The sequence below is a fragment of the Roseofilum sp. genome (assembly GCF_982964205.1).
On sequence record NZ_CEZBFX010000020.1, the window covers coordinates 1 to 57,671 of the forward strand.

53 protein-coding genes and 1 pseudogene are annotated in these 57,671 nt (G+C 45.5%); 31 read left to right on the forward strand and 23 right to left on the reverse strand.

Annotation, left to right across the window (positions count from 1 at the left end; genetic code table 11):
* Nucleotides 1-193, reverse strand: a 193-nt coding sequence (locus tag AC3A14_RS07730; protein WP_318731891.1) for a hypothetical protein, incomplete at its 3' end; no start/stop codon positions are given.
* 234 nt (nt 194-427) lie between these two features.
* Between AC3A14_RS07730 and AC3A14_RS07735 the strand changes: the two genes are divergently transcribed.
* Together AC3A14_RS07735 and AC3A14_RS07740 are read left to right on the forward strand one after the other, a co-directional pair.
* The gene (locus AC3A14_RS07735) at nt 428-2,029 is read left to right on the forward strand and encodes a calcium-binding protein (RefSeq protein WP_318731892.1); all 1,602 of its coding nucleotides are present in this window, start codon (nt 428-430) and stop codon (nt 2,027-2,029) included.
* A 63-nt stretch (nt 2,030-2,092) separates the two neighbouring features.
* Complete coding sequence (locus AC3A14_RS07740; RefSeq protein WP_318731924.1) at nt 2,093-2,380, forward strand: class I SAM-dependent methyltransferase; 288 nt, start codon at nt 2,093-2,095, stop codon at nt 2,378-2,380.
* A gap of 165 nt (nt 2,381-2,545) precedes the next feature.
* On the opposite strand, the gene AC3A14_RS07745 is transcribed toward AC3A14_RS07740, so the two are convergent.
* Nucleotides 2,546-2,992, reverse strand: a complete 447-nt coding sequence (locus AC3A14_RS07745) for an Rpn family recombination-promoting nuclease/putative transposase (protein ID WP_318731925.1) — start codon at nt 2,990-2,992, stop codon at nt 2,546-2,548.
* A gap of 120 nt (nt 2,993-3,112) precedes the next feature.
* Here AC3A14_RS07745 and AC3A14_RS07750 point away from each other — a divergent pair.
* Both AC3A14_RS07750 and AC3A14_RS07755 read left to right on the forward strand, forming a co-directional pair.
* Nucleotides 3,113-3,409: pseudogene (locus AC3A14_RS07750) on the forward strand (cupin domain-containing protein); the annotation flags it as partial.
* Nucleotides 3,410-3,551: 142 nt separating this feature from the next.
* Nucleotides 3,552-3,719, forward strand: a complete 168-nt coding sequence (locus tag AC3A14_RS07755; RefSeq protein WP_318731894.1) for a cupin domain-containing protein — start codon at nt 3,552-3,554, stop codon at nt 3,717-3,719.
* 10 nt (nt 3,720-3,729) lie between these two features.
* Here the strand turns inward: AC3A14_RS07755 and AC3A14_RS07760 are convergent, their stop codons facing one another.
* Nucleotides 3,730-4,362: a YdcF family protein gene (locus tag AC3A14_RS07760; protein ID WP_318699081.1), complete on the reverse strand. Its 633-nt coding sequence runs from the start codon at nt 4,360-4,362 to the stop codon at nt 3,730-3,732.
* A 146-nt stretch (nt 4,363-4,508) separates the two neighbouring features.
* Nucleotides 4,509-5,282, reverse strand: a complete 774-nt coding sequence (locus AC3A14_RS07765; RefSeq protein ID WP_318731895.1) for a dioxygenase family protein — start codon at nt 5,280-5,282, stop codon at nt 4,509-4,511.
* Nucleotides 5,283-5,382: 100 nt separating this feature from the next.
* Here AC3A14_RS07765 and AC3A14_RS07770 point away from each other — a divergent pair, with 100 nt between their 5' ends.
* From AC3A14_RS07770 to AC3A14_RS07780, 3 genes are all read left to right on the forward strand, one after another.
* Nucleotides 5,383-6,210 (forward strand): Uma2 family endonuclease, encoded by an 828-nt coding sequence (locus tag AC3A14_RS07770; protein WP_487778953.1) that lies wholly within the window; start codon nt 5,383-5,385, stop codon nt 6,208-6,210.
* A 265-nt stretch (nt 6,211-6,475) separates the two neighbouring features.
* The gene (locus AC3A14_RS07775; RefSeq protein WP_318719354.1) at nt 6,476-6,643 is read left to right on the forward strand and encodes a hypothetical protein; all 168 of its coding nucleotides are present in this window, start codon (nt 6,476-6,478) and stop codon (nt 6,641-6,643) included.
* A gap of 106 nt (nt 6,644-6,749) precedes the next feature.
* Nucleotides 6,750-6,944 (forward strand): ssl0294 family protein, encoded by a 195-nt coding sequence (locus AC3A14_RS07780; protein ID WP_318699078.1) that lies wholly within the window; start codon nt 6,750-6,752, stop codon nt 6,942-6,944.
* A 168-nt stretch (nt 6,945-7,112) separates the two neighbouring features.
* Here the strand turns inward: AC3A14_RS07780 and argC are convergent, their stop codons facing one another.
* Nucleotides 7,113-8,174, reverse strand: a complete 1,062-nt coding sequence (argC, locus tag AC3A14_RS07785; protein ID WP_318699077.1) for an N-acetyl-gamma-glutamyl-phosphate reductase — start codon at nt 8,172-8,174, stop codon at nt 7,113-7,115.
* Between the two features lie 234 nt (nt 8,175-8,408).
* Nucleotides 8,409-9,779 carry a 23S rRNA (uracil(1939)-C(5))-methyltransferase RlmD gene (gene rlmD / locus AC3A14_RS07790; RefSeq protein WP_318731897.1) on the reverse strand — a complete coding sequence of 457 codons (1,371 nt, stop codon included), beginning with the start codon at nt 9,777-9,779 and terminating at the stop codon, nt 8,409-8,411.
* A 91-nt stretch (nt 9,780-9,870) separates the two neighbouring features.
* On the opposite strand from rlmD, the gene apcD reads away from it, so the two are divergent.
* A complete protein-coding gene (gene apcD, locus AC3A14_RS07795) occupies nt 9,871-10,356 on the forward strand; it encodes an allophycocyanin subunit alpha-B (protein ID WP_318699075.1) in 486 nt (161 codons plus the stop codon).
* A gap of 77 nt (nt 10,357-10,433) precedes the next feature.
* Here apcD and AC3A14_RS07800 read toward each other — a convergent pair whose 3' ends face one another.
* Both AC3A14_RS07800 and AC3A14_RS07805 read right to left on the reverse strand, forming a co-directional pair.
* Nucleotides 10,434-10,814 carry a hypothetical protein gene (locus AC3A14_RS07800; protein WP_318731898.1) on the reverse strand — a complete coding sequence of 127 codons (381 nt, stop codon included), beginning with the start codon at nt 10,812-10,814 and terminating at the stop codon, nt 10,434-10,436.
* 53 nt (nt 10,815-10,867) lie between these two features.
* Nucleotides 10,868-11,293, reverse strand: coding sequence for a thiol-disulfide oxidoreductase DCC family protein (locus tag AC3A14_RS07805; protein WP_318731899.1), 426 nt, complete (start codon nt 11,291-11,293; stop codon nt 10,868-10,870).
* Between AC3A14_RS07805 and AC3A14_RS07810 the strand changes: the two genes are divergently transcribed.
* Nucleotides 11,282-11,452, forward strand: a complete 171-nt coding sequence (locus AC3A14_RS07810; protein ID WP_318735158.1) for a hypothetical protein — start codon at nt 11,282-11,284, stop codon at nt 11,450-11,452. The genes AC3A14_RS07805 and AC3A14_RS07810 overlap by 12 nt on opposite strands.
* A gap of 118 nt (nt 11,453-11,570) precedes the next feature.
* Here the strand turns inward: AC3A14_RS07810 and AC3A14_RS07815 are convergent, their stop codons facing one another.
* On the reverse strand, nt 11,571-12,287 hold the full coding sequence (locus tag AC3A14_RS07815) for a Crp/Fnr family transcriptional regulator (protein ID WP_283766109.1): 717 nt from the start codon (nt 12,285-12,287) through the stop codon (nt 11,571-11,573).
* A gap of 194 nt (nt 12,288-12,481) precedes the next feature.
* Here AC3A14_RS07815 and AC3A14_RS07820 point away from each other — a divergent pair, with 194 nt between their 5' ends.
* The 3 genes from AC3A14_RS07820 to leuB all read left to right on the forward strand — a co-directional run bounded on the left by AC3A14_RS07820 (nt 12,482) and on the right by leuB (nt 14,964).
* The gene (locus tag AC3A14_RS07820) at nt 12,482-13,198 is read left to right on the forward strand and encodes an NnrU family protein (protein WP_318731900.1); all 717 of its coding nucleotides are present in this window, start codon (nt 12,482-12,484) and stop codon (nt 13,196-13,198) included.
* A 161-nt stretch (nt 13,199-13,359) separates the two neighbouring features.
* Nucleotides 13,360-13,722 (forward strand): thioredoxin family protein, encoded by a 363-nt coding sequence (locus AC3A14_RS07825; protein ID WP_271937934.1) that lies wholly within the window; start codon nt 13,360-13,362, stop codon nt 13,720-13,722.
* 159 nt (nt 13,723-13,881) lie between these two features.
* Nucleotides 13,882-14,964 carry a 3-isopropylmalate dehydrogenase gene (gene leuB, locus AC3A14_RS07830; RefSeq protein ID WP_318731901.1) on the forward strand — a complete coding sequence of 361 codons (1,083 nt, stop codon included), beginning with the start codon at nt 13,882-13,884 and terminating at the stop codon, nt 14,962-14,964.
* 216 nt (nt 14,965-15,180) lie between these two features.
* Here leuB and AC3A14_RS07835 read toward each other — a convergent pair whose 3' ends face one another.
* Nucleotides 15,181-15,453, reverse strand: a complete 273-nt coding sequence (locus AC3A14_RS07835) for a hypothetical protein (protein ID WP_318719350.1) — start codon at nt 15,451-15,453, stop codon at nt 15,181-15,183.
* Between the two features lie 141 nt (nt 15,454-15,594).
* Here AC3A14_RS07835 and AC3A14_RS07840 point away from each other — a divergent pair, with 141 nt between their 5' ends.
* The 6 genes from AC3A14_RS07840 (at nt 15,595) to AC3A14_RS07865 (ending at nt 27,116) form a co-directional block, all read left to right on the forward strand.
* Nucleotides 15,595-16,986, forward strand: coding sequence for a P-loop NTPase fold protein (locus AC3A14_RS07840; protein WP_318719349.1), 1,392 nt, complete (start codon nt 15,595-15,597; stop codon nt 16,984-16,986).
* 94 nt (nt 16,987-17,080) lie between these two features.
* A complete protein-coding gene (locus tag AC3A14_RS07845; RefSeq protein ID WP_318731902.1) occupies nt 17,081-21,769 on the forward strand; it encodes a WD40 domain-containing protein in 4,689 nt (1,562 codons plus the stop codon).
* A gap of 158 nt (nt 21,770-21,927) precedes the next feature.
* Nucleotides 21,928-22,698, forward strand: a complete 771-nt coding sequence (locus tag AC3A14_RS07850; RefSeq protein ID WP_318731903.1) for a Uma2 family endonuclease — start codon at nt 21,928-21,930, stop codon at nt 22,696-22,698.
* Between the two features lie 20 nt (nt 22,699-22,718).
* Nucleotides 22,719-24,491 (forward strand): N-acetylmuramoyl-L-alanine amidase, encoded by a 1,773-nt coding sequence (locus tag AC3A14_RS07855; RefSeq protein ID WP_318731904.1) that lies wholly within the window; start codon nt 22,719-22,721, stop codon nt 24,489-24,491.
* Between the two features lie 122 nt (nt 24,492-24,613).
* Nucleotides 24,614-25,768, forward strand: coding sequence for a UDP-sulfoquinovose synthase (locus AC3A14_RS07860; RefSeq protein ID WP_318731905.1), 1,155 nt, complete (start codon nt 24,614-24,616; stop codon nt 25,766-25,768).
* A 217-nt stretch (nt 25,769-25,985) separates the two neighbouring features.
* A complete protein-coding gene (locus tag AC3A14_RS07865; RefSeq protein ID WP_318700681.1) occupies nt 25,986-27,116 on the forward strand; it encodes a glycosyltransferase family 4 protein in 1,131 nt (376 codons plus the stop codon).
* Nucleotides 27,117-27,257: 141 nt separating this feature from the next.
* Here the strand turns inward: AC3A14_RS07865 and AC3A14_RS07870 are convergent, their stop codons facing one another.
* On the reverse strand, nt 27,258-28,817 hold the full coding sequence (locus tag AC3A14_RS07870; RefSeq protein WP_318731906.1) for a tetratricopeptide repeat protein: 1,560 nt from the start codon (nt 28,815-28,817) through the stop codon (nt 27,258-27,260).
* Between the two features lie 384 nt (nt 28,818-29,201).
* The gene (locus AC3A14_RS07875; RefSeq protein ID WP_318731907.1) at nt 29,202-29,540 is read right to left on the reverse strand and encodes a tRNA-binding protein; all 339 of its coding nucleotides are present in this window, start codon (nt 29,538-29,540) and stop codon (nt 29,202-29,204) included.
* 207 nt (nt 29,541-29,747) lie between these two features.
* On the opposite strand from AC3A14_RS07875, the gene AC3A14_RS07880 reads away from it, so the two are divergent.
* Together AC3A14_RS07880 and AC3A14_RS07885 are read left to right on the forward strand one after the other, a co-directional pair.
* A complete protein-coding gene (locus AC3A14_RS07880) occupies nt 29,748-30,896 on the forward strand; it encodes a pyridoxal-phosphate-dependent aminotransferase family protein (protein ID WP_318731908.1) in 1,149 nt (382 codons plus the stop codon).
* Nucleotides 30,897-31,089: 193 nt separating this feature from the next.
* Complete coding sequence (locus AC3A14_RS07885) at nt 31,090-31,935, forward strand: TrmH family RNA methyltransferase (RefSeq protein WP_318731909.1); 846 nt, start codon at nt 31,090-31,092, stop codon at nt 31,933-31,935.
* A gap of 279 nt (nt 31,936-32,214) precedes the next feature.
* Here AC3A14_RS07885 and AC3A14_RS07890 read toward each other — a convergent pair whose 3' ends face one another.
* Together AC3A14_RS07890 and AC3A14_RS07895 are read right to left on the reverse strand one after the other, a co-directional pair.
* A complete protein-coding gene (locus AC3A14_RS07890; protein WP_487778954.1) occupies nt 32,215-33,915 on the reverse strand; it encodes a hypothetical protein in 1,701 nt (566 codons plus the stop codon).
* Nucleotides 33,916-34,033: 118 nt separating this feature from the next.
* Entirely contained in the window at nt 34,034-35,677 is a 1,644-nt protein-coding gene (locus AC3A14_RS07895; RefSeq protein ID WP_487778955.1) for a hypothetical protein, read from the reverse strand.
* A 196-nt stretch (nt 35,678-35,873) separates the two neighbouring features.
* Between AC3A14_RS07895 and AC3A14_RS07900 the strand changes: the two genes are divergently transcribed.
* Complete coding sequence (locus tag AC3A14_RS07900) at nt 35,874-36,005, forward strand: hypothetical protein (RefSeq protein ID WP_318731911.1); 132 nt, start codon at nt 35,874-35,876, stop codon at nt 36,003-36,005.
* 200 nt (nt 36,006-36,205) lie between these two features.
* Complete coding sequence (locus tag AC3A14_RS07905) at nt 36,206-38,569, forward strand: choice-of-anchor I family protein (protein ID WP_318731912.1); 2,364 nt, start codon at nt 36,206-36,208, stop codon at nt 38,567-38,569.
* Between the two features lie 113 nt (nt 38,570-38,682).
* Here the strand turns inward: AC3A14_RS07905 and AC3A14_RS07910 are convergent, their stop codons facing one another.
* Nucleotides 38,683-38,898 (reverse strand): HEAT repeat domain-containing protein, encoded by a 216-nt coding sequence (locus AC3A14_RS07910; RefSeq protein ID WP_318731926.1) that lies wholly within the window; start codon nt 38,896-38,898, stop codon nt 38,683-38,685.
* Entirely contained in the window at nt 38,883-39,467 is a 585-nt protein-coding gene (locus AC3A14_RS07915) for a thylakoid membrane photosystem I accumulation factor (RefSeq protein ID WP_318720098.1), read from the reverse strand. Before AC3A14_RS07915 ends, AC3A14_RS07910 begins: the two co-directional genes overlap by 16 nt.
* Before the next feature lie 168 nt (nt 39,468-39,635).
* Between AC3A14_RS07915 and AC3A14_RS07920 the strand changes: the two genes are divergently transcribed.
* Nucleotides 39,636-40,022 carry a hypothetical protein gene (locus AC3A14_RS07920; protein WP_318731913.1) on the forward strand — a complete coding sequence of 129 codons (387 nt, stop codon included), beginning with the start codon at nt 39,636-39,638 and terminating at the stop codon, nt 40,020-40,022.
* A gap of 43 nt (nt 40,023-40,065) precedes the next feature.
* Here AC3A14_RS07920 and AC3A14_RS07925 read toward each other — a convergent pair whose 3' ends face one another.
* Both AC3A14_RS07925 and AC3A14_RS07930 read right to left on the reverse strand, forming a co-directional pair.
* On the reverse strand, nt 40,066-41,829 hold the full coding sequence (locus AC3A14_RS07925; RefSeq protein WP_318731914.1) for a DUF3685 domain-containing protein: 1,764 nt from the start codon (nt 41,827-41,829) through the stop codon (nt 40,066-40,068).
* Between the two features lie 74 nt (nt 41,830-41,903).
* Nucleotides 41,904-43,850 (reverse strand): P-loop NTPase family protein, encoded by a 1,947-nt coding sequence (locus AC3A14_RS07930; protein ID WP_318731915.1) that lies wholly within the window; start codon nt 43,848-43,850, stop codon nt 41,904-41,906.
* A 533-nt stretch (nt 43,851-44,383) separates the two neighbouring features.
* Between AC3A14_RS07930 and AC3A14_RS07935 the strand changes: the two genes are divergently transcribed.
* Nucleotides 44,384-47,773, forward strand: a complete 3,390-nt coding sequence (locus AC3A14_RS07935; protein ID WP_318731916.1) for a pentapeptide repeat-containing protein — start codon at nt 44,384-44,386, stop codon at nt 47,771-47,773.
* Between the two features lie 146 nt (nt 47,774-47,919).
* Here AC3A14_RS07935 and AC3A14_RS07940 read toward each other — a convergent pair whose 3' ends face one another.
* The 4 genes from AC3A14_RS07940 to AC3A14_RS07955 all read right to left on the reverse strand — a co-directional run bounded on the left by AC3A14_RS07940 (nt 47,920) and on the right by AC3A14_RS07955 (nt 52,106).
* Nucleotides 47,920-49,908 carry an FAD-dependent oxidoreductase gene (locus AC3A14_RS07940; RefSeq protein WP_318731917.1) on the reverse strand — a complete coding sequence of 663 codons (1,989 nt, stop codon included), beginning with the start codon at nt 49,906-49,908 and terminating at the stop codon, nt 47,920-47,922.
* Between the two features lie 9 nt (nt 49,909-49,917).
* On the reverse strand, nt 49,918-50,667 hold the full coding sequence (locus tag AC3A14_RS07945; protein ID WP_487778956.1) for a type II restriction enzyme: 750 nt from the start codon (nt 50,665-50,667) through the stop codon (nt 49,918-49,920).
* On the reverse strand, nt 50,642-51,559 hold the full coding sequence (locus AC3A14_RS07950; protein ID WP_318731919.1) for a DNA adenine methylase: 918 nt from the start codon (nt 51,557-51,559) through the stop codon (nt 50,642-50,644). Before AC3A14_RS07950 ends, AC3A14_RS07945 begins: the two co-directional genes overlap by 26 nt.
* A 244-nt stretch (nt 51,560-51,803) precedes the next feature.
* Nucleotides 51,804-52,106: a DUF4345 domain-containing protein gene (locus tag AC3A14_RS07955; RefSeq protein ID WP_413038615.1), complete on the reverse strand. Its 303-nt coding sequence runs from the start codon at nt 52,104-52,106 to the stop codon at nt 51,804-51,806.
* 204 nt (nt 52,107-52,310) lie between these two features.
* Between AC3A14_RS07955 and AC3A14_RS07960 the strand changes: the two genes are divergently transcribed.
* On the forward strand, nt 52,311-52,997 hold the full coding sequence (locus AC3A14_RS07960; RefSeq protein WP_318731921.1) for a Uma2 family endonuclease: 687 nt from the start codon (nt 52,311-52,313) through the stop codon (nt 52,995-52,997).
* A gap of 82 nt (nt 52,998-53,079) precedes the next feature.
* On the opposite strand, the gene bioU is transcribed toward AC3A14_RS07960, so the two are convergent.
* Nucleotides 53,080-54,081, reverse strand: coding sequence for a (S)-8-amino-7-oxononanoate synthase BioU (gene bioU, locus AC3A14_RS07965; protein ID WP_318700645.1), 1,002 nt, complete (start codon nt 54,079-54,081; stop codon nt 53,080-53,082).
* A gap of 315 nt (nt 54,082-54,396) precedes the next feature.
* Between bioU and AC3A14_RS07970 the strand changes: the two genes are divergently transcribed.
* The 6 genes from AC3A14_RS07970 (at nt 54,397) to AC3A14_RS07995 (ending at nt 57,449) form a co-directional block, all read left to right on the forward strand.
* Nucleotides 54,397-54,606 carry a DUF2997 domain-containing protein gene (locus AC3A14_RS07970; protein WP_271943338.1) on the forward strand — a complete coding sequence of 70 codons (210 nt, stop codon included), beginning with the start codon at nt 54,397-54,399 and terminating at the stop codon, nt 54,604-54,606.
* A gap of 46 nt (nt 54,607-54,652) precedes the next feature.
* On the forward strand, nt 54,653-55,039 hold the full coding sequence (locus AC3A14_RS07975; RefSeq protein WP_271943336.1) for a DUF1257 domain-containing protein: 387 nt from the start codon (nt 54,653-54,655) through the stop codon (nt 55,037-55,039).
* On the forward strand, nt 55,039-55,485 hold the full coding sequence (locus tag AC3A14_RS07980) for a ferredoxin (protein WP_318700644.1): 447 nt from the start codon (nt 55,039-55,041) through the stop codon (nt 55,483-55,485). The genes AC3A14_RS07975 and AC3A14_RS07980 overlap by 1 nt, the downstream gene beginning before the upstream one ends.
* A gap of 62 nt (nt 55,486-55,547) precedes the next feature.
* Nucleotides 55,548-56,228: a hypothetical protein gene (locus AC3A14_RS07985; RefSeq protein WP_318700643.1), complete on the forward strand. Its 681-nt coding sequence runs from the start codon at nt 55,548-55,550 to the stop codon at nt 56,226-56,228.
* 86 nt (nt 56,229-56,314) lie between these two features.
* Nucleotides 56,315-57,034: a GDSL-type esterase/lipase family protein gene (locus tag AC3A14_RS07990; protein ID WP_318731922.1), complete on the forward strand. Its 720-nt coding sequence runs from the start codon at nt 56,315-56,317 to the stop codon at nt 57,032-57,034.
* Nucleotides 57,035-57,134: 100 nt separating this feature from the next.
* On the forward strand, nt 57,135-57,449 hold the full coding sequence (locus AC3A14_RS07995) for a hypothetical protein (RefSeq protein WP_318700641.1): 315 nt from the start codon (nt 57,135-57,137) through the stop codon (nt 57,447-57,449).
* Nucleotides 57,450-57,671: the final 222 nt, after the last annotated feature.

Here is a 57,671-nt window from a genome sequence, read left to right on the forward strand (position 1 = left end):
CCCCCATTCCCACCCATAACTGTCCTAAACCCGCCCTCCCCCAACCGGCACAGAAAAGTCCCTCTCCCGTGGGAGAGGGATTTAGGGAGAGGGCATCCGAAATCTCCAAACCTCCTTCTGTAGGTAAGAACAATCGATAAAAACCCAACCTACCGATTGGATTTTCAAAATTTTCCCGTGCAGGTAGACACATTTTTAAAATCTGGTGGTATCATTGTCTCTGTCACGTGTTGTTAGAGCCTTTTGGTAACATTACCAATCGTCCTAACCCGGAGCCAGTTGGCGATGCTGTGACCTATACCTCTGAGCTAAACCTTGAAAAGATGCTCAATCAGCAATTTTCAGTTATGATGCTCAAGGACAGTAAACTTAAATTGTGTCTCTGCACAAGAATTAAAGTACATCTAACAACGTTGTGGAGTGAACGATGAGCGGATTTACAAGACAAGACTTTCCCAATCAGTTTGCAACTCGGTTCTGGTTCGGAACTAATCAAGCTGAAGAAGGTATTGATCTGAGAGTTGATGAGGCTAACCTAGGGTCTCAAGATATTGTATATGCTTACCAAGGGGACGATACAATCTCGGCTGACCTATCCCCTACACTGATTGTATTTGGGGGGCAAGGTAACGATAGCATCGTTGGCAGTCAAAGACCTCTAGCTCTGAATATCCTGTCTGGAGATGTCGGTAACGATACTATCGTCCTCCAAGGTGGAAACCTTCCCCAAGCTTTTGGAGGTCAAGGCAATGATTCTCTGTATGGTTCAGGGGCTTCCAATGAAAGCATGTTTGGAGGTCAAGGAAGTGATGTCATTCGAGGTCGAGGTGGCAGTGATTTTCTCTCTGGAGATCGCGGTACTGACATTATTTGGGGTGACGATGATGGTGGTTTTGGAGCAGATACTATTCTAGGTGGTGCAGATAGTGACACCATTGTTGGTGGTGGTGGTAATGACTCTATCCATGGTGGTCAAGGCAATGACTATATCGATACCGATGTAGCATTAGTAGTTGATAGCGATGGAAACAACACAATACCCACTGACGCAGATGTTGTCAATGGTGCAGATACCATCTCTGGCGATGCCGGTGATGACACCATTGGTCGAGAAACATCAACTGGTAACAAGACTTACTCCGGTGGAGATGGCGCAGATAGCGTTATTGGTGGTGTAGGTAATGACTCTATCACCGGAGATGAAGGTAATGATATCCTCCGGGGTGGAAACAATGGCTATGACACTATTGTCGGTGGGGCAGGTGATGATTCCATCCAGGGCGGTGACGAAACTGGAACCCCGGCTGCCCCATTCCTTTTGGATTCTTTGCTTGGTGGCGTAGGAAATGACACCATCAATGGTAATGGAGGAAGTGACACTATCTCTGGTGGTATCGGACAGGACAGCCTATTAGGTGGGAACGGTGATGATACAATCTCTGGCGATGACCAAGCTGACACCTTGCAGGGTGAAAATGGTGCAGATAGCCTTATTGGTGGTCGAGACAACGATACTCTGGAAGGTGGAGCAGGGGCTGATACCCTTACAGGCGGGTTAGCTGGTGATAACACACCAAATGCTACTCCTGGTGAAGATACCTTCCGATATAATATTACTAGCTTAGTTTCTTTTGATAATCAGGGGACACCAGGAGCAAGTGGCTCAAGCAATCTGGTAAGTACAACACCCACAAGCGATTGGATAACTGATTTCGATCCCAATAGTGACCGTATTGAGGTTATAGAAACGTCAATTAATGCCCTTGTTACTCCTGCTCCTAATCCTCCTGGTGGTACTCCAACCACAATAAGCGTCAGCTTTGGTGGTTCTTTTGGTGGTGCTACTGCCACATTTGGTCAGATTGGTACTGCTGCAACGCCCGCAGGTGGTATTAATGGTCTGACTGGTACTGTTGTTTACATTGAGTCAGATAGAACTAATGCTAATATTGGTTTCAACTTGGGTACAGATGTTGTCCTAGCTGTATTGAATGGTTCACCTACACTGACATCCACTAACTTCATCTAATCAACTTAGTTCAGTTAGCTGAGTAGCTAGGTAGGGTGCGTTAATAACGCACCCTATTTTGCTATCTCCAGACTCAACCACAAAATTCAACTCCATGTCATGAACACCACCGCCGCCGCCTCCCTCTTTGCCGACGAATCCGTAGACCTCATCTTCATCGATGCCGGGCACAAATACGACGACGTAAAAGCCGACATCACCCACTACTACCCCAAACTCAAACCCGGCAGATACATGCTCCTCGACGACTACGAACAAAAATGGCCCGGTGTCATGCAAGCCGTCCATAACAGCTCCCTCTCCGGGGAACTCATCGCCCCCTCCCTCTGGTGCCACCGGAAGAGTAATTAACAATGAACGGGGAACCAGAAACCCGGTTTCTTGAAGAAACCGGGTTTCTAGCCATCCTAGCGTGGGCAGGAACACCAGTCGTAGGGGCGGGTTTTTCAACTCGCGCAAGCTTCGCTAACGCAATGACAGAGTATATCTGATTCACCGGACTTGATATACTTGATATTATTCAGAGATCTCGAGATCCAAATTCTCTAGTACTCCAGTCACCGTTTCCACTGGAAGCTGCAATAATTGGGCAATAACTTCCGAGGATAATCCATAACTCGCCATTCGAGGAATATTCTCTAATTGTGCTTCTTGCCGTCCTCGTTGTTCTCCTCGCTGTTCTCCTCGCTGTTCTCCTTCCTGGAAAGCTTCTTGGTAAACCTTGGTTTGTCGAATATCGCTCAGTCCTAACATCGCTTCAATTTCCTCCCTAGTTTTGGTCGGTAACTTATAGACTATTATAGTCTCGATTAAATCAATCAGGTTTTGTTGTACCTGTTGTTGAGTTAACTCAGATTTCGCTCGTTCTATTAGAGTTTTGGCTGTTTCTGGAGCAGTACTGTCCTTTTCGATAATCAGTTTAACCACCCCTAACCCTGAAGATTTTGTAAAAGAGAGTATCAGTTTTCATCCGGATGTGAGATCGACAGCATCATTTAAATCAATCGAATAGATCGCGATAGGTTACGGGTAATTCCGGTTTATTGGTCATCTTTAATCTCTATCCTGATTTTCTCTAAGATTATGAATAAGTATCATTGCATGATTCCAGTCTTCAAATCCCCCACAGAGTATCAAGCCTATCGCATTAGCCCGAAAGACAGCAATCGACTGGCGATCGTCTTCGATCCCACCATGTCCGATTTTTCCTTAACCTCTTGTATTGAAATTTTCGATCCAGGAGGCAAAACGCCCCCCAACCGCCATCAATTAGCTGTAGAAATGTTCTTTATCTTAAAAGGAGAAGGATTAGCCTATTGTGACGGTAAAGTAGTCAGCATTCAAGCCGGCGATAGTTTAATGGTGCCGCCCACCGGAACTCATATCAAGTCCGGTTAAACACTTGTCATTGCGACCGGAGGGAAGCAATCGCCAAAACTACCGAGCTAAAAGAGATTGCTTCACTCCACTGCGTTCCGTTCGCAATGACATACGATAACTGATCCAACGGACTTGATATCATGTGATTGAAAACACCGGAAAAGGACGCATGTATGCCCTTTGCATCATGATTCCCAATGAAAATTTTGCTGAACTTATTCGCAGTGGAATTCCCGTAGAATTAGACGCAGAAGATTTGGAAGTGTTACGCCGTTCCGATCGCGCCCAAGCCCTAGTCAACAATTATTAATCATTAAGTATTATAGAGCTTCAGTCTGTTTCAGATTCTGGGCACGCAGTTTATGGAACTGTGGATTAAGCGTAGCCGCAGTGCGCCCCGTTAAAGTCCATAAGATCGAGCGGCTCACATCTCTGGCAATACTAAGCGGGGATTCTCCATCATCTGAAGACGGCACTTCTATGGGCGTAAAGGTAATCCCTTGGCTCCCTAAAATAATTGTCGCGATCGCCTTCGATCGGGGCATATGAAAATCCGACGTAATCAGATACACATGGCGAATATTATCTGACTTCAAATCATCCACCAATGTCGAAAAATTAGTTACGGTATCCACCGCTTGATAATCCAAATGAACCCGTTCTTCCGGAATCCCAGCAGCCTGGAACGCTTGGCTTGCTTGTTTTCGCCCAACACCAGAAGACACCCAAATTTCCAAGGGATACTCTTGCTCGGCAGCAAATTGAGCGGTAAAGGGTTCGCGATCGTGATTTCCTCCCAACATTAAAATCGCTTCTGGTTGGGGAGATTCGCCCAGCGCCAACGTGGTTTGAAGTTTAATCCAAGCCCCTAATCCAGTCACATAAACGCCCAATAAGAGTAATAGAATAGTAACCGATTTTTTGAGATTTGCTTTGGTAAAAATGGGAGGCATAGGTCTCAATTTGCCAAACTCCTTACCTGATGTCCACTCCTTGTAAAGACACCTCAGGATAGAAAATGTTCCTCAGTGCCAAGTTTCTTCAAAAGAACAGATTCTCATCCTATTAAAACCCGCCTCATTGTCATCTTTTTCTCTATTTAAAAACCAAAGGCAGCCATACTCAAAACACCATAGGTAAAACTAGAGTGTAAGGATTTAGCTCTCACCGGTTCGCCCGCTGCTCCTAGGGTGACAAATAGAGGCAGTAGATGTTCGTCAGTGGGATGATTTTCAACGGCATAGGGAGCTAGTTGACGATAATGAATTAAGCGCTCTAAGTCTCCTTCTTGAAGCGTCTTTTCCATCCACCGATCGAAGTCTTGTACCCATAAGGGAGGTTCAGCATCGAGAGGATATTGGCCAAAATAGCTTAAATTATGAGTCATTGAGCCACTCGCGATGATGAGAATGCCTTGAGATCTTAAAGAAGAGAGCGATCGCCCAATCGCCAGATGATACGCTGGATCTCGGTGGGGTTGAATCGAGAGTTGGGTAACCGGAATCTGAGCCTCTGGAACGATACAGGATAAGGGAACCCAAGCCCCATGATCTAATCCTCGATGCTCGCTAACCTGACAAGCGATACCGTCTTGATGCAAATTCTGTACAATCTGATGGGCTAATTCAGGTGCGCCTGGAGCAGGATAAACTATTTCGGATAAAGAGGGCGGAAATCCACGAAAATCGTATATCGTTTCCGGATGGGGTACAGCACTAACGACTGGTTCAGAAGTCGTCCAGTGGGCAGAAACCACTAAAATGGCTTTAGGGGTGAGAATTTGGGAAGAGAGCGATCTCCAAAACTCGACAACAGGTAGCTGATGTAACAACACATCGGGAGCGCCATGGGAAATAAATAAACTTTCTATCATGATTCAATCCTTCTATCGAACTTCGCTAAAGTTAGTATAATAAACGGAGAGAAAAGCTTGAGGCTCTCATGAAATGGTACACAAAAGAGCAACCCCATTCATGGAAGAAGATTCCCTCTATCCAGAAAGTGACGGTCAGCCAGTGGGTGAAAATACAATACAATTTCGTTTAATTATGATGCTCCAAGGGGGTTTGGATGCTCTATTTAAAGACATCCCCGATGTGTTTGTAGCTGGAGATTTATTTTGGTATCCCGTGCAACTCTCCTCAGAGGAAATAGAGAATCAGGAAGAACCTTCCAGACAAGCTCCAGATGTGATGGTAGTATTTGGAGTCGAAAAAAAAGACCGTCCATCTTATATGCAGTGGGAAGAGAACAATATTGCCCCTCAAGTGGTATTTGAGATCGTATCTCCGAGTAATAGCAAGGAATTAATGGCTAAAAAATTTGAGTTTTATCAAACCCATGGAGTAGAAGAGTATTATGCTTACAACCCCAAAGGAAATAGACTAGAAGGGTGGTTAAGAAGAGGGGAAGTATTGGAGAAAATTACGCCAATGGAGGGCTGGAAAAGTCCAAGGTTAGGCGTGAGTTTTACCACCGTTTCGGGAGAGTTGCGGTTATTAACAGCTAATGGAGAGCGCTTAGGAACCTATCTGGATGTGGTGCAAGAGCGCGATCGCCAACATTTGGAAAAAGAGCGCCAACGGTTGGAAGCAGAGCGGGAGCGGCTCGATAAGGAACTTGAACGCCAAAGAGCTGATGCTGCTGAATTAGAACGCGATCTCCAACAAAAACGAGCGAATGATGCTGAAGCCGAACGCGATCTCCAACAAAAACGAGCGAATGACGCTGAAGAGGTAATTGAACACTTACGCGAGCGCTTACAGCAGTTAGGAATTGATCCCGATGAGTTGAGATCTTGAAAAATTGTCAGTTTTCCCTGATACAGCGCTTCGCGCTGTTATGGTGTACAGCCTTAAAGGCTCAAAGCCATGTACCACAACCCTATTCCCTATTCCCTATTCCCTAGCGCGAAGCGCTATATTAGTCCTGCAATCTCGTAAACCTATTTTACAAGTTTGGTCATTGACAGCCCCAATCAGTCAGACTAAATAGATAGGAAGGTTTTCAACGAAGAAGTCTCATTCGTTCAAAATTCCCCTATAACATAAGACTTCAGGATCAATCATGACTCGCAGAACATCGAATCATACCCAAGCAAAACCGAACCACTCTTCCTCCCTATGGCAAAGAACAAGTCACAGACAGGAAGGGGGGCGATCGCAGGAATTTATTTTAGACCGTAATTACATCATAGATTTGGTCAATTCCTTAGAAAGTATATCAGAAAGATAACGGATAGCGCTACCCCTAAGTCATAGGCTGGGGTGGAAATTTGTAAATTTTGGTAAACAACACGCTAAAATCCCAATAGCACCATACAGCCTATTCTTCTTGAACCATGTTCGATCAACTCACGCCGATTTTTCAGGAACTCACCCAACAACCCGTAGCGTTTTTTGGCGGATTCTGTTCGGGTCTTTTGCAACTCAACTTATCTGAAGATCCCATTAAAACCTGGCTCGATCAACAAATCAGCACTCCAGAAACCGAGACCAATAGCACTTCTGGCCCCCAATCGATTGAAATTGATTAGTATAGCAGCGAACTCATCAAGTTGGGACGGTTAATGTTTTGAGGCACTCTAGCAATAGATACTATTGCAATAGAGAGTGTCTTCACTCTCCCTCAAACCGTTACCCGTTGCTCAACAAGGGGCCCCCCAGCCCCTTGCCTGGTCTTACCTCTCCAGGAGAGATTGCTATTAGGGATAAAAGGTTAACTTGGGTAAACCCAAGGTTTCCTGCCAACCCTTGATCAGATTCAGACATTGAATAGCTTGTCCGGCTTGACCCTTAATCAGATTATCAATTGCCGACATAACAATCACCCGATTAGTGCGCGCATCCACTTCTAAGCCGAGATAACAAAGATTAGTATCACAAGCCCACTTCGTTTGTGGATAAGTTCCATTGGGGAGAACCCGCACCCAAGGGGAATTTTGATAGAATACACTGTAAATCGTGCGTATATCTTCTCGGACTAAACCAGGGTCGCGGAGAGTAGCGTAAACTGTGGCTAAAATTCCTCGTACCATGGGAATCAAGTGAGGAGTAAATTGCAACTTAACCTCATGGCCAGCTAAATCACTACACACTTGTTCGAGTTCTGGGGTATGGCGGTGACGGGTCACCCCATAGGCTGCCAGAGAACTATCTGCTTCTGCTAAAAGGAGATTAATTTTACCTTGTCTTCCCCCTCCCGATGTTCCCGACTTAGCATCAACAATGAGGGTATCGGGTTCAATTAATCCTTGCTTGAGTAGGGGAGCGATCGCCAGTAAACTACTGGTTGTATAGCATCCTGGACAAGCTATCAGATTCGTATGGGGGATGCGATCGCGGTAGATTTCCGGTAAGCCATATACCGCCTTCGATAATACCTCATAATCAGCCCGGTCTTCACTCCCATACCAAGTCTTATAGACCTCCATATCCGTCAACCGATAATCAGCGGATAAATCTAGAACTAAACACCCTCTCTCCAGCAGTTGGGGCGCTATTTTGCACGCTAACCCATTAGGCAATCCTAAAAATACCACCTCACAGCGCGAGGCGATCGTATCAATATCAACGGGTTCCACCGTCAGATTAACTCGATGAGCCAAATGGGGGTAAATATCGCCATAGGATTTACCCGCACTACTATCACCTCCTAAATAAACCAAATCCACGTTTGGATGTTCGCACAACATCCGCACCAATTGCACACCTCCATAACCGGAAGCACCAACTATACCAACCGTTGTTCGCCCATTATCTCCCATGATGTGACCCTTACTTAAATGTTGAGTTTACGTGATTGAGTGTAGATCCTAATTTATGGTTCTAGGTGAGGCAACCATAAATGTTTAAAGGTTGGCTGCATTGTAGTACCAAAGCGGAGATTCAATTAAAAATTAAAAATAGGGACAGATTCGGAGAGGCTATCGGTGCCTATTGTAGATCTAGGTAAACCCGCCCCTTGACCTCCAAGAGAGTATCTACAGGCAATGATTTAATTATTCATTATTCACTAAAAATGCCACCGCTTCCACATGAGCCGTTTGCGGGAAAAAATCAACCGGTTGTACTCGTGTTAGACGATAGCTTCCAGACTCACAAAGAATTTGAAGATCTCGCGCTAAAGTTGCTGGTTTGCAACTCACATAAACCAGACGAGCCGGACGGAGGGTTAATAAAGTTTGCAAGACTTCAGGTTTGCAGCCTTGACGGGGCGGATCGAGTAAGACAATATCGGGTTTATGGTCTAATTGGGGTAAAAGCTCCTCAACTTTGCCCACCTGAAACGCTACATTCTCAATCTGGTTTAACTGAGCATTTTCTCTGGCTTGTTGAATCGCTTCTCCTTGGACTTCTATACCTAAAACTTGCTGCACTTGACGAGCAATAGGTAGGGTTAATGTGCCAATACCACAATAGGCATCAACAACTTGTTCTGTACCTTGTAAATTCAAATGCTCGAGGATTGTCTCTAGCAAGGCTTCAGCAGCTTCTGTATTGACCTGAAAAAAGGTGTTTGCCCCCAAATGGAAGGTTAAGCCAGCAAATTGCTCGCGCACATAGGGTTGTCCGACAATAGAAAAAGTTTGGTCTCCAAAAATGCGATTGGTTTTATGAGGATTCACATTAAGGCAAACCCCAACCACCCCAGGAAAGTGAGTTAACCAGTTCTGGCTATGAGTCGCTAAACCGGGTAACCGGCGTTTTGTGGCGACTAGGGTAATGAGAATTTCTCCCGTACGTTGACCAATGCGCAGACATAAGTGGCGCAGGAGTCCTTGGTGGTTCTCCTCATCATAGGCTGACCAGTGAGCCAGATCGAAGCTTTCTTTGAGGGTTGCCAATAGGGGATTTAAACGCTCATCCTGTACGGGACATTGGTTAAGGTTAATGAGTTTATGGGTTCCTTTTTGGTAATATCCGGCTTTGAAGATGCCGATGTCCGAGAGTTCGAGAGGATAGGAGACTTTATTGCGATAGCCAAAGGATTGAGGAGAGCCGATAATGGGAGTAACGGGAGGATCGGCCAATTTGCCAATCCGGGTTAAAGCTTCAGTGACTAGGGTTTGTTTGGCTTGTTGTTGAAAGTCGTAGCGAATATGCTGCCATTGACATCCTCCGCATTTATCCGCAACGATGCAAGCGGGACGAAGGCCATGGGGTGAAGGTTCAAGAAGTTCTTCGATCGCTCCTCTGGCAAATTGAGGTTTAACATAGAGTAACCGAACGTTCAGGCGATCGCCTGGAACCGTATTCGGTACAAACACCACCCGGTTGTCTACCCGTCCCACTCCATCACCCGTATCGCTTAAGGAAGCAATCTCTATTTCTACGACTTGGCCTTGTTTCCAGTTCGATTCTGTTTTCATCTTGTTAAGGGTCTCTTCCCTTGTGTCCCACCCAATAGTTAAACTAACAGGATATTGATATTCCGTTTAGGATAGGGACTCAAACATAATCATGAGCGTTGTTACTCAAATCATTCTCAATGCAGACGAAGAACTGCGCTATCCCAGTGCAGGCGAACTGCAAAATATTCAAGCCTTCTTAACTACCGGAGAAAAACGCACTCGGATTGCGTCTACTCTCACGGAAAATGAAAAGAAGATCGTAGATAAAGCCACTCAAGAGCTATGGCGCAGACGACCCGATTTCATCGCTCCTGGCGGAAATGCTGCGGGTCAACGGGAACGGAGCCAGTGTATCCGTGATTATGGCTGGTATTTGCGTCTAGTGACCTATGGAGTTCTTGATGGTAGTACCGAGACCATTGACCAGATTGGTGTTTTGGGGGCGCGGGAAATGTATAATTCCCTCGGCGTACCCTTGGCAGGTATGGCAGAAGCCATGCGCTGTTTGAAGGAAGCGTCTTTAGCTCTGTTGAGTGTGGATGAAGCTCAGGAAACCGCTCCTTATTTTGATTTTCTGATTCAAGCGATGTCTTAATTGGATTAGCTCAATCGCTCAACCCCTGTTTTCTCCCAGGAGAAGGCAGGGGTGAGTTTTAAAGAAAACCTTTAATGTTAACACCAGGTTTCTTCTGTCAAAACTTGACAGCCTTCTAACCCTAAACTGGGTTGTTTGCGATAAGCATCTAACGGTTCCAGGACGGCAATCTTAAAATTAGTCCCAACTTTGTAAAGATAATCCACACCTGGATCGTAGTTTAAACCCACTCGCAAATTAGAAAAATCATCTTCACACAATTCAAAACCAAAGCGAACAATAATTTGGGCGACGAGGCATTCAGGAGTATGAACTGTTTCCCCCATGGTGGCGCGCTCTTGCCCAAAGGTATCTAAAAATCGTTGCAATTTGGGTAAAACTTTCTTCGGATTGCCGTTGCGACTGGCGTAGACAATTACCGGGTTACCTTCAACAATGAAGTGACAGGAGACAGCCATAGATTTACTGCGATCTAGTGTTTAAGTCCGATCCGATCATATGCTGGTCTGGGTCATTTTGCTTGACCCAATTCTGAACTGCTACTTGAACATCCTTGATCGCCACTACACCAATACAGGGTTTCTCGCTGACCCAACCACTGATAACGATGGTTGCGGATTTGTTCGTAGAGGCGATCTCCCATTACCTTAACCCCTGGTATCCCTCGATAAACCCCGATCAGCGCCTCACCTCCAGGAAATAAACGACTTATTTCCTCGGCAGCTTCGCTCCCTTGCCATCGACGCTGGGGATATTCTGTATCAATTAAAATCATCCCTAATTCGCAATCTTGGGAAGTAATACCCCACTTGACTAAGGTTTCTTCGTCTTGCATCGGACTATAGGTAAATCGTTGCCCTTGGTCAAATTGTGCCAGTACCTGAACCAAGGACGAGCATAAATTACAGTTGCCATCGTAAATAATTTGATATCGCATAATCGCTTTTCCTGTGACTATCGGGGTTATCTGACTTCAAGATGGGTGGCTCAAGCTCAAGCCAATACAGATGAATCTAAACTAGAACCCTTGCTTGACTTTACCGTAGAAGAAAGTGGCGCGGCGATCGCTCTATTGGGTTGTGATTGTATTCAATGATTCTCAAAAGCCAATCTCAATCCAAACGATTTCCTAACCCGGAGGTGGCAAGTTGTAAAAGAGTAGAACATGGGGTTAGGAAATTCTAGATCGAGTTAGAGCGTCTCGCCCTAATCTTCTAACTGTCAGGGTTAGAAGGCGGAAGACAAATCAGATTATCATCCAACGTAATAATCAGACCTTTCGAGCGCAACTTACCCATTAAGCGAGTAACGGTTACCCTCGTAGAACCAATGGCGCTACCAATTTGGGCATGAGTGAGCGTCCAAGGCAAATAATATCCCTGTTCGCAAACTTCACCATACTCTTCAATTAATAAGGTCAAAAAGCCCAACAGCCGATCGATGGTGCGGCGTTGACCCATGGTTCCCAGCCACAACAGTTTACGCTGATTTTGATAACGGAAAGCTTCCATCACTTCACGACGGAAATGGGGCCAATTATCCAAATCATGCCAATACATCCACAAAACCGTGGTTTTATCCACGTGGGCATAACTGGAAATTGTAAAGGGAGATTGGGAGACAATTTCAAACGGTTGACCTGCTCCCACGAACCCTAAAAAGGATTCATCTGGACTGAGATTATCGGGATCGTTGTTGGCACTCAACCGAGCGACTAAACTGGGCGTTTTAGTGGATGCACTAATCTGGGCGCTGACCAGCCGAACGGAACCGCGCTGTACCAGATAGAGCAAACCAGGACGGACAGGAATTTTATCATCCTTGTTAAAGGTGCGGGTGCGATAGTGATCTTGCGCCCAATCAATAATTCTCTGCCAGGTAAGAAACGGACGAGATGTTGAAGATTCGGATTCTGGAGACACTGAAAACATATGGTTAGAAATTGTGAAAGAATAACAAAGACAACCAGTGATTTGTTGCTAGATTCAAGCATACCCTGTTTCTAGTAAAAATGATCACGCTTTAGCCTGAGGCTATGGTTTCTGTTATTGGCTATCTAGTTTATCATAACGGTAGCAAAAACTACTTTTTTATGATCAAAACTTTATCGATGTAAGAAAAATGTATGGTAATGATTGATAATTGGCCATCAAGCCACTGGGTGATGGTAGGATTACTGATCGGATTTGCGATCGCTCATAGCGGACTCGCCAGCCTTAGACCTTGGGGAGAACAGAAAATTGGCGCAAGGCTGTACCGGGTAGGCTTTGCCTTAGTGAGCATTCCCTTTGCCGTGGTGTTGATTATTTACTTTTTCAACCATCGCTATGATGGAATACAACTGTGGCAAGTGCAGGGAGTGCAAGGAGTCCGATCTCTCGTTTGGATTTTGTCAGCGATTTCTTTTCTATTTTTATATCCAGCCACATTTAATTTACTCGAAATTGCAGCGATCGCCAAACCGGAAGTTCATCTCTACGAAACCGGAATTATCCGCATCACCCGACATCCCCAAATGGTTGGTCAAGTAATCTGGTGTATTGCCCATACCCTCTGGTTAGGCACAAGCTTTACCCTAATCACCTCCCTAGGCTTAATTCTCCATCATCTCTTTGCTGTCTGGAATGGGGATCGCCGTCTGTACAACCGCTATGGCAAAGCTTTTCTAGAAGCCAAAGAGCGTACTTCTGTGATGCCATTTGTGGCAATTATCCAAGGTCGTCAAACCTTAGAACTCCAAGAATTTGTCCGTCCGTCCTACCTCGGCGTACTTCTCTTTATTGCCCTCCTCTGGTGGGCTCATCCTTGGCTCATGCAAGCCACCCTTAAAGTTCCCCTTTGAGTTGAGGATAGAGGGATCGGGACACACGGGGACTCAGGGACGCGATGAAATAGAAACGATTCTCTATTCCCTTAAACTGCGTTGCTCAATCCAACCCAAATCGGTGTAGCATGATCCCAAGAGCAAGTATAAGAAATCCAGATACTAAGAACGGCATAATTATGGTGGTACAAATCAGTGAACGCGCCTTTAGTCACGAAGTCCTCGATGCTCAAACTCCGGTATTAGTCAACTTTTGGGCCCCTTGGTGTGGAATTTGCCGACTGCTAAACCCAGTTTTAAATCGATTCCAAACCGAATGGGGACAAACCATTAAAGTGGTTTCTATTAATGCCGATCAAAGCCTTAAACTCGCCAATGCCTACCGACTGCGAACTTTGCCTACGGTAATTTTGTTCAATCAAGGTCGAGTGCAAAATCGTATTGAAGGCTTCCATAGTGCAGAAGACTTATACCGACAACTGGAAGTTAGCTTATCTGGAACCAGGGTGGCTGATGCCATTGATCTTGAAACCAGTCGCTAACTCCTTTTTTGGAGTAGAGATAGAGTAAATTCGTTTTAGAATGAGGCATTGATAGGGGCAAACAGCCGTTTACCCCTACATTGCGCGTTTTTACTCTCTTGTAAATAAACGAGCGCTATACTGAAAGGTTACAAGTATTAAGCAACGAAAAACCCATTTATGACTGAGCATTACCGGATTACGTTACTTCCAGGGGATGGCATTGGCCCAGAAATTATCGCTGTGATGGTGGAGGTCTTGAAGACGATCGCCCCCAAGTTTGATTTAGAGTTTAACTTTCAAGAAGCGCTCATCGGTGGTGCGGCGATCGAGGCAACAGGTAGTCCCCTTCCAGAAGAAACGCTCAACACTTGTCGTCAAAGTGATGCGGTTTTGCTGGCAGCTATTGGGGGGTATAAATGGGATAATTTGCCTCGTCATCAAAGACCGGAAACCGGGCTATTGGGTCTGCGATCGGGTTTAGGGTTGTTTGCGAATCTGCGGCCGGCAACTATTTTACCCCAACTGATTGATGCTTCCACCCTGAAACGAGAAGTTGTGGAAGGGGTCGATATTATGGTGGTGCGTGAATTAACCGGTGGAGTCTATTTTGGCGAACCCAAAGGCCTTTTTGAGACCGAAACGGGACAAAAACGGGGCGTAAATACCATGGCCTATACCGAAGGGGAAATCGATCGCATTGCGAAAGTAGCGTTTGAAATTGCTCAAAAACGGAAGAGTCAACTCTGTTCTGTGGATAAAGCTAATGTTCTAGAAGTTTCGCAGCTTTGGCGCGATCGCGTGACGGCTATGGCTTCTGACTATCCCGATGTCCAACTCTCTCACCTTTATGTAGATAACGCAGCGATGCAACTGGTGAGAGCGCCCCAACAATTTGATACTATGGTTACTGGTAATTTATTTGGTGATATTCTCTCCGATGCCGCCGCCATGCTAACCGGTAGTATTGGCATGTTACCCTCAGCTAGTTTAGGCGCATCGGGCCCTGGAGTATTTGAACCCGTTCATGGATCGGCCCCCGATATTGCTGGACAAGATAAGGCTAACCCCCTCGCTCAAGTTCTCAGTGGGGCGATGATGTTACGCTATGCGTTTAACCAACCTCAAGCAGCAGAGGCGATCGAAGATGCGGTACAAACGGTTCTCAATCAAAGCTATCGTACGAGCGACATCATGTCTGAAGGACAAAAATTAGTTGGATGTCGGGAAATGGGAGAAGCCTTGCTCAGAGCGCTATCCTGAGATGGGATGGGGGGAATGGAGGAATAAAAACCCAACAAAAAAACAATTCCGTTTCTCCCTATCTTCCCTATCCACACACTAGATTTCCCCCGACCTGTGTTACTCAATCCAATAAGTTTAGATAAGTAAAAACTCACTATTTCCTTGACACTCCTTTAGGTTTTAAGTGAGCCTTGCAAGTAAGACGAATATGCATAACTATCCATAATTTCTCTGTTAATAGTAAGTTATGTTTTTCTCAAGAACTTCCCCGCCTGAATGTTGAAAGAACAACTCGCAATCTTTTGGATATAACTCAAAAATATGAGTTGTTTCTGCATTACTTATCGTCACGATCTCCATGAAACCACTGCCGATCGCATTTTCCTCATTGACATAACTGCCATTGGTAGATAGGTTCGTGTGAATGGTGAAGTCATTCTCGCTCCCCTGGTAGACATTTTGCCCCGGTTTTGAATCAAGACTATGGAAATGAGGGGTGAGTCCCATAGCGATCCTCAGCGTAAAGATATGTTAGCGTTGACATGAGGCAAAGTTTTTGTCGATTCAGGATCTGAACTTAGGAGTTTTGCAAAAAACTCGATTTTTCTTCCAAAAATCCTGTGTTTTATTCAAAACCAAAAAGTTAGGATGAACATCGATTTACAAGAGTTTTTTGATGCTTGCGATCCCAGTAAAACGTTGATGATGGGCAGGATCGGCGATCGCCGCTACTATATCGATTTTAGCTCAGTGCGCGGGGGGAAAATTATTGAGGCTCTCAAACGAACCATTATTCGCTTGTCTCCCAACAAACCAACTTGTCAGCTTTTTACCGGTCATATTGGCTGTGGTAAATCAACAGAATTATCCCGCCTACAATCAGAACTCGAAGGCGACGGGTTTTATGTCATTTACTTTGAATCCACCCAAGATTTAGACGAAAATGATGTCGATATTACCGATATTCTCTTGGCGATTGCTCGTCAGGTGAGTGAAACTTTAGAACAGCAAAAAATTGAACTGCAACCCAAAGGATTTAAGTCCTTTCTCAATGAAATCTGGGATTTTTTACAAACCCCTGTCATTGTTTCTGGAGAAGCAGAAGTTCTAGGCGCAGGAGTCAAAGCCAGTACAGAAGGGGAATTTGAGGTTTCGTTGCCGGTGGGGATTGGTAAAATCACCGCTAGAGCCATGGATAGTCCCAAGTTGCGATCGCAACTGAGACAGTATCTAGAACCGCAAACTAACCGCATCTTACAATTCATCAATGATGAAGTCCTGAGTGTGGCGATCTCCCAACTCAAACACCGGGGATATAAAGGTCTGGTCGTCATTATTGACAATCTTGACCGGGTGGAAAACCGGGAAATTTCCACGTCCGGCCGACTGCTCCCTGAATACCTGTTTGTCGATCGCGGCGAACAACTGCGAAAACTCAACTGCCATTTAGTCTACACCCTCCCCCTTTCCCTCGTCTTCTCCAATGACTGTGAAACCCTAAAAAACCGCCTGGGGGGAGGACTCGATCCCAAAGTCTTACCCATGGTTCCCGTCTGTAACCGAGATGGAACTGTATGCACCAGTGGTATGGAATTACTGCGGCAAATGGTACTTGCTAGAGCTTTTCCCGATGTTTTCCCTCAACATCGCCTAGAACTCGTCACCCAAATCTTTGAAGAACCGGCAAGCCTTGATCGCCTCTGTTGGGTAAGTGGAGGTCATGCGAGGAACTTATTGGGGATTTTGTATCGCTGTATCCAAGAAGAAGACCCTCCGATTAGTAATATAGTTCTCGAACGGGCCATTCGCGAAGCCCGCGATCGCCTACTTTTAGCCGTTGACGATCATGAATGGGAGTTACTCTTTCAAGTGGTTCAAGAACAAAATCTCAAAGGAGAACGGGAATATCAAACCCTCCTGCGCAGTTTATTTGTATTTGAATATCAAGATCATCGCGGTCGCTGGTTTGGACTCAATCCCCTCTTAGCAGAAACCCAACGCTTTAAGCAATGGCAAGCTCAAGAAGCCAGCAGAATTTAAGACAAAGACAACGGGTTAAGAGGTAAGGGGAAGATATCCGTCGTAGGACGATGAAAGAAAAATGGTATCAGACTTAGATTGAAAATAGCAGTTAATGCAGGATACACCAGAACTAGAAAATGAGCGATCGCTCAAAACCCTAGCTCGTACCTTAAAATTACGGCGCGGCAAATTTACTCTGATCCAAGCTTCCTGTAATTCCGTCAGCTTACGCACCCAACTCTTACATCGGCTCACCCAAGAATATCAGGTTAACACTCTTAGTATTACCCTCCCCCAACATGCCACCGGGTTTCATACCGCTGTTCTGAAAGCCATTGAAGGACAATCTCCCGATGCCTTAATGATTTTAGGTCTAGAATCAGTCAGCTCAATTTCTGAGCTGCTGATTTCGGCCAATCAAAAACGGGATCAAATTCGCCAAAGCTTTGTCTTTCCCATTGTCCTCTGGGTAACCGATGGTATTTTACGTCATCTAGGCAGATTAGCCTCAGATATCAACAGTTGGAATCCGCCACCCATTCGCTTCACAATTTCTGAAGCAGATATCCTCAAGTTTTTATCTGAAGAATCCCATACTTTATTTGAGTCATTACATTATCCAACCTCCTATTGCTCTTCCTCCATACATCACCTCGATTTAGACTTACTCAGTAAAGAGATTCAACGCATTTATCCTAAACTAACACTGGAATTGCAAGCAAAATTTGAGTTTATGCTCGCTCAACTTCAGTGTTCCAAAGCTCAATTCGATCGGGCCATTGATACCCTATGCAAAAGTCTCAAGTCTTGGCATCAATTATCGAATATTAGAGCACAAGGGTTTGTCTTATTTAATTTGGGATTAGTCTATTTAGAAAAATCTAAAGTCAAAGAATCGAAGGAGAAAGGCTCTAATCATCAATTATCCCAAGAATATTTTCACCAAGCTTTGGACTGTTTTAAGACAGTAAATCAGCCAGACTTGATGGGAGTAGTTCTAAGCTACTTGCAAACCATTTTACAGAATTCAGAGAACTGGGAAAATCTCAAATCTATTACTGAAAAAGCTCTGAGCATTCATCAATTCTATGGATCGAGCCTACAACTTGCTCAAGATTATGGCTATTTAGCACAAGTCGCCTTAGAAAATCACTATTGGAAAGAAACAAAACTTCTTGCGCAACAAGCGATTCAGAGATTAGAATCCAATCCTAATCCAGGAGACACTCTCAAAAATGAGCTGTCTAGATTTTATTTTTTAAGGGCAAAAGCAGAAATTCAATTACAAGAATTTCAAGGGGCGATTACTCGGCTCGAAGAAGCGAGAAAAAATTGCATTCCAAAATCATCTACCCAGCTTTACAGTGAGATTTTGGAGGAATCAATAAAACTCTATTGGCAGGATAAAAATTACTTAAAATCTTTTAGTTTTAAGATAGAAAAGCGCTCCATTGAAGCCCAATATGGTTTGCGGTCTTTTATGGGGGTGGGTAGATTTCCTAAGCCGAAAAGAATTACCCATTTAGATATTACCTCACACAATACCAAAACAACACGCGAAATTGTATCGGCTTCTGGAAGACAAGAAGATATTGATAACTTGTTGACCCGGATGGAACGACGAGACCGTAAACTTACGGTAATTTATGGCCCCTCTGGAGTTGGCAAAAGTTCTTTACTACAAGCGGGTTTAGTGACGGCCCTCAAACTGAGTTCTTTTGAAGGGAATAATTACTTCCCGATTTTAATTCAAGTTTATCATCATTGGCAAGAAGATTTTAGTCTTCAAATTAGAGCCATTAGCCCTACTTGCAGCGCTATTTTACAGCGACTTGAGGAAATGACTCAACACTATCAAATTCCAGTTTTATTGTTCGATCAATTAGAGGAATTCTTCCTGCATTATTCCGATCGCAATAAAAGGCAAGAATTTTATGATTTTATCCAAGCTTGTCTGAGGATTTCCTATGTAAAAATTGTACTTTCTATTCGAGAAGATTATCTCTATTATCTCTTGGAATTAACTCGATATACTGATTTGGGGGAATTAGATAAAAATTATGAAGATATTTTATATTACCTGGGTAATTTTTCACCTCCAGAAGCAAAGGCGATTATTGAGTATCTTACCAATCGCTCTTCCACTCCCTTAGAGCCATCCTTAATCGATCGGCTGGTTGAAGACTTAACCACAGAACAAGAAGAAATTCGCCCGATTGAACTGCAACTGATCGGCGCTCAACTGGAAAATCAAGGCATTATCACCTTGCGTGATTATCAAAGGCTCGGTAGTAATCCCAAAGAAGTATTAATCGATATCTACTTAGATGAAGTGGTGCGCGATTGCGGCCCGGAACAAGAGGCGATCGCCGAATTAGTGCTATACCTGTTAACCGACGATCAAAATACCCGTCCTCTGAAAACCCAAGCCAGCTTAGAAAAAGCCTTAGAGCAAAAAGGCGATCGCCTCAACTTAGTCTTAGAAATCTTTGTCAAATCCGGTTTAGTCCTCCATCTATCTGGAGAACTCGACAATCATTATCAATTGGTTCACGATTATTTAGTCCCCTTTATTCGCCATAAAAAAGGAGCGCAACTGCTAGCCGATCTAGAACAGGAGAGACAACAACGGCAAAAAAGCGATCGCCGCTTCCTCCTTGGAATGCGAACCGCAACCATCATTTCCCTGATCCTCACCGGACTCGCCATGCTCTTTGCTGGAACTGCCAATTACCAACAACAACAAGCCTTCAAACAACGTCAGATTGCCGAAAATAACGCCATCTCTGCCCTAGAACAAAGTATCATCGCCCAATCCACCACCGCCAGAACCTTAATGCGATCGACTTCTGGACAACAACTCGAAGCCCTCGTCACTGCCCTAGAAGCAGCCGCCCAACTGCGCCAGCATCCCCGCTTAAAATCAGGCAACGTTACTCATCACGTCATCAATAGTCTCGCCAACGCTATCTACAACCTCAAAGAATTCAATCGCTTAGAGACCCAAAGCATTATTTATCATGTCAACTTTAGTCCTAATGGCCAATTCATTGCCACGGCTCAAAATAATGGTGCAGTCAAAATTTGGCAGCAAGATGGTACTCTATTAACCACTCTCAAAGGTCATCAAGACCGAGTTTATTGGGTCAGTTTTAGTCCGGATGGTAAATGGATGGCTTCTGCCAGCATTGATCGCACGATTAAACTTTGGGATCTGGCTAACTTTTCTGCAATTAAAACGTTCCACGGACACCAAGACCGCATATATAACGTAACCTTTAGTCTGAATAGTCAATTCATTGCCTCTAGCAGTCGGGATGGAACCGTTAAACTTTGGAATTTAGAGGGTAAAACCCTCCTCACTTATCGTCGTCATCGAGATTCTGTAGAATCGATTAGCTTTAGTCCGGATGGACAATTACTCGCCTCTGCCAGCAACGATCGTACGGTAAAAGTTTGGACAATAACGGGCAAACACCGCCTTACTTATCGAGGTCATCAAAGTGCTGTAACGTTCGTGCAGTTTAGTCCGGATGGCAAATTTCTCGCTTCTGCTGATGCAAATGGATTGATTAAACTCTGGAATTTGCACGGTCAAGAGATTGCCACTCTCAAAGGCCATCGGGATACAGTTTTAGGATTGAGTTTTAGTCCTGACGATCAAATTTTGGCTTCTGGAAGTCGAGATAAAAACATCATTATATGGAATATGAAAGGAGAAGTTATTTCTACTATTTCTGGTCATAATGATTGGGTCAATAGTGTCATGTTTAGTCCTGACAGCCAAACCCTCGCCTCAGCGAGTGCCGATGGTATGGTGAAGTTATGGAAACTTCAGGGGAGTGACTCAAGAATTTTTAAGGGTCATCAAGATAAAGTCTATACCGCTCAATTTACTCCCGATCTCCAGTCCATCATCTCCAGCAGTGCTGATGGCAGTATCCGGTTATGGAGTGTCCAAGAAGGAAAGGAATTGGCCACCTTAGTGCAAGAGCAAGAGAGAATCTATGGACTTGATGTGAGTCCAGATGGGCAGAGGATCGTTTATGGCAGTCGAGATGGAACCGTAAGATGGCGATCGCTCCACGATAGTACCACTCGTACCTTCAGAGGTCATCAGGAGATGGTACTTGATGTCGATTTTAGTCCAGATGGTCAAACTATTGCCTCTGCCAGCTTAGATCGAACTGTCAAATTATGGGATCTAAACGGAAAAAATATTGCTACCTTTTCGGGTCATAGTGAGGGCGTACAAGCGGTTCATTTTAGTCCAAATGGGCAATTGATTGCTTCTGCCGGAAATGAAAATCTGATTAAAATTTGGACATTAGATGGCTCGGAATTGGCAACATTTAGAGGTCATAAAAGTACGATTTTCAGTGTCAGTTTTAGTCCCGATGGCAATTTGCTAGCCTCCGGAAGTCGAGATAAAACTGTGAAACTTTGGAAATTAGATGGGACATTAGTCAATACATTTGAAAATCATACCGCTCCAGTGATTAGCGTCAGCTTCAGTCCTGATGGTCAAATGATTGCTTCTGCCAGTGATGATAAAACTGTAAAAATTTCCCGACTTAATGGAGAAGAAATCATGACATTAGAAGGCCATACGGATTGGCTCAATGAGGTTAGTTTTAGCCCTGATGGTCAATGGATTGCCTCTGCAAGTCATGATGGTACCGTTAGACTTTGGCGGTTTAATTATGATTTAGACTATTGGTTCGATCGCGGCTGTGCCTGGCTAAAAGATTATTTGCACCATCAGCCTTCCCGCTCTGCTGCTTTGTGTGAAAATCCCTGAGCCATGTAGTGAATTGGCGATCGCGATATTGTCCCCCATAAATTCTGATAGCCCGAAATATTCTAGAATTATCTCATTCTGCGCGTCCCCGCGTCTCCCTATTCCCCATCCAAACCTGATAAAATAATCAACATTGACCCTTCCCAGTACTAGAAAGTATGTCAGCCACTTCCTCAGCCTACAAAATTACTTGGGAAAAACTACCGGACGACTTCCAACTCCCTGACGATCCTGTGGATAATATTCATCAACCCGCCCTAGCTGCTGCCCTAACTGAGAGTTTAGACCAAGCCGGTAAATTAGCCGAAAGTGCCCTAACGCCAACCAACTATGGCATCTGTGCTACTGTCAATGGCAAAATGGTGGTTAAAGCTCCTGATTGGGCTTATATCCCCCAAATCCGAGTTGAGCGTCCAGAGGTGATCCGCAGTTATACCCCAAACTTACAAGGCGATCGACCTGTTCTTGTCCTAGAATTTTTATCGGATACTGACGGGGGGGAATATTCGATAAAATCCACCTATCCCCCAGGTAAGTATTTCTATTACGAGCAAATCTTGCAAGTGCCCAACTACGGCATTTTTGACCCAAAAACGGGAGAATTAGAACTCTATTGTTTGGGCAACCAGCAACGCTACGATCTGAAGTCACCTAATCTAGAAGGGCGATTTTGGATACCCGAAATGGGTTTATACTTAGGAGTGTGGCAAGGTTGTCGAGAAAACCTAGAGAGCTATTGGCTACGCTGGTGGGATGAACAGGACAATCTATTGCTGTGGGGGACAGAAAAAGTGGAGCAAGAACGGCAACGGGCTGATGCTGAACGACAACGAGCCGAATCAGAGCGCCAACGAGCTGATGCTGAACGATCGCGAGCCGATCGCCTAGCCGCCCAATTACGAGCCGCCGGTATTGAAATTAACGAATAATTAATCGTATTAATAATCCTGTGAAATTTGCTTTATCTTCTATCCTCGTTCTGAGTGCCATAACGATCGCCGCTCCTCCGGTCACTAATGCTAGTATCTTTATTGCCTATCCTCGCGATCGCCATGAAACCACTGCCGATCGCATCTTCCTCATTGGTACAGCTCCAGTTGGAGGAGAAGTGAAGGTGAATGGTCAAGTCATTTCTCGTTCTCCTCAAGGGCATTTTGCCCCTAGTTTTCCCTTGGAAATGGGAGAGAATACCTTTACCCTGCGCCATGGAAATCAGGAAAAGCAGATCTCTGTGTTCCGAAAATCTGCCCTTCCCCCTGCTCCCGTGGGTTTGAATTTTGCCCAGGGATCGCTAACACCAGGAGTAAATATCGCTAAACCTCCTGGAGAACAAGTGTGTTTTTCGGCTGTTGCTCCCACCCCAGCCACCGTCACGGTTACCCTCGGACAACAAACCCGACCCTTAACCCCCCTCTCCACCCTGCCCCAACTGCCGCCCAATTCTGCGGTTCTCACCGGAGAAAACCAACCGACAACTGTTGCAAGTACCACCTATAAAGGCTGTGCGACGCTTCCCCTCACCTCAGAAGCACAAAATTTAGGTCAACCCCAATTTACCCTCACGCTTAACGGTCAAACCCTAACCCAAGCAGCTCCGGGAACCGTATCTATTCTTTCTCCTAAGCAATTTGAAATTGCGGAAGTGACTGCTGAAAATGGAGTTGCTCGTACAGGTCCAAGTACCAACTATTCCCGGTTAACCCCCCTTCCACAAGGAACCCGCGCCACAATTACGGCTGAAGAAGGGGAATGGCTCAGATTAGACTACGGTGCATGGATCAAACGAGAAGACACACGAGTCTTTTCTAGTGCAGCTCCTCCTGTTTCTCTCATTCGCAGCATTCAGGGTCGTCAAACCTCTGGATGGACGGAAATTGTATTTCCCCTGCAAGTCCCAGTTCCCGTTAGTATTCAGCAACGCCAAAATAGTTTAACCCTGAGTTTGCACAATACTACCGCTCAAACCGATACCATTTATCTCAATGATGGCCCCTTAATTGAGCGCCTCGATTGGGAGCAAGTTTCACCGACGCGCATTGACTATACATTTGCCCTCAAAACCGAGCAACAATGGGGCTACAAGCTTCGTTATGAGGGCACAACCTTAATTTTGTCCTTGCGTCATCCTCCCCAGCCTTCTCGCTCATCCTCTCAACCCTTGCAGGGCATGAGGATTTTACTCGATCCCGGCCATGGGAGCGAGAATGACTTGGGCGCAAGGGGGCCAAACGGATATCCAGAAAAAGATGTGAATTTAGTGGTCTCTAAGCTGCTGCGGGATGCTCTGCAAAAACGGGGAGCAACGGTGTTGATGACCCGCGAAGGGGATGACGATCTCTGGCCCCACGACCGGGTGGAGATCATTGAAGCGCAGGAGCCAGATCTAGCCTTGAGTATCCATTACAATGCTCTGCCCGATGCCGGAGATGCAGAGAATACGGCTGGAATAGGCACGTTTTGGTATCATCCCCAGAGCCATGGTTTAGCGGTGTTTTTACATCAATATTTGGTGGATGAACTCCAGCGGCCCTCTTATGGGGTGTTTTGGAACAATTTGGCTTTGACTCGTCCGGCGATCGCTCCTTCCGTTCTGTTAGAGTTGGGCTTTATGATTAACCCCCGAGAATTCGAGTGGATCGTCGATCCTCAGTCCCAACAAGAGTTAGCAGACACTCTCGCCGATGGTATTGTCGTTTGGGTTACTCAAACCGACAAGCCCTAGGGAGATCGGCAGACAGAGGGGAATATTCCGATAGCAATATTTCTTTAAGAAATGTGTCACAGGGGACACAAACCTGATACATTGACCGAGTATCGGTAAATGATTTTGAATTGAGTGACGTTATGAAAGTCCTGGTTATTGGTGGTGACGGCTATTGTGGGTGGGCTACCGCACTTTATCTGTCTGACCATGGTTATGAAGTAGGGATTCTGGATAATCTCGTGCGTCGTCATTGGGATCAACAGCTTTGTGTTGAGACCCTGACACCGATCGCACCGATTCAGCAACGGTTACGCAAATGGCATGAATTAACCGGCAAAACCATCGATCTGTTTATTGGCGATATCAACAATTATGATTTCCTGATTCGCTCTTTGCGTCAATTTCAACCGGAGGCGATTGTTCATTTTGGGGAACAGCGATCGGCTCCATTTTCGATGATTGACCGCGAACATGCGGTCATGACTCAAACGAATAATGTGGTTGGAAACTTGAATCTTTTATTTGCAATGAAAGAGGAGTTTCCTGAAACTCACTTGGTGAAATTGGGAACCATGGGTGAATATGGAACGCCCAACATCGATATTGAAGAAGGCTATATCGAGATTAACCATAATGGACGAAAAGATACTCTTCCCTATCCGAAGCAACCGGGAAGTTTCTATCATCTCTCGAAGGTTCATGATAGCCACAATATCCATTTTGCCTGCAAGATTTGGGGTTTGCGAGCCACAGACCTGAACCAAGGGGTGGTTTATGGAGTATATACGGAGCAAACCAAACGGGACGAGCTGCTGATCAACCGTCTCGATTATGATGGTGTATTCGGAACGGCACTCAACCGGTTCTGTATTCAAGCGGCGATCGGTCATCCCCTTACGGTTTATGGTAAAGGTGGACAAACGAGAGGCTTTTTAGATATCCGCGATACGGTTCGCTGTATTGAAATTGCGATAAATAATCCTGCCAATGCGGGTGAATTTAGAGTCTTTAACCAGTTCACTGAAATGTTTAGCATTAGTGATTTAGCAGTCATGGTTGCTAAAGCAGGTAAACACCTCGGATTATCGGTGGAAATTAACTACCTGGATAATCCCCGTGTAGAATTGGAAGAGCATTATTTTAATGCTAAAAACACCAAGCTTAAAGACTTGGGTTTAGAACCGCATAATTTAGAAGAGTCCCTGCTTGATTCTTTGATTAATGTGGCTCAAAAATACAAAGGTCGAGTGGATGAGAGTCAAATTCTTCCTAAAGTCTCTTGGCGGCGGAATTAATTTGTTCAGCCCCCCATTATTAGTCATATCATATCCGTCTAGTCAGTTAGGATAAGTCATTGCGAAGGTCGCGAAGGGGAATGAAGCAATCTTCCCAATTTTGGTAATCTTGGCGATTGCTTCCCTCCGATCGCAATGACAATGGTTTAAGAGGGCATGATATCACCCATTACCCGATTGATGGTTTTTCGATATTGTTCTAGAACTGTGCTTTTTTATGAGAATTGCTCTATTTACAGAAACGTTTTTACCCAAAATTGATGGTATTGTTACTCGTCTGACGCAAACGGTCGATCATCTGCAACGGTTGGGCGATCGCGTATTGATCGTTTGTCCGGAGGGAGGACTGACGGAATATAAGGGTGCTAAAATTTATGGGGTATCGGGAATGCCGTTGCCTTGGTATCCAGAGTTGAAGATGGCGTTTCCACGACCAGCAATTGGGGAGGCAATCGCCGATTTTAATCCCGATTTGATTCATGTGGCTAATCCTGCGATCCTGGGTTTAGCAGGACTTTATTACGGTAAGAAGTTTGATATTCCCTTGGTGGCTTCTTACCATACCCATCTGCCCCAATACTTGCAACACTACGGGTTAGGCATGTTAGAACCCCTGTTATGGGAGTTGCTTAAAGGGGCCCATAATCAAGCCGATCTCAACCTCTGTACCTCTAGTGTGATGGTACAGGAACTGGTTAACCACGAGATTGAACGAGTGGATTTATGGCAGCGAGGTGTCGATACGGAACTGTTCCATCCCAGTTTAGCTTCTAGAGAAATGCGCGATCGCCTTTCCCAAGGCCATCCGGATAGTCCCCTCCTCCTCTACGTCGGACGATTAGGTGCAGAAAAAGAAATCGATCGCATTAAACCTGTCCTTGAAAGTATCCCCGATGCGCGGTTAGCACTGGTGGGTGATGGCCCCAATCGAGCTGTTTTAGAAGAACATTTTGCTGATACTCCCACCCATTTCGTCGGTTATCTGCGCGGCCAAACTCTTGCTTCTGCCTTCGCTTCGGCTGATGCTTTTATCTTCCCCTCCAGCACCGAAACTCTCGGTCTGGTTCTCCTCGAAGCTATGGCTGCCGGTTGTCCTGTCGTCGCTGCGGGAACTGGCGGCATCACGGATATTGTTACCGATGGTGTAAACGGCTACCTCTTCGATCCAACCGATCCCCAAGGTGCGATTTCCGCTACCCAGAAATTACTCGATAATCAAGCCGAGCGCGATACTCTGCGCCAAAATGCCCGTCAGGAAGCTGAACGCTGGGGTTGGAGTGCTGCCATTCGTCAACTACACCGCTATTACCAAGCTGTAGTTAATACCCGGCAACCGCTGGCAGCTTAGAGTTGACTCAAAAAGGTGAGTAGGAGAGGGGTTTATATCTCTCTTCTATCATTTTCAGAGGTCGCAATCGCCGATCCAGCCAGAGTTCTAGAGTTCAGTCAAGGCTAGGGTTTTCCCAGAGTGACACAAGAGGGATAAGGTTTACTTTTTTATGGATTCCCGTACCCGTGCCACCTGTTTCGGGGCGTTAATTTTTTCCCAAAGTTCAATGGCTCGTTTAAAGTAATCTTGGCTCTGGGCAAGTTCTCCAGTTTCTTGATAGGTTAATCCCAGTTGATAGTAGGCTTCAGCGAGGTCACATTTTGCTCCCAGTTTCTCTAATATTTCGATGGATTGAGTGTGATACTTGCAAGCATCTTTATATTTTTTTTGTAGACGGCATAGTTCAGCTAATCGAGTCAAAACTTTACCTTTTACTTGAACATATTGTGTTTTCTCTGCATCCTCAAGTGACTGCTGGTATGCTATTTTTGACTGAGAATAATCCTGAAATATTTTATAGGTTTCTCCTAAGAAATAACTCTGTTGTACTATTGCCCAATCGCCTATATTATCCCAATATTGTTGATAATACTCTTTATGTTTATTAATCCATAACTGAGCCTGAGCAGTATTTCCTAAGTATGAATAAGTAGCCGCTAAAGCAAAAGAAGTCTCCACTAGGTAAAAGTATATATTATGTTGTCTTGCGTCTTCATAAACTGGATTCAGAATATCAAGTGCTTCTTCAATTTCTCCCAACTCTAAATAACATATGGCTTGACTAAATCTAGCGATACAATCTAGTTTAACATCCCTATTCTCTCCCTGAGACAATGCTTCTCTTGCTTGCTGATAAAATTTTATCGCTTCACGAATGTCCCCTAAAATCCAAACGCTTTCACTGAGGCTGACGTATAATATTGCTTTATTACATAAATTTTCAGTGTGTGGTAAAATCTTTCTAACGGCTGTGATGATTTGATGAGTATAGAGTCCTAATCTCCTGTTCAATTCACACAAAGTTTCTTGTTTATACCATTTTAATTGAAAAGGATATGGAGATATCCAATTGGCTTTCCTTGATTCCACAATAATCTCTACAGCACATTCATCATCAGGAATAGCAAAATAATGATGGAAGGCTTCAAAAGATTGTTTTAACTGATTAATATTGTCTACATACTCAAAAAGATTGCGCCAAAATTCTGCTGCTGTGCGGTTCGCTTGCTCCCAATCTTCGCTATCCTGCAACCGTTTAACTGCTTCTTGTCGAATTAAGGGATGTAACTTGTACTCTCGATTCACTCGCTCGACTAAACCCCGATCGCCTAAATCCCGAATTGCTTTTACTCCCTCATGCTCCACTATCCCCCACAATAAACACAATAACCCCTCTCTGGGAACCGTTGGCACATCTTGGAACCGAAAACATCCCATCCGATACAGCAGTTGGTAAGCTGTGGGACAAACTTCTTGCAGGCGGTTAAATTGTTCGATAATCAGATTTTCTATTGCCTGTTCTACGACTACTCCCTCTTGCGTGCGGTTAGATGTCCAGTAGTCGGCAATGCTGTGATCGTAATCGTCGGCAATGCGCGATCGCAACATCTTCATCGCCAATGCATTTCCCTGATACGCTTGGTGAATCTCCCCTAAAACCGACGTATTCGTATCTATAGCTTTCTGCTGAAAATACTCCTGCCAAGCTTCCAGACTCAAACGCTCTAACGGATACAGCGCTTCGCGCTGCTATGAGGTACATTGTCGATCGTAGATGTGAGTTGTCATTGCGACCGCAGGGAAGCAATCGCCAAGATTGGGTGATTTTGCGATTGCTTCATTCCACTTCGTTCCATTCGCAATAACTGATCTCAATGAGACTGTACTCCGTTACAGCGCAAAGCGCTGTATTTAATTGCCACTTCAATGCTTCCTTAACCAACCGAATAGATTCTCTGAATAGTCAAGTCTAATTTAGCCGCCAAATTAGGTACAGGAAGGCGACTGAGATAGGAGTAGATCGAACAACAGTGCTTCGATTTAAGCCTATTGTCGGAATCAGAAGCCAGGAAAAAATGTAAAGAACATTAAGCAAGCATAAATTTAGCTAATTTTGGTTCCATTCTCCACCTTAAAACCTGGTGTAATTAAAACTGTTCCTTGCTCTTCAGAAACCGCCGCCAGAACTAGCACTTCGGATTTGACTCCAGCTACTCGTTTGGGAGCAAAGTTCATCACACAAATGACTTGTTTATGGACGAGACTCTCTTTCGCGTAATTCTGCGTAATTTGGGCAGAACTGGTTTTGATGCCCAGAGTGCCAAAATCAATTTTGAGAATATAGGCTGGATTTTTAGCCTTTACATTATCTTCTGCTTGTAGAATGGTTCCTACTCGAAGATCCAGTTTGAGAAAATCAGAGAAATTAATTTCGGGAAACATAGTCAATTTAAGTATTTCTCTTCCACGTTGCCATCAATTGAGCCTTGAGAGGTAAGATGATTTTCTCTAAGTCCCTTATTAGCCGCCTGTTAAGCACACTTTTATAAAGAAAGGGGATGACGGGAGAGAACGCTTAACTATTTCCTCTAGTCCCCCATTCCCTGTAGGATGGTAAACTGCCCTTGAATTTTATAGGAGAACTTAGTTATGGATGATAGCTTAATGTTAATGATTCCCGGCCCTACTCCAGTGCCCGATCCGGTGCTATTGGCAATGGCGAAACCGACGATTGGTCATCGTAGTGGCGACTTTAGTTTGATTATGAAAGAGGTGACCGAAAATCTCAAGTGGTTGCACCAAACCCAGAATGATGTCCTCATTGTTGCCGGGAGTGGAACCTCGGCCATGGAAGCGGGTATTATTAACTTCTTGAGTGCGGGCGATCGCGTGTTAGTCGGTAGCAATGGTAAATTTGGCGATCGCTGGGCTCAAGTCGCTAAAGCCTATAACCTAGAAGTAGAGGTGATTAGCGCCGAATGGGGACAACCTCTCGATCCCGAACCCTTCCGGGAAAAACTCGAAGCAGATACCGAAAAGCAAATTAAAGCCGTAATTATCACCCATTCAGAAACTTCCACCGGAGTACTCAATGACTTAGAAACCATTAACCGCTACGTGAAAACCCATGGCGAAGCGCTGATTATGGTGGATGCAGTTACCAGTTTAGGCGCAATTAGCGTTCCCATTGATGAATGGGGGTTAGATGTGGTGGCATCCGGTTCCCAGAAAGGGTATATGATTCCTCCAGGGTTAGGATTTGTCTCCGTTAGTGCCAAAGCTTGGGAGGCTTATGAGAGCGCAACCTTACCCAAATTTTACTTAGATTTGGGCATGTATCGCAAAACAGCCGCTAAAAACAGCAATCCCTTTACCCCTCCTGTGAATCTATTTTATGGCTTGCAAGTGGCTCTACAGATGCTCAAAGATGAGGGTTTAGAGAATATTTTTAGCCGTCATGAACGGTCAAAAACCGCCATTCGGGAAGCCGTAAAAGCCTTGAATTTGCCCACGTTTGCCTCTGATGATGCGGCTAGTCCCGCAGTCACCGCAGTTGCACCCGATCGGGTAGATACCGAGCAAATTCGTTCCACGATGCGGAAACAGTTTAATATTGCCTTAGCTGGCGGACAAGACCATTTGAAAGGTAAAATTTTCCGTGTCGGTCATTTGGGATTTGTCGGCGATCGCGATATTCTCACCTGCATTTCTGCCCTCGAAGCCACCCTGCAAATTCTCGGCGATACCGGCTTTACTCCCGGTGCAGGAGTAACCGCAGCCGCGAAGGTTTTAAGTTAAAGTATTGCAGATTGTAGGGTGGGCAGGAGAAGTCTGCTATTGATTCAACTTCGCCAACTTTCTCCCCTACCCACCCTACCCACCTTGGTATAAGATATAATCAGTTAACTGTTCTCTAGATGGCATGAGCCTGTACCTTCGATGAACACTTTACACAGTAACCTTAAGTGCCTGGGAATCGCTGGCAAGGAGGATGGTCAATAACAATACGATTGACCATCCCTCCCCTAGTGTCACCCAGACCCTAGCAAAAATAAAACGACTACAAAGCGATCGCCAATATCGCGATACCCAAGGAACCTTCTTTATCGAAGGTGTGCGTAACTTTATCCGAGTGGCTGACACTCGCCTGAAAATAGAGACTATCCTTTACAGCGAAAAGCTTCTGATCGCCCCCTTAGCTCGTAAACTCGTACGCCAGTTGCGGCGCTCCGGAATTCCCACCGTGCGCCTCTCTCCAGAACAATTTCGCAGTATCTCGCAAACCGAGCGTGCTTCTGGCGTAGGGGCGATCGTTAAACAGCACTGGCTTCCCCTCAAGTCTACTACTCCCCATGTTGGACTCTGCTGGATCGTCCTCGATCTCATTCGATCTCCAGGTAACTTAGGCACACTCATTCGCACATTGGAGGCTGTTGGTGGTGCCGGGTTGATCCTCCTCAATCGCTCCGTCGATCCCTTTTCCCCAGAAACCGTGCGCGCAAGTATGGGGGCTTTGTTCCATCAGAAATTTATCCGTACCAATTATCGATGTTTGCAATCCTGGATACAACAGCATCAAGGTTGCATCATTGGTGCATCTCCCAATGGTGGGCAAAGTTTTCATCAATTTCACTATCCCCAAGCTACCTTATTATTCCTAGGAGAAGAACGGCAAGGACTCTCCGACCAACAGCGGGCCATATGCGACAATCTGGTTCGCATTCCCATGGTTGGTCAGGCTGACTCTTTAAATGTTGCTGTAGCCGGGAGTTTGTTAATGTATGAAGTCTTTCGGTCTCGAAACGCACAGGATCGGATTCAAGCTGACCCATTCTGATTCTGTACAATGTTGCACTTTTCGTTGTTGCCCTTTAGCGCTAAAGGGCAACAACGAAAAGAGTTTTCTAATACACTAAGTTTAGTGCCGTAGCGATAGTAGGGTATATCAGCGAAAACTAGGGAAGCACTTACTGAGAGTTGAAAACTGTACAGATGGCTTGATTCCACTTCATTCCATTCGCAATGACAGAGTCAACTGATTACTCGGACTTGAGATCAAAAAATCTTGCTCTCTTCCTATCCCCCCATCTCCCGTACTTTGAGAAAAGTCAAAGGGCTACCTCTGCAAGCGCTCCTCATACTGCTCATACACCGCCTTATCCAAGCGCTGGGCCTCTTCCCATAGCTTCTTCGCACCATCTGTATCGCCAGCTTGCGCCATGGCTAAACCCTGCTGTATGCGCAATTGAGCAATGTCCGTATCGCTCCAGACCAACCGCTCGCAAGTGCGGATGGCTTCTAAGGTAATCTCCCGTTCCTCTGGAGATGGCTCAAGGGAGGCATGAACCCATGAAGAATGGAGTCGCAATTTATCGCAACCTATCTCTAACCAATCTTGCCACGTTAGAACCCACTGCGGCAGGGGATTCTTCCAATCGCCAGAAATAGTCATCAAGCCATCAGGAGAAGTAATCCCAGGTCCATCGAGATCTCTTTTCACAATCGCTAAAGCATCTTCCGTAGCCAGATCCCACAGCCGAACTGTAGCATCTGTACCTCCAGAAACGACCTTGGAGCCATCGGGGGTCAGGGCAATGGTGAGGACGGAAACCCGATCGCCTTCCAGAACAGCTAAGGACTCTCTTGTAGCGATGTCCCACACCCGTATTGTAGAGTCCCAACTGCCAGAAATGATCTTGGAGCTATCAGGGGTAATCGCGATAAAGCCTGTCTGATTATCCGACACGATGAAGGACTCTCCTATTGCGATATCCCACATCCGCATTGTAGAGTCCCAACTGCCAGAAATGATCTTGGAGCCATTGGGGGTGATAGCGAGAGAAGTGACTCCCTTCTGATGACCCTCTAGGACAGCTAAGGACTCTCCTGTGGCAATGTCCCACACCCGTATTGTAGAGTCCCAACTGCCAGAAATGACCTTAGAGCCATCGGGGGTGATAGCGAGAGAAGTGACTCCCTTCTGATGACCCTCTAGGACAGCTAAGGACTCTCCTGTTGCGATGTCCCACACCCGTATTGTAGAGTCCTGACTGCCAGAAACAACCTTGGAGCTATCGGGGGTGATGACAATGGCATTGACAAAAGCCTGATGACCTTCCAGGACAGCTAAGGACTCTCCTTTGGCGATATCCCACACCCGCACTATAGAGTCCTCACTGACAGAAATGACCTTAGAGCCATCAGGGGTGATGGCAATGGCATCGACAAAAGCTTGATGACCTTCCAGGACAGCTAAGGACTCTCCTTTGGCAATATCCCACACCCGCACTGTATTGTCCCGACTGCCAGAAATGACCTTGGAGCCATCGGGGGTGATGGCAATGGCATCAACCCCCTCCTGATGACCCTCTAGGACAGCTAAGGACTCTCCTGTTGCGATGTCCCACACTCGCACCGTATCGTCCCAACTGCCAGAAATGACTTTGGAGCCATCGGGGGTGATGGCGAGGGAGGTGATTGTAGCCTGATGACCTAGAAACCGGTGGCGTTCAGGGTTAACTTGCACGGTTTCCGCTAAACTGGCTTTCACTTCGGGTAAGACCTGGCCAAGCTGGTGCTGAGTTCTTCCCGTTGCAGCAATGGCACGAGTTAGGGCGGCTACAGGTCGAGGTTTGGCTGCTACAAGGGCCTGGGCAAATAAGGCATCAGTTAAGGCATTAGTTCGCAGATCTGCCTTCACTTGCTTTCGCCAGGCCAGCACCCCAAACCCCCCGGCAGCGGCTACCAAAAAGGCTGCCACTGCCCCTTTGACTACTCGTCGGCGTTGCTTTTTTTGCTGCTCAGTATTCTGACTCATAACTAAAGATATCTCCTAAAACACTTCAAGGCTTTGATCGGGTTTTTGCACTACCATCAGCTAGGACAATGAAGTGCCATTTTGAGGCCATCACGGCTCCGAGTTTTGCGGTTAATTGTTAATTGATTAAGCGCTCCTCATACTGCTCATACACGGCCTTATCCAAGCGCCGAGCCTGTTGCCACAGTTTCTTCGCACCATCTGTATCGCCAGCTTGCGCCATGGCTAAACCCTGCTGTATGCGCAATTGAGCAATGTCCGTATCGCTCCAGACCAACCGCTCGCAAGTGCGGATGGCTTCTAAGGTAATCTCCCGTTCCTCTGGAGATGGCTCAAGGGAGGCACGAACCCATGAAGAATGGAGTCGCAATCGATCGCATCCTATCTCTAACCAATCTTGCCACGTTACTGCCTCCACCTTGGAGCCATCGAGGGTGAGGTGTCTTTCCAGAATCGCTAAAGAATCTTCCGTAGTTAGGTCCCACACCCGCACTGTCGGGTCTCCACCGGCAGAAATAATTTTTGAGCCATCGGGGGTGAGGGCAATGGAGCGGACAGTGTTATGTCCTTTCAGCACAGCTAAGGACTCTCGTGTCGCTAAATCCCACACCTGCATCGTAGAGTCGAAACTACCAGAAATGACCTGGGAGCCATTGGGGGTAAGGGCAATAGAGGTGACTAAATCCTCATGACCCTCCAGGACAGCTAAGGACTCTCCTGTTGCGATGTCCCAAACCCGCAGGGTATGATCGTCACTGCCAGAAATAATCTTCGAGCCATCGGGCGTGACGGCAATAGAGCTGACCTCATTGCTATGACCCTCCAGAACAGCTAAGGACTCTCCTGTTGCGATATCCCACACCCGGACTGTATTGTCCCGACTACCAGAAATGATTTTGGAGCCATCGGGGGTAAGGGCAATGGAGTAAACTACATCCTGATGACCCTCCAGAACAGCTAGGGACTCTCCGGTAGCTACATCCCATACCCGCACTGTAGAGTCTCCACCGCCAGAAATAATTTTTGAACCATCGGGGGTGAGGGCGATGGAAGTAGCCCAAAGCTGATGACCCTCCAGAACAGCTAGAGACTCTCCTGTTGCGATATCCCACACCCGCACCGTATTATCCCGACTGCCAGAAACAACCTTGGAGCCATCGGGGGTGAGGGCCATAGAGATAACCACACCCTGATGACCCTCCAGAACAGCTAGGGACTCTCCTGTAGCTAGATCCCACACCCGGACTGTATTGTCCCAACCGCCAGAAATAATCTTGGAGCCATCGGGAGTAAGGACGATGGAGCTGACAAAAGCCTGATGACCTTCCAGAACAGCTAAAGACTCTCCCGTAGCTAGATCCCACACCCGCACCGTATTGTCTTGACTGCCAGAAATCACCTTGGAGCCATCGGGGGTAAGGGCGATGGAGGTGATTATACTTTGATGACCTAGAAACTGGTGGCGTTCACGGCTGACTTGCACTGTTTCCGCTAAACTGGCTTTCACTTCGGGCAAGACCTGGCCAAGTTTGTCTTCGCTTATCCCTGTTGCAGCAATGGCAAGAGTTAGGGCGGCTACAGGTTTGGTTTCTAGAAGGGTCTGGGCAAATAACGCATCCGTTTGCAGCTCTGCTTCCACTTGCTCTCGCCAGGCTGGTACCCCAAACCCCCCGACGGCGGTTACCAAAAAGGCTCCTACAGCCACGGCCCCTTTTACCACCAGTCGGCGCTGCTTCTTTTGCTGTTCGATACTCTGAGGCATAAATAAATAGATATCTCCTAAAACCCTTAAAGCCTTTGATCGGATTTTTTCACTACCATCAGCATTGTAATTGAACCCAGTTTTACTTGCTACCCATGCTACCTACATTTTAAGAAACTGTTTTGACTGCTTTACTGTTGGAAGTTCTCGACAGAATTATCCAATTTTTCCCGATGTCTCTCTGATTTTGAAGGGGATGATCGAGCTGGAAAGTCCTTCAGAAGATGATAATTTAGAGGATGATAATACTGTTAGTAATTTACCGAAGATTGCTACGCGATCGCTGAAATTAGCGACGAAAACGATTTCTAAATCCCAGCGTTTATAAAGTTGATTACTTCTGCATCTCGAAGCGCTGTACTGCTTCGAGATGCACAAGGGTTATGGGTAATCGGAGTTTAATTCCATATCCAATGTATAGTTTTAATCTAAGCTTAGTTTTAATTTAACCGTAAAATATGGAATTGTTAATTTTTGGAGGTAACAAAATTTAGTAGGATGCGGGCAGGTTTGTGCGAGGAATAAAGCATGGCAATTGAATTAACGGTGATTGGAAGATACTCATCAGGGGTTATCGACGAAAGCGCTGCGGAGATTGTTGCCCACGATCCGGGAACCCAACGCCTGTTTGTGGTCAATGCTGAGAAAGCCGCCATTGATGTTCTGAATATTAACGATCCGACTAACCCAACTCTAACGTCAACGATCAATGTCAACACGATAGGTGCAGGAGCCAATAGCGTTGCGGTGGCGAATGGGGTGGTAGCTGTTGCCGTGGAAAATGCGGATGCAGTAACCCCAGGGGCGGTTGCTTTTTTTGACCCTAATGGCAATTTTCTCAATTCAGTCACCGTTGGTGTATTGCCAGATATGGTTACTTTCACTCCAGATGGGCAGAAAGTGCTAGTTGCTAATGAAGGGGAGCCGGGGAATACAGATCCAGAAGGTTCTATCAGTATTATCGATCTCTCCAGCGAGGTGGCTAATGCGACGGTAGCAACCGCAGATTTTACGTCTTTCAATGGCCAGGAAGATGACCTGCGAGCCGAAGGGGTGCGTATCTTCCCGAATAAAACAGTTGCTGAAGATGTGGAGCCGGAGTATATTGCGGTTTCGCCAGATGGAAGTACGGCTTTTGTGACGCTCCAGGAAAATAATGCGATCGCACAAGTTAATATCAGCACGGCTACCGTCCAAGACATTATACCCTTGGGTTTGAAAGACCACAGTCTTTCGGGCAATCGTTTAGATGCGAGCGATCGCGATGATGCAATTAATCTGCAAAATTGGCCGGTGTTCGGGATGTTTATGCCGGATTCGATCGCTGCTTTTGAAGCCAATGGCCAAACCTATTATGTGATAGCCAATGAAGGAGATGCTCGCGATGAAGATGAAAGGATTAAAGACTTAACCTTAGATCCCACAGCATTTCCTAATGCTGCAGAACTCCAGGAAGATGAACAGATCGGACGCTTACAAGTTTCCAATATTGATGGGGATACCGATGGTGATGGAGACTACGATCGCTTGTTTGCCTACGGAGCGCGATCATTCTCCATTTTGAACCAATCTGGCACTAGGGTTTATGACAGTGGCGATGACTTCGGGCGCATTACCTCCGAGCAGGTTCCCGCCCTTTTTAACTCTGGAACTGAGCTAGAGAATGGTAATATCGAGACGAGTTTTGACGGTCGCAGCGATAATAAAGGTGCAGAACCAGAGGCGATCGCCACAGGCGTAGTTGATGGTATCTCTTATGCTTTTATTGGCTTAGAGCGCATCGGCGGCATTATGGTCTACGACGTAAGTAACCCCACTGCGCCGAGTTTTGTTCAATACATTAATCCCAACGGCATAGATATCGCTCCCGAAGGATTGGCGTTTATCCCTGCTGCGGATAGCCCGAATGGTAATCCTTTACTGGCAGTAGGGAATGAATTCAGCGGCACGACAACGCTTTATGAAATTGCCCCAACTCCAGCGCCAGCACCACCTCCAAGTCCGAGTCCGAGTCCGGTTGTCGATCCAACTGCCCCACCCAGCGCCACACCAACCCCTTCAGTCAATATTGTGGTGGAAGTGGCTGGAGCATTTCAAGCGACTGTTGGTAATGACATCTTCTCCGGTACAGCCTCTAGTAATATCATCTTTGGTTTAGAGGGCAACGACCAAATTAATGCTGGCGCGGGTGATGATAATACCAATGGTAATCTTGGCGATGATACGGTCAATGGCGGTACGGGTAACGATACCTGTAATGGCGGTCAAGGCAACGACCAAGTGAACTGTGGTGATGGAAACGACCGAGGAAGTGGCGATCGCGGCAATGATATCGTCAATGGAGATGCTGGTCAAGACCAACTCACTGGCGGTGAAGCTGATGATACCCTGGATGGCGGTGCGGATAATGATGGCATCTTTGGCGGTCAAGGCAATGACCTGATCAATGGTGGCGCTGGCGATGATGTTATCAGTGGTGACTTCGGTACCGATACTCTCATCGGTGGTGCGGGTAATGATGTGTTTGTCCTCCGTACCAGCACCGCAGCAGCAACAGTCGCCGCCGCAGATGTAATTCTAGACTATCGTCCTGGCGATACCATTGGTCTAACTGGTGGCATTACTCCCAATGATCTCACGTTGACTGTGGAAAATGGCAATACGATTATCCAAGTCACCAATAATGGCGTAACCTCCGTCTTAGGTGTGGTAAATGGGGTATCTCCAGCCCAGTTGACCTTTAGCACTGCCAATATTCAGGTCAACATTACCGGTAATGTTTCGGTCACCAGTAGCGTCTTTGTCGGTGGTAGCCTTTCCGGTCAAGGGTTGGCCGTTGGTGCAACGGCATTTGCCAGCGTTGACTTTACGAACTCGTTGACCTTGGTCTAGCGCTCTGTTGTCCTGGAATGGGTGAATAGGGGAAACAGGGAACAGCAAAGCGGGTTTGGCATAATTCTAAGTTTAGTTAAATAGTGGTCATTGCAACTTCCCATTCCCTATTCTTAACCTTCTGCCACTAAATCCCACAGCACATCAATGCCTCCACCCACATATTCTGAATCTTGATGCTCGGAGATCCATTGCACAAGGCGTGGAATTAGATCGCGAGATTGTTTCCCAAACTCGCCCAAGGCAGAGGCAGCCGAGCGACGCACATCAGAATCCTCATCCTGAAGCCGCTCCAAGAGGAGATTAATTACAATTAATTCGGTGCTAATTCCGTATTCAGCTCATTCACCGCTTTGGGAACGCGAGGTTGGGTATTCTCTCTAGGGGGAAAATCAAATAAGTCCCGCAGAGCATCATCAACCTGTTCAAAGGCGATATTACCCGTTTCTTCAAAAACCCGGTTACCTTGGCGATCGAAGAGGATAGTTTGGGGCACTTTGCCCTTATAGTAGTAGGCTGGTTGAGTGGGGTCTGTACTCGCATCAAAGATAATTTGATCCACACTTAAAGGCACAAAATCAACAATTCGCCCATAATAAGCTTGAAGCTGAGAGACAACCGACGCATACTGCTTGCAATCTCGGCTATCATCAAGATAGAAGATTAATAAGGTCGCTCGATCTTGTTTTAGGGAATCTGCAAAGGCAACTCTAGGGGGAACCAGGGAACCATTGCCACCATAAAGGGCAAAAATGTTACCATCAAAAGTGTCTGCATTCATGCCAGCGATCGCCTGTGGTGTGCCCAAACCCAAGAGCCAAGTTACACAGAGTACCATCAGCAACAAACATCCACTCACAAACGTCTGTTTCCATCGATCGATTAAATTCAATAGCATTTTATTACGGATTCCCAAAACACTCAATGGATAAAGAACTATAGGATCAAACAAAGGCTACCATACTTTCGGTCTATTCTCCGAGAAAGTTAAGTCCCGTTCCCTAAGTTCTCTTAATTCCTGTTTCCATTGTTTATCATTTTCTTTTTTCCTATTCTTATGTTAACCATGACTCGCGATCATATTCAGAAGCTGGGAGCCTCTTTAAGACCCATTCGCCAGAATTTGTTAAAATTTGACGAACATCAGGGGATGCTACGCTTTTGGTATCAGGGAGAAGAGCCTTATTTTGATGTCTTTTTTGATATTCAAGATCAAGAACTGATTTGGTTTCAGTTGACCTTCAGAGGAAAATGCTTAACTTGGCATCAAAATCAAGGTCTAGAAACTGGGTTTACAGAAGAAGTGAATGTAGCCCCCGAACGTTATCCTGCAAGTAAACTGATCAAACCGGAAGCCCATCTAGATCGTGAATTTGTTGATTTAGTTCACGACATTTTGCTCACTCGATCGACAGAATATCCCTTTGATTTAGCCCTGCAAATATTTGAGTAATGGGTAATAGTTTGTCTCCATATTTCCATGTCTTCCCATTCCCCTACTTCGGCCGATCGCCATTGCCACTCAACCGACTGTCTGACCAAGAATTACCAATTCCTTGCAGCACTCCCCGCGCAACTAAACCGATACCTCTACCAATAATATGGGTTAAGATATAGATTAAAACTTGACCGACTGAGCCAACTAACGCTTGCAGTCGGGGGGCGATCGCGTCGCGACCTTCGAGGATTAGGGTTACCCCTAAAGACCACCCGTTTAACTGGTCTAATTCCTCCCGTCTGGGGGCATAAATGGAGACTTTTTGAATCCCTCGTGCCTCTAAAACCAATAAGGAATACTGACTTTCAAAAATTGCTTTCGGTTCGCCAAACCACTGTTGTTGACGGGATTTCCAGGATAAATCATTCCGAAATCGTTCAATCTTGCGGCTGGTGATTAGCTCCTGATCGTAAAAGATCTGCTTGACTGCTACGACATCTGCAAAATGATTTAAAAGAGGATTAACCACACTATTGCCGAGCTGAACAATCAGATTTTGGGTTAACATTTCCGCTCGCTTTTGTGCTTCTGGTGTACCTGCCGCATACAAGCGATTGTCAATCATTAAAGGGATTTCATAGACCAAATAATTCAGCAAGTCTACAAATAACGGAATTTTTTCTAAATACTCTGCTTGAATTCGGTCAATATCTTGTAATAAAATCGGGACAATTTCCACTTCTGCCCCTTTGACCATAATTCGTGAATATTTGCCAAAAAACTGAGTCACAACCGCTGACCATAAATCACGCAGGAAATCTAGTTTTTTGGAGAGCAATCGATCGCCTTGAATCTGGGAAAACTTTAAATCTTCGAGCAGAACTTCCCATTCTTCTAAAATGACTTGCAAGAGTTCTTGCCGTTTTTGCGGTTTTAAGATGTCTAGCTCTAGGGGCGTATGCGTTAAATTATTGAGCTGGAATTGCAGATGAGTTGCCGTCGTTTCTAAGACTTGCTGACGGGGGGAAATAGGGATTAAGGATTCACTCCATTCTGGATCTAAGCTGGAGGACTGAGCAGGAACGAGGGATTGATTTGGATAGATTCCAGAATTGGGGCGATCGCCATTATTGTCTGTCGTTTCCTGAAATTCTACCGCTTCTAAGCGGGGCGCTAACAACCAATGAATACACCATCGAGCAGTGAATAGTTCCCGCAGTCGTCCGCGAATCACAACCCGCTCTAATACCGATAAACCCGGTTGATTGAGTTGTGCTTTTAACTTTGCTTCTACGTCTGAGATTGTTCTGATGCCCCAGAGATACCACCGATGTTTTACCCGAGTCCACCAGGACGGGCGATCGCCCTTCGACAAGGATGGATCGACACTCACCTGATAGGATTCTCCCATCGCCACCTGTTTGAGCATCGCTACCAACTGGCTCCGATCTGCCGTTTTGGGACAATAGCCATCAACACCCACCGCTCGTGTCCTTTGCCAACTGACTGTCCCTGGATCGGTGAACAAAACTAGCCGATAGTGGGGATAACTGGTTTTCAGCGTTTGACAAAACCGCAGGAGAGCATTCTGAGTTAGGGAGGCTTCTAGAGCAGTATCGATCGCAATAATCCCCACGCCAGGGCGATCTCTCATCGATAACCGTTGGGCTTGCAGATAGGTTAAGGCTTCATTCGGCGTTTCTACTTCAGCCATCACCGTAATCTCAGGATACGATTTCAAGGCCACCTGAAGTCCCAGCCGAAAGATCCGACTGGGAACGATTAATAACAGGGAAATGGAAGAAGGTTGAGAATTGCTCATGGGATATTTGATTTAAGAGACAAAGGAGAGGTTGACCAGCTCAGGGGAAAACCAACACTTTGCTCAACCCCTCCTTAAAACTGTGGCTCAGGACTATAATCCAAAGGTTCAGGAGCCGATTCATAAACGGGTTCTGGTTCTTGATAGACTGGCTCTTGATAGACTGGCTCTTGGTAAACCGGTTGTTGATAAACCGGCTCTTGATAGACCGGTTCTTGGTAAACCGGTTGTTGATAAACCGGCTCTTGATAAACCGGCTCTTGATAGACCGGTTGTTGATAAACCGGCTCTTCGTAAACCGGAGCTGGAGGAGTATAGAGAGAATCGAGTGTCGCTTGCCAGCGGGCGATCGCATCTTGAGCCTCATAATACAGCGGTCTACCCCAACCGATACGGGACGCTGCGCCAATGGCTTCACTGTAGCGACCTAAAGACGCTAAATATTCAGCATCCCTGAGATCCGCATCATCCTGAGCCGTTTGAATTTCTACCTCCCACTCATAAATAATATCTTGGGCTTGACCATATAACGCACGATCTGAGGTGATTTTTTCCGCCATCTCAATGGCTTCCCACAAATCTCCTGCCTTAGCCAACGATTTCGCCCGATCCAGAATCGGCCGATCCTCAATAATTTCAATCCGCTTATTCCATTCAGCAATTAAGGTTTGAGCCTCAATGCGTAGGGGATGACCTCGCTCAATCTCAGCCGCTAAGGTTCTGGCTTGTGCAAAATCTTCCAAGGTTTCTCCTGCTGCCACCTGCCGAGCCATGGCTAAAACGGGTCGAGCTTCTAAGCGCTCCACTTCCTTGCGCCAATGGGCTACTTTAGTCTGGGCTTGAATGCGCCGAGGGCGGTCAACGGAGACCATTTGAGCAAAATTTTCTGCTTGTTTCAGGGCAACGGGTTGGCCAAGACTGGCAATTAGAGTAGCAAATTGAATTTGCACTTCATCTTGGACTTGCTCTTGCCACTGGTCAATTTTGCCTTGAGCTTCTTCATAGAGGGGGCGATCGGGTTTAATTTGAGCGGCTTGAGTTTGAGCTGCTAAAAATGCCCCTAAATTATCCTCTTGAACCGTATCGATCGCTTCTCCTAAGAGAATAAAATCTTGAGCTTCCGCATAGCGAGGGGAATAACTGGGAATACGTTCGGCAATGGCGATCGCCCCTTCGAGATCGTCCTCCTCTAAGCGCTCTTCTGCCTTTTCCAGGAGCGCGCGACTCCAAGTTGCAATTTCCTTAAGCGCCGTTTGGCGAGCCAAGCTATCAGCCGGAATCTTCTTCACTCGCTCCATGGCTTCCACCAAGTCCTCAACCGTACCATAGCTGGCCCAAGCGCGAGCATCCTTAAGCTGTTTCTGGTATTGTTTTTCTGTAGCAATTAACTGAGTCACTTCCACAAATCGTTCTTGACTCCAGAAGGGATCTTTGAGTTTGCCCAACCGAGACAACTGCTGATAAGCCAGAGTCCAATTTTGATTTTCTATGGCCTCAAGTGCTTTCTGATAAATTTCCTGACCGGTATCCCAGTCGGCTTGCCATAACTCAATTTTTGTTTGAGCCTCAGCATATAGGGGGCTACTCTCCGGGACTTTACTGGCCATCTCGATCGCTTTTTCCAGATTACCCGCCTGTATTTCCCGACGGGCAAACTCTAAAATTGCGTTAGACCAATTGCTCATCAAACGCTGACTTTCAGCATAGAGAGAATGGTTAGAATCCCATTGATCCACAAAAGCGATCGCCGATTCTAGATCCTCTAGTGTGCCAGATAGAGCTTGTTGTTCGACACAATAGAGCTGCTCGCCATCAGCCGCTAATGGTGACAATTCTTTACAATCTGGAGTGGGTGGCACACGAGTTAACAGCCAAGTGGCAACAAACCCAGCCGTGCCAAACATGAGGATAATCATTAGCCATAATAGGGATAGCCCCATGGCATTAAGGGTTGTATTTTGGGTTGAGGGACTCGATGGAGTCTCTTGGGGGGGGTTAATGGCGGTTGAAACTTCTTTCATAGACCTTGGGAGAAACGGGATAACGAATGTACTTAATAAAGAAGACGCAGATGTAATTTAAGTCATTAAACTGGGTTTCAATCGTTTAGAAAAGAGGCCAATCCGCATTCACAGGGGGAAATCCGGATCGAGTCCAGGGCGATCGCCAAATATTAGGTATAGACTAACCAGAGTAGCCTAGGATATCTGGTCTTGTTCTAGAGTTTAACCGTTGTTTAGTGTAATGGGTTTTGGTCTTTAAAATCCTTGAAAGAGCCTATGCCACACTCACTCTTGTGTCCTCTAACCTTAGTTCTGTATAGTTTAAGTCATAAGATAACGGTTAAGGCGAACACCCCGATCGACCTTAGCTTCCGTTGGTAATTGTTCTCAAGTTCCCCTATTCGGAAGTCAATCCCTCAATTCAGGAGCCTCCCCCGATGTCATCGGGATCTTTCGATTGTTAACGTGGGGGAGGTAACCAGAATAAACGCCTTGTTTCTTGTCCTTTCTAAAACTAGCCGTCAGACTATTCGCGATCCACAACCTGTAGAATGAACTTCAAGATTTATGATTGGCTTCAAGCATCCCATCTTAGCCTTGGCTCGATTCAGCCAAGCCTATCGCTCTTTAAATCTACCTCTACACCCGATCGAGTTGATAATGCGCCCATTACAATTAACCTTCATCAGTTAAGCCAAGCTGATTTAGCCGGTGTGGCGTTTCGACTGGTGCAAGCCCTACATGAGCAGCAGTTAACCAGTTTCCACACCAATATTCTGGCGGAATTTCTGGCAAGACCTCTTTCCATTGGGCGATCGCATCTTCACCCCTTAAGCCAACTGACGGGTGCCATGATCCACATCGAAAGCCAGTATAAACCAATGCCTCGCAATCATAGCACCTGGTTAGCCCTGGAAATTGCCTATCTTGATGGTTTAGAAAACCTATTGATTCAAGAAGAAACCCTGTGTAAACCTTGGTTAAATCGCAGTTTGATCGCTCAATTCCCCCCTTCTTCATCCACGGAAACTGAGCAAACCCCTTGGGTTTCCCAACTCGAAATTATTCACCGTAAACGGCTCACCGATGTAGAAACCGAAAAAATTCTCTCTGATTTAGATCGTGCCCCCATTATTGGTCACATTCATCAAGTCATTCAAGCTTGGTTAGTAGCTAATGGTGCTGAGGATCGGGAGAGCCAATTATTAGTGCAACGGATCCATCAAGGCTTATTCGGACAATTACTCAAAACCGTTGCCCAATATCATATTTATTTACCTCAACTGCAAAAATTTGTCCGTATTGGCGATTCTAGTCAGGGATTTTATGGAGCTGGAGTAGGAGATTATGAACTTTTAGAAGTGGCTTCTCCAGGGGCAAGAGCAATCATTGATTTGCCCCGGGAATTCTATCGTGCCGATCTACAAATCAATCTGGCTTTCCCCTGTTTTGAAGAATCATTTTCTTGGTCTCAATTATATGTCATTCCCAAAGGATTGCCCACCAATCTTCCAGAATCTGAAAACAGTATTTCCTTACTCAATTGGGCGAATCAACAGCTTACCGATACCTATAGTTTATCCCTGATTGAGGGCCCCTCTGGTTTAGGGAAAACTCGCTTTTGTCAATGGTGGGCGGCGGAAATTGCTAAAAACACCTATCCTGAATGGATGCCGATTGTCATTTCCCTCGGTTCAGTTCACTTGGGCAACTCCCTAGAAGAAACTTTGGATTCTGCATTTAAGAAAGCAGAATTCACCCGTAATGATGGTTGGTTAAAACCAGGATTTCCCCCTTGCGTCCTCATTTTGGATAGTTTGGATTCTATGCCCTACAGGTGTGTGGGAGATGACCCTTATCAGAAATTACTCGAACAAATTGCTCAATTTCAACACAAACACCGCGATCCGAGGGGTTGGCCTCGGCATAAAATTGTTTTAACAAGTCGGTCTGATTTTCGTTCCCGTTTGGCTTTAGAGCAAAAAATTCAAAGGATGGGAACTCAGAAACTAGAAGCGGATGTGGCGTTCCTCGATGGGGTATTAAAAACTCGATTCCCCTTGAAGATCTCCCGATTTCAGATCGAGCCGATGGATTTAGAATCTGTGCAAGAATGGTTTAAGAATTGGTCAAAGTTGCAAAGTCGTGAAATTGCTAAATCCTATTTTGATTTTCTCAAACAAGCTGGATTATTCAGTAATAAAACCGCAGCTAAAGAATTAGCCGCTATGGTGCGCCAACCCTTAATGTTGTATCTATTGGGTATTTTGCACCGGGATGGTTTTTTCGAGAAAGATTTAATTGATATTCCGTTTCCAGGGATAAAACTGGAAATCTACGATCGCATGATGACCTGGTTGCTGGGCGAAATTACCTCCGGACGATTGCGGGGGAGACAGACCCAAAAATTGATTCGCATCGGTTTAGGCCATGCGGGACGATCGCAAGAAACCATATCTCGTTTTCTCAAAGGTCGCTCTCCCTTCAACCTGCGTATCCTGTGCCAAAATGCTGCTCTAATTTTACTCCAAAGTGGACAACAGACCCTCAACAGCACTCACCTGAAAGCTAAACTGAACCTTGCCGAATCTGAACCCTTAGATTTACCCTCCTTTTTATTTCAGGAGACCCCAAAACCCCACCGGCAAACCATTGAATATCAATTCACCCATCGTAGTTTCGGTGAATACTTGGCCATTGAGGCGATCGCCAAACAGCTCCAACCTCTCCTCGATCCCAGTCAAGAGCTTGACCTGCACGCCATTGCCCAAATCCTCTATCCTCTGCTCGGATTTGGCCTGCTCCCTTACAACAGTGAAGACCTACTCCTAGAGCGACTGCAACGAGAGCAAAACAATTATCCCCAGTCTTTCAATTTAAGTACTCTGTGCGATCGGCTGGATCGGTTCTGGGCCAGCTACTGCCAAGCCCAATGGATTAACACCTCCATCCCCAAACAAGCTCACGATCGCTTCCACTCCCTCGGAAACCCCATCAATATCCTGCAAGTGGATGCTATCCTCGGCATCAATCTCCTTCTTCTGATTGCTGTCTTTGCTCGTGCCACTTCTACTTCCTTCTACCCCTGTGGTATCCCCGATCGCCTTACCCTCAGTGAACCGTCCACAGTCATCGATCTCAACCGGCAAATAGGGGCCACAACCCTGGGCCGTTGGCTCCCTTACAACCCCAATCAACTCCTCACTTTAGCTGGCCGAGCATCGATCTTGTCCCCCCTCACCTTTTGGCAACGTCTGGGACGAGACTTCCATCACCTTCAGCTTCCTGGGGTCAACTTACAACACGCCATCTTACCCAAAAGTCACCTGCAAAACACCAATCTCCAGGGTGCAAACCTCCAAGGAGCCAACCTGAGTGGAGCCCAACTCCAAGAAGCCAACTTATCTGGTGCGGACTTATCCGGTGCTGACCTATCCAACGCCAACCTATCAAGGGCTAATCTGAGCATGGCTAACCTGACTGGAGCCAAATTACAAGGCACAGTTTTAGAAGAGACTAACTTTAGCAACGCTTGTCTCTACCAGGCACTCATCGATCCCCAACATCATAATTTCATTCAATCCCAAGGAGTCTTTTGGACTTGGGAACAATATTGTGCCTACGAAGAAGCCAGTTGGACAGAAAACGAACACAACCCCAATCTGCCCCAAGTGGCCTCTGATTCAGATTTCTTACCCCCGATTGAAATTGCTGAGGACGAAACCGTAGCTTTTGAATCGGGATCGTATTTCAATCAGTCAGACCAATCAACGATTGAAGATATAGACGCTCCGGAAGGGATCGAACATCTGCTCACGGCTGCCTATATGCCCGATCAAATTCCGGATGGCGATGGAGATCAATATGATGATGGCACTGAAACGGTTTTATCTACCCCACCTCCTGCTGAAGATATTGACGGTGACAGCATCCGTTATTAACCCCCTAGTGAAGCAGAGTAGGGGCGAAAGATTTTTCGCCCCCATGATGTATGAATCCGTTCAACTGGGCTAAGAATCGCCTCTGATGCCCCGTTATACAGGAAGATTCGCCTCTAGAGTAGGAGATCGAGATTATCTTGCGAGATTTACTGCCAACTGTCCCAATTTTCATTGAGAATGGAGGTATTGGGAAAAGCGATCGGATTCCCTTGATTCACTAACCGTCGTTGCAGGACTTCTAATTGGGGTTCTGGTGCGGGCAAATTATCGACCAATTCATAAGGCATCAGATCGTTTTCGAGGGCAAAAACAACCGTATTCCCGGCGGCTGCACCAACTGACCATTCAAAGGAATGCACCCGATAAGCAGCCGCCGCAATATGGCTGGCGGCGATACTTTTACCAGCAATTAACAGGTTATTCAATTGTTGGGGAATCATGGCTCGCAGGGGAATTTGGAAGGGGTAAGCCGTCCCTGCGCCTTGACGTTCTCCTTCGCGCTCGGTGTTACCGGGTTTTTCCGGAGGACTTTGTGTCATGCAGGGGTGAAAGTCGATCGCATAGTGACCAATGCCAACAGAATCTGGAAAGATGGTGGAGCGGGTGCGACGTTGGGGAGGGTTGGGTAGAGAATCAGATTGCAGAACCTCGATCGCCTCTAATCCAGCGATCGCCGCTCGAAAGGCTCTGTATTCCTCTAGAGGTAAGGCTTGGCTATAATATTCATCGGTATATCCCTGGCGCGAAATATCGATTTCCCAGATGGTAAACCCATCAGGATGGGCCCAACTGGGACGACCAATAATCCGTCGTCCTTCACGCATATAGGGATATTTCGACAGTCCGTGAGCGGTTCCCATGGGGGAGTCTAACCCAGATAAAAAGCGATAATTGGGATGGAGTTCTTTAAATCCATCTCCCAATTGGGAATCCGTGGTTCCCGCAACCAACCAGTAATAAAATCCCAATGCATGTTCTTCGGCTTTGCGTAAGGCATCAACGCGCAGTCCTCCCATCCATCCTCCAGGCTCCAATTGACCGGTGGCTTGCAGTTGGTTCGGGGTATAAATAAAGTTATCAATCGAAGTTCCTGGACGGTAATCATTGCCCCATGTCCAGTTTTGCATCCCGATATCTCCAGGGGTGGGTGTTGTAAAGCCAATGCCTCTAAATTTTGTGGCTTCTCCTGTGGTTGGACTCCAGATCCGGCGATAGGTGAATACCAGATCGAAACTGGCTAGGCGCTCTAATTCGTAGCTATAGTAAGGGGCATATTGGGGATAAAAGTCTGGCATCACCTGGGGTTGGGGTTCGTCCATGGTTTCCATGGCGAAGGTGTAGGTAAAGCCTTGGGTACAGTAGGGATTGCCGGTTTCACTGGAGGAAGAGGGTTCTAGGGGCGATCGCGGATCGATCCCCAAACGGTGAGGAATATTGGTGAGTCCAATTAATTCCCCGGTTTCCGTCCCATCGATGACATACCAGGGTTTATCCTGAGGTGCAATGAAGCGGATAATACTTTTAGTTAGATGTTCGGAATTGTCGTAGGTGTAAGCATCTTCTAGGGTTTGGGAGAGAAAGCGGGTATTTAGGGGAGGTGCGCCTGGTGCGGCTTGGTGTTGAATGGCACTTGCTGCTTGAATGAGGGTGCGATTCACATTATAATCGAGGTCTTTCACCACCGTATTCGGATACCAATGTAGCGTTCCTTTACCCCGTTTCGCCGCAGTTTCCAGCATCTCCATCAGGATCAAATGACCATCTTTGGGCAGAAAACAGGAGACACTCACCCAACACTCACCTGGATTTAGCTTGCCATAGGTTTGGAAGATGCGATCGCGCAACTCCAAATACCCGCGAGAATAAAACAATTGCGCTCTTTGTGTCGTTCTCTCATCTAACGCCGAAGTTCCCTGGGAAGAAATTTGACCCCCTACCCAGTCCGTCAACTCCGTCAGGCAAACCGTTTTACCTCCGAGCAACGCCTCATAAGCAGTCGCCGTACCTGCCAGTCCCCCACCCACTACCAGTACATCACAGGAGACGGTTCGCTCCGGTTCCGGGGATGCCAGTGCCGCACTTGACGAGAATCCGGTAATAATTAAAGTAGATAGCAATCCTAGGTATTTTTTCATTTGAGAACCTCAAGTAGATTTAAGTTGAATTGAATTATATTGATATAAATCACAAAACCTAAACACATAAAATGTAAAAACATTATTAGAAAACAAAAGCAAAATAGGAACTATTTCTTTATTCGTTTTTGATTTCCATAATCTATAAGGGTAATAAAGTTGCCTAATAATAAAATTATCTACAGATTGACACTTAGCTTCAATGATTGCGAATTTACTGGTTCCTTCAAATCCACCATCTATTTCGCATTGAGAGTTCTCAACTGCAATATTTTGACCTTCAGCAGTCCTGGAATTATAGATTTCGTAGTCAAACTGTCCTGTAGACATTTGACCAAACACTGTAAAAAGTGTTTCTTCTTCCAAAATATCGGTTAGCATCCCTGACAAATAAGCACAGAGAATAGCTGATGACTCAGAAGTTATCTGCTGAGGCACAATAGTTTCAATCTGAGATGGAAGCTCAAAATATTGAATTTCTGGTAACGTTCTATCTTCAGAAAGTGAAAAGTAGCTATCAAAATGACCAATAACATAACCACCTCTAGAGACAGGTTGTATAGAGAGATTATTATCTCGAAAAAGCCTTGGAAGCTGAACCTGATGATCGAACTTTGTCATCAGACGTGATTCTCTCTCCTGGTTTATTATTTCAGATGATATATAAAAACGACCCTCTCTTTCGATTGCTTCCAGTATCTTCTGTTCTTCAAATAGTGCTTGCCAAGCACTATCATTTCTCGATGGTTTTGCACTCATATTTGTTATGAATTAATAATTCTTGAATTTTTCCTCTTTTCGAGCCAACTGCATTGATTGCCCGTGAAGCCCTAATTTCAACGATTTCATATCGAGAATCGCTGTATAACTCATGAATGAATGGAGCATTGGAATTACTGACTAATACATGACAACCTCGGTCTGATAACTTATCGCAAACTAGCTTCAGTCTCTCCTGCTCCCTTTCACCAAAACCATTGATACTATACCCTGTAAAAGATGATGTGTCAGAAATGGGATGGTATGGGGGGTCAAAATAAACAAATGCTCCTTTCTTTGCGGTTGAAACTGAATCCGCAAAATCACCTTCACAGATTCTAACCGATCTTTGATTTAGAAAGTTACTAACTGCCTTTATGACAACAGGATCTGCTATAAGCGGATTGATAGGGTTTCCATAGGGGACATTAAATTGACCTTTGCTATTCACACGAAACAATCCATTAAAACAAGTTTTATTTAAATATATGAGCCGTGCTGCTCGTTTGACTGACGATAATGTTTTGAAAGTAGAATGTCTATCTTGACTGCGTAATGTATAGTAATAATCTTTTGAGTTCTTTTTCTCATGTTCCTTACAAAGCTCCAGCAACCCCTCAGGATTGTCTCTAATTACATTGTAACAATTCATGAGTTCTTTGTTGGTATCGTTAATTACGGTTTTTGCGGGTTGAAGTGAGAACAGAACTGCACCTGCGCCAACAAACGGCTCATAGTATTGAGTGTACTTTTGTGGAATATACTTTTTGATGACTGGCATGAGTTGTCTCTTCCCACCTGCCCATTTCAAGAATGGCTGAACTAAGAGGTTGTATTTGTCACCCTTTCTTCTTTGAGGATCTAATGGTTTTTCTACAGCCCGTCGTTCCATCTCTGTTTACGCAAAAGTTTTCATCTAGAACTCTATTATAATACAAAAAGGTCTTACAATGTCAGGGAAAAAATATGTTTTTTTAGTAGACTTAATTGTTTTTACTCTGGGATGTTCATCGATCTTGTGATTGACGATTTACTGGTTCAATATAATATTACTGTACCAGTATTTTCAATTCCTATTTTAACGTTCCTATTAATAGATGAGTCTTTTAGGCTTTCGGATTCGCACTCAGTATCGGTCAATTGGCATCGGATTGAGTTCTGTAGAACCACAGACAAAATAGACACACTAATCCAAGAACAATTTCAATGCCATCTGACCATACTAAGGAAGCCACTGGGATACCGTCAATTGTCATACCGAGCAATCTGGAAAGACCATAAGACAAATAAACTAAGGTAGCTAAGATAGTTGATGTAAAGGTAAGCTGGGAGATAAAAGCACCCATGAGCATGAGGATACCACTGCTGAACAAAGCTCTCGCAGGGGCACGAATTTCACTGAGAAAGTTAACGCTGCCACCAAGATCAATTTGATTCATGGCATACAACTCGGCAGGCGATCGCAACCCCTCCAGCTAAACACAACACAACTTGTAACACTTTGGATGATTGCATAACCTTGCTCCAATTTGTGAGATCGCCCAAGAAGCAGTCAGGTAAAACTTTGCTGATTTTGTATGGTAAGTCAGCCATCCGCTAACATGACATACAATTACAGGCATAACCCAAGTACCATAAATCCTATGACTTCACTCATCTGTAATCCTCCCACTAATGAACTTCCCTTGCAACTGTGGCAACCCTCTAGTTGGGAAAATTACGAGGCTTGGCGCGATCGCAACTGTCCCGAAAAAATAAAGTTATACTACTACCAACATCAACTCTTAGTCGAAATGGGTTCAGAAGGAATTAATCACTCTAGCATTGGGGATTTATTCACCATGCTTTTTGCATTCTGGTTTAGTCAAAAGCAAAATCAAAACCTTAGCTCTTTCGGTGGCTGTTTACTGGAAAAAACGAACCAAAGTTCTGCTGCCCCCGATCTAGTTCTCTATATTGGAGACAACTATCCCACCTGGAATCCTAGAGAAAAACGCTATATTGATTTAGATCGCTGGCGAGTCCCCGATCTAGTTGGTGAAATTTCTGATACCACCTTATCAAGCGATTTAGATGAGAAAAAACACTTGTATGCTTCTTTAGGTATCCCTGAATATTGGGTGATTGATGTCAAAGGACAGCGAGTTTTTGCCTTCAAGCTACAAGACAATAACCAATATAAAGAGTGCGATGATTCCCAAGGTTTATCGGGTTTACCCATCTCTCTTCTAGAACAAACCCTTGTCCGTTTACAAGAAGCCAGTAATATAACCGTTGCCAATTGGTTTTCTGAGCAGATTAAATCTCTGGATCTTGGCAAACCTGAATGATATCAATGGGAATTAATCGAGAAAAATCGAGTAGGGTTATAGACACTCTACTCGATCGCCATCACTAAAGGCAAATCCTCATCTAGCGGACAAATTGGGGCATGACTTCAGCCGCAGTGAAGAGTCCGTGGATACCGCGACGATGGAAGGAAATTCCGGCTTTGAGATAGCCAAAAGCTGGCCCGCAAACATTGGCCGCCATGCTGGTTTCATCGCCTAAGGTGAAGGTATGGGTGGAAATTTTGCCTTCAAAGGTGCGTCCAGTGATTTGGACGTTAGTACTGAGGGGTTTTTTGGGGTTACGGGTATCGACAATACCACCGACGGATACGCAGGAGCGATCGCAGATTCCAGCTAATTCCAGCATAATATCATCGGCATGTTCCATGTTTTCTAAAGCCAGAATACCGTTGGTGTTATCCAAGAGTGCCTCGACTTCGGCATCACTCATCGCTCGTGCTTTCTCCACATCATAACCGGGCATATGGGCAATATCTTCGCGAATAGTCGCCCGATAAGCTTCCCAATTGGCAATACCCACCCCAAAGGTAATTTTACACGAATGAATTTCAGCATAACTTTGGGCAGCTAGGGCAGCAGCAGCAGTAAGCAAACCAGGAGTTGCACCACATCCAGTCATGTAGGTAATGCCAGCTTGTTGCAACTCATCTTGTAACTCTAGCAGTTGTTCTACGGCACTGGTACGTTTGAGGGCATCCACCAGCACCCCTTGCCAACCGGAGGCAATAAACTGCCGAGCCACATCTGCCATGAAAGTGTTGGGGAGATTGGGAAGCGCTAGAAAATAACCCTCTACCACAGAAGCCTGTTGGATCAAATCAGCAATGCTATTCTCGCTCAGGATTCCCCATGGCTCTAAATATCCCACAGAATGGCGATCGCCATACACTTGAGCGCAAGCATCCCCATCTAACCCTTCTGGATGATAAGCATAGCCCTTATGGTCAGCCACCGCCGTTAACCGCATTTCCCCTTTGGGAGCCAAAACCTTAGCCGCAGCTTGTCCCAAACCACCAAAGCCCAAAACACCAACATGCATCACCCCAATATTTTGGTTGTTCATTGTCGTTACACCAATTTTTTGAACCAGACTAATCCTCCATTATCAACCATTGTGCGTGATTCCTTCGCCCATAGCCCTTATGAGAAATAATTACAAATGATAACGATTTATATCTTCGACGGTGAACCCTCAAATCCTTATATCCTAGGATTCTTGACGATTTGAGAAACTTGCGTCACACTGACCAATAATTGAGAACACACTTCAAGTGTGTCATAATTTTTGTTACGATTTGCGTCGTTATGATGCAACTAAAAGTCCGGTTCATGCCTTTAAGCAAGAACCATAGACTTGGTTTATCAGGGACAAACTCACATGGAAACCCTAGAGTTCATCATTTACCCGGATGGTCGGGTAAAAGAAACCGTTACTGGCATTGTTGGATCGTCCTGTGCAGAAGTGACCGCAGCCATTGAAGCTCAACTCGGTCATGTCCTCAAAGTCGAACCAACGGCTGAGTATTTTGCCCAAGTGCAACAGGAACAGGACGTTACCACGAATCAGGCTACGTTCAGCCAATGGTAACGATTGTGTCAACTGTATTTTGTATTTTTACACCAAACAACCTGCCATGTCACACTTTAGTCAAATTAAAACTCAAATTCGCAATTTAGAGGCTCTGAAAACTGCTTTAAGTGAGTTAGAGATTGATTGGAAATCTGGCCCGAGTCCCGTTCGCGGATATCAAGGACAAACTCACGACGCTGAAGTAGTAATCGAACAAGAGAATGGTTACGATATTGGCTTTAGTTGGAATGGCCAATCCTATCAATTAGTTTCGGATATGCAATTCTGGCAGCAGAATCTTTCCGTACAAGGATTTATTAATAAAATCACCCAGCGCTATGCCTATCATACAGTGGTGCAAGAGACTGCAAAACAAGGGTTTGAAGTAGCAGAACAGCAGAAAAATGAAGATGGTTCAATTCGCTTAGTGCTGCAACGTTGGAGTGCATAATGGATGATTTTTATCCCCTTTCAACTGACGATCGGGATTTAGAACGCAGTGGACTAGAACCTGAATTAGGTGGTGTGTGGCGGGATGAACCAGACCGGACAGGATTTGAACCCGAATTGGGGGGAATCCTGCGCCAGAAAGGGGTTTATGTGGATGAGGTAACCTGTATTGGGTGTAAACATTGCGCCCATGTAGCCCGAAATACGTTTTATATTGAAGACAAGTATGGGCGATCGCGAGTAATCCAGCAAGATGGAGACCCAGAAGAGCTGATTCAAGAGGCGATCGAAACCTGTCCCGTAGACTGCATCCACTGGGTTGATTATACCGAACTCAAACAACTCGAAGCCCAACGAAAATATCAGGTCATGCCTGTTCCTGGTTTTCCGATTAATCGAGCTTTGATGTCATCAACCCAACGTCAAATACACCAAAACCCGGAATAAATGAACTCAAAAGGCTGTAACTCTACAGCCTTTTATTATCGGTGAATTTTTCTAATCCAATTATGATGAGTCAAGAAATCGTAGAGCAAGTGACCCAAAGCTACAAAGTCTTGCTCGCTTATCATCAGCAAGTCGGCAGCCTATTTCAACTGTTAGATAAAAGATTTTCATCAGGAAACAATGGCAAAAAACTTTTACCTCTTTCTGTAGATAAACTATTTGCCGTTTGTGATGACGAGTATATGTTATTAGATCATTATACCTTATCGAGTCGTCAGCAACCCTATGATACAGGTCTCCCCTTTTGGTTAGGGCGTTTTTATGTTGATGCAGATCGTTTAATCGGCGATCGTTGCATTGATGATTACTTCGCCCAAGAAATTCCTTATATGGCTTTTGTCTGGATTTGGGTGGGGTGTGACGATCCCAATGTGGCGGATGTAGAGGAACCTGAATGTTGGATTGCTATCGTCGAGCCTCAACCGAATAATCCCGAAACGCGACTGTATGATATGGCAGAAATGGTTTGGAAATTTATACGCATTGAGACGACGACAGAAAAAGAAGAAGATGGATGGATTTCTGGGCGTTTTTATCCGAATTCTCTAGGCTGTGAGTTGAATGGAGCGTGGCAAGTGCAACGATTTCCTCTCAAGGAACTATCGAGTCTTTATGACATCTATAAATTCATTATTAATCCATTGACTCAGAAGATAGCTCAATGTAATAAAAATAGCGGTTAAAAAAGTCCCATTCGTTGCCGATCGCCAAAAGGCTAAACTTCCAGGAAATCGCTAAAATAGGGATGATTAATCGATTCCCTGTCATCATGATTTCGTTTATCCTCAGTTTAATTCCACTTCCCTTGGCAAAACGTACAGTTCAGCGATCGCTCGTTTTTCTTGTCCTGTTATTTACTACCTGGGGACTCGTCATCGGTTGCAGTTCCTCAGTAAACCAGGTCAAAAATTTGCAACTCGGACAAGGAGAACAGATTATTGTTTTAGGCGATAGCATTGCCTCTGGCTATGGAGTAAACCCAGAGCAAGCCTTTCCCAGTGTTTTAAGTCGTCGGTTGAATGTGGCGATTCTCAATCAAGGCGTTGCAGGCGATACAACAGCCATGGGGTTAGCGCGTCTGCAAACCGATGTATTGGATGAAAATCCCTGGTTAGTCATGGTGGAGTTGTCAGGGAATGATTATCTACAACGCATCCCCGAAACAGAGACGGAGGAGAATTTACGCCAAATCATAACCCAGATTCAAGCTCAGGGGGCGATCGCCGTGATTTTAGGCATAAATGTAGGCATAGTGGGGGATAATTACGATCGCATGTTTGAGGAATTAGCCCAGGAGACACAAGCCTATTTGATTCCTCAGATCCTCAAGGGCTTACTTAGGGATGAGCGATACCGGCAAGATGATATCATACATCCTAATGCTGATGGACATGAGATTATTGGCGATCGCGTCTTTGATGGTCTACAACCCTTACTGAAAGCCACTAAGATTCCCCCTAATCTGGAGAATCTCATCATTGAGCGATAAGAGAGCAAATAGTGTTAACCTTTGTAACGTATCAGAGGTCTTCCAAAGAACCTGGTAAGATACCTCTCAAAACTCTCCGATCTTATTAAGGGACATTGTTATGAGCTTGGAAAATGTACGCCGCCATCTTTCGGAATTAGCGGAATTAATTAGTCAATTGGAATATGAAAATCTGAGTGCCGAACAAAAGAAAGTCAAGGCTTCCCTAATTGAGACCTATGAAACAATGAGAACTCGTGTGATAGAAGAATATTGGCGCGAGATTGAGATGAAAGGGGCTTATATGTCAGAAGATGCAGGATTAATTGGAATTGCCCAACAGTTAAAAGATCAGTTAGAGGCTGATGGTAATTATTTAGGCAAAACTCAAGAAGCCTTCGATGCATTTATGGCTGATTTAGAGCAATTGCGTTAGAGACTTCCAGACGATAGCTAGTGAATGAAGAATTTAGCTCAGACAATTGGCTCTAAGTCAATTGTCTAAGGTTTAGGGTGGGAATTTTCATTCTCCTTTATGATTGCCTATTGCCTATTGCCTAGCGTGAAGTACCCTAACGTTAGCCACAAGCGATCGCTCAATCTCAACTGAAATTAATGAGTTATTTCCTTAGAAATAACGAAAGCTTAACCTAATATC

Excerpts from the sequence above, each read along its gene's own strand:
- AC3A14_RS07905 (WP_318731912.1), top strand. The coding sequence starts at position 36,206 with ATGGCAATTGAATTAACGGTGATTGGAAGATACTCATCAGGGGTTATC.
- AC3A14_RS07935 (WP_318731916.1), top strand. The coding sequence starts at position 44,384 with ATGAACTTCAAGATTTATGATTGGCTTCAAGCATCCCATCTTAGCCTT.
- leuB (WP_318731901.1), top strand. The coding sequence starts at position 13,882 with ATGACTGAGCATTACCGGATTACGTTACTTCCAGGGGATGGCATTGGC.
- AC3A14_RS07925 (WP_318731914.1), bottom strand. The coding sequence starts at position 41,829 with ATGAGCAATTCTCAACCTTCTTCCATTTCCCTGTTATTAATCGTTCCC.
- AC3A14_RS07770 (WP_487778953.1), top strand. The coding sequence starts at position 5,383 with ATGGAAGAAGATTCCCTCTATCCAGAAAGTGACGGTCAGCCAGTGGGT.
- AC3A14_RS07955 (WP_413038615.1), bottom strand. The coding sequence starts at position 52,106 with ATGAATCAAATTGATCTTGGTGGCAGCGTTAACTTTCTCAGTGAAATT.
- AC3A14_RS07825 (WP_271937934.1), top strand. The coding sequence starts at position 13,360 with ATGGTGGTACAAATCAGTGAACGCGCCTTTAGTCACGAAGTCCTCGAT.
- AC3A14_RS07865 (WP_318700681.1), top strand. The coding sequence starts at position 25,986 with ATGAGAATTGCTCTATTTACAGAAACGTTTTTACCCAAAATTGATGGT.
- AC3A14_RS07990 (WP_318731922.1), top strand. The coding sequence starts at position 56,315 with ATGATTTCGTTTATCCTCAGTTTAATTCCACTTCCCTTGGCAAAACGT.
- AC3A14_RS07880 (WP_318731908.1), top strand. The coding sequence starts at position 29,748 with ATGGATGATAGCTTAATGTTAATGATTCCCGGCCCTACTCCAGTGCCC.
- AC3A14_RS07765 (WP_318731895.1), bottom strand. The coding sequence starts at position 5,282 with ATGATAGAAAGTTTATTTATTTCCCATGGCGCTCCCGATGTGTTGTTA.
- AC3A14_RS07890 (WP_487778954.1), bottom strand. The coding sequence starts at position 33,915 with ATGAGTCAGAATACTGAGCAGCAAAAAAAGCAACGCCGACGAGTAGTC.
- apcD (WP_318699075.1), top strand. The coding sequence starts at position 9,871 with ATGAGCGTTGTTACTCAAATCATTCTCAATGCAGACGAAGAACTGCGC.
- AC3A14_RS07980 (WP_318700644.1), top strand. The coding sequence starts at position 55,039 with ATGGATGATTTTTATCCCCTTTCAACTGACGATCGGGATTTAGAACGC.
- AC3A14_RS07940 (WP_318731917.1), bottom strand. The coding sequence starts at position 49,908 with ATGAAAAAATACCTAGGATTGCTATCTACTTTAATTATTACCGGATTC.
- AC3A14_RS07820 (WP_318731900.1), top strand. The coding sequence starts at position 12,482 with ATGGTAATGATTGATAATTGGCCATCAAGCCACTGGGTGATGGTAGGA.
- rlmD (WP_318731897.1), bottom strand. The coding sequence starts at position 9,779 with ATGAAAACAGAATCGAACTGGAAACAAGGCCAAGTCGTAGAAATAGAG.
- AC3A14_RS07875 (WP_318731907.1), bottom strand. The coding sequence starts at position 29,540 with ATGTTTCCCGAAATTAATTTCTCTGATTTTCTCAAACTGGATCTTCGA.
- AC3A14_RS07920 (WP_318731913.1), top strand. The coding sequence starts at position 39,636 with ATGACTCGCGATCATATTCAGAAGCTGGGAGCCTCTTTAAGACCCATT.
- AC3A14_RS07900 (WP_318731911.1), top strand. The coding sequence starts at position 35,874 with ATGATCGAGCTGGAAAGTCCTTCAGAAGATGATAATTTAGAGGATGAT.
- AC3A14_RS07735 (WP_318731892.1), top strand. The coding sequence starts at position 428 with ATGAGCGGATTTACAAGACAAGACTTTCCCAATCAGTTTGCAACTCGG.
- AC3A14_RS07850 (WP_318731903.1), top strand. The coding sequence starts at position 21,928 with ATGTCAGCCACTTCCTCAGCCTACAAAATTACTTGGGAAAAACTACCG.
- AC3A14_RS07840 (WP_318719349.1), top strand. The coding sequence starts at position 15,595 with ATGAACATCGATTTACAAGAGTTTTTTGATGCTTGCGATCCCAGTAAA.
- AC3A14_RS07945 (WP_487778956.1), bottom strand. The coding sequence starts at position 50,667 with ATGAGTGCAAAACCATCGAGAAATGATAGTGCTTGGCAAGCACTATTT.
- AC3A14_RS07780 (WP_318699078.1), top strand. The coding sequence starts at position 6,750 with ATGTTCGATCAACTCACGCCGATTTTTCAGGAACTCACCCAACAACCC.
- AC3A14_RS07960 (WP_318731921.1), top strand. The coding sequence starts at position 52,311 with ATGACTTCACTCATCTGTAATCCTCCCACTAATGAACTTCCCTTGCAA.
- bioU (WP_318700645.1), bottom strand. The coding sequence starts at position 54,081 with ATGAACAACCAAAATATTGGGGTGATGCATGTTGGTGTTTTGGGCTTT.
- AC3A14_RS07950 (WP_318731919.1), bottom strand. The coding sequence starts at position 51,559 with ATGGAACGACGGGCTGTAGAAAAACCATTAGATCCTCAAAGAAGAAAG.
- AC3A14_RS07800 (WP_318731898.1), bottom strand. The coding sequence starts at position 10,814 with ATGGCTGTCTCCTGTCACTTCATTGTTGAAGGTAACCCGGTAATTGTC.
- AC3A14_RS07775 (WP_318719354.1), top strand. The coding sequence starts at position 6,476 with ATGACTCGCAGAACATCGAATCATACCCAAGCAAAACCGAACCACTCT.
- AC3A14_RS07970 (WP_271943338.1), top strand. The coding sequence starts at position 54,397 with ATGGAAACCCTAGAGTTCATCATTTACCCGGATGGTCGGGTAAAAGAA.
- AC3A14_RS07845 (WP_318731902.1), top strand. The coding sequence starts at position 17,081 with ATGCAGGATACACCAGAACTAGAAAATGAGCGATCGCTCAAAACCCTA.
- AC3A14_RS07895 (WP_487778955.1), bottom strand. The coding sequence starts at position 35,677 with ATGCCTCAGAGTATCGAACAGCAAAAGAAGCAGCGCCGACTGGTGGTA.
- AC3A14_RS07975 (WP_271943336.1), top strand. The coding sequence starts at position 54,653 with ATGTCACACTTTAGTCAAATTAAAACTCAAATTCGCAATTTAGAGGCT.
- AC3A14_RS07915 (WP_318720098.1), bottom strand. The coding sequence starts at position 39,467 with ATGCTATTGAATTTAATCGATCGATGGAAACAGACGTTTGTGAGTGGA.
- AC3A14_RS07860 (WP_318731905.1), top strand. The coding sequence starts at position 24,614 with ATGAAAGTCCTGGTTATTGGTGGTGACGGCTATTGTGGGTGGGCTACC.
- AC3A14_RS07835 (WP_318719350.1), bottom strand. The coding sequence starts at position 15,453 with ATGGGACTCACCCCTCATTTCCATAGTCTTGATTCAAAACCGGGGCAA.
- AC3A14_RS07805 (WP_318731899.1), bottom strand. The coding sequence starts at position 11,293 with ATGCGATATCAAATTATTTACGATGGCAACTGTAATTTATGCTCGTCC.
- AC3A14_RS07885 (WP_318731909.1), top strand. The coding sequence starts at position 31,090 with ATGGTCAATAACAATACGATTGACCATCCCTCCCCTAGTGTCACCCAG.
- AC3A14_RS07995 (WP_318700641.1), top strand. The coding sequence starts at position 57,135 with ATGAGCTTGGAAAATGTACGCCGCCATCTTTCGGAATTAGCGGAATTA.
- AC3A14_RS07760 (WP_318699081.1), bottom strand. The coding sequence starts at position 4,362 with ATGCCTCCCATTTTTACCAAAGCAAATCTCAAAAAATCGGTTACTATT.
- AC3A14_RS07930 (WP_318731915.1), bottom strand. The coding sequence starts at position 43,850 with ATGAAAGAAGTTTCAACCGCCATTAACCCCCCCCAAGAGACTCCATCG.
- argC (WP_318699077.1), bottom strand. The coding sequence starts at position 8,174 with ATGGGAGATAATGGGCGAACAACGGTTGGTATAGTTGGTGCTTCCGGT.
- AC3A14_RS07815 (WP_283766109.1), bottom strand. The coding sequence starts at position 12,287 with ATGTTTTCAGTGTCTCCAGAATCCGAATCTTCAACATCTCGTCCGTTT.
- AC3A14_RS07985 (WP_318700643.1), top strand. The coding sequence starts at position 55,548 with ATGATGAGTCAAGAAATCGTAGAGCAAGTGACCCAAAGCTACAAAGTC.